Annotated in this window: 46 protein-coding genes and 1 CRISPR repeat array; of the genes, 18 read left to right on the top strand and 28 right to left on the bottom strand. The window is 32.8% G+C overall.

What is annotated here, in order from left to right; genetic code table 11:
• Nucleotides 1–53: 53 nt before the first annotated feature.
• From HHU12_RS21570 to HHU12_RS21535, 8 genes are all read right to left on the bottom strand, one after another.
• Nucleotides 54–587 carry a transposase family protein gene (locus tag HHU12_RS21570; RefSeq protein ID WP_169658814.1) on the bottom strand — a complete coding sequence of 178 codons (534 nt, stop codon included), beginning with the start codon at nucleotides 585–587 and terminating at the stop codon, nucleotides 54–56.
• A gap of 999 nt (nucleotides 588–1,586) precedes the next feature.
• Nucleotides 1,587–1,892: a hypothetical protein gene (locus tag HHU12_RS21565; RefSeq protein ID WP_169658813.1), complete on the bottom strand. Its 306-nt coding sequence runs from the start codon at nucleotides 1,890–1,892 to the stop codon at nucleotides 1,587–1,589.
• 312 nt (nucleotides 1,893–2,204) lie between these two features.
• Complete coding sequence (locus HHU12_RS21560) at nucleotides 2,205–2,729, bottom strand: hypothetical protein (RefSeq protein WP_169658812.1); 525 nt, start codon at nucleotides 2,727–2,729, stop codon at nucleotides 2,205–2,207.
• Nucleotides 2,730–2,805: 76 nt separating this feature from the next.
• Nucleotides 2,806–3,300: a hypothetical protein gene (locus HHU12_RS21555; protein ID WP_169658811.1), complete on the bottom strand. Its 495-nt coding sequence runs from the start codon at nucleotides 3,298–3,300 to the stop codon at nucleotides 2,806–2,808.
• Between the two features lie 183 nt (nucleotides 3,301–3,483).
• Nucleotides 3,484–3,906: a hypothetical protein gene (locus HHU12_RS21550; protein ID WP_205959954.1), complete on the bottom strand. Its 423-nt coding sequence runs from the start codon at nucleotides 3,904–3,906 to the stop codon at nucleotides 3,484–3,486.
• A 149-nt stretch (nucleotides 3,907–4,055) separates the two neighbouring features.
• On the bottom strand, nucleotides 4,056–4,265 hold the full coding sequence (locus tag HHU12_RS21545; protein WP_169658809.1) for a hypothetical protein: 210 nt from the start codon (nucleotides 4,263–4,265) through the stop codon (nucleotides 4,056–4,058).
• 12 nt (nucleotides 4,266–4,277) lie between these two features.
• Nucleotides 4,278–4,652, bottom strand: coding sequence for a hypothetical protein (locus HHU12_RS21540; protein WP_169658808.1), 375 nt, complete (start codon nucleotides 4,650–4,652; stop codon nucleotides 4,278–4,280).
• Nucleotides 4,653–4,730: 78 nt separating this feature from the next.
• Nucleotides 4,731–5,048 (bottom strand): hypothetical protein, encoded by a 318-nt coding sequence (locus HHU12_RS21535; protein ID WP_169658807.1) that lies wholly within the window; start codon nucleotides 5,046–5,048, stop codon nucleotides 4,731–4,733.
• Nucleotides 5,049–5,662: 614 nt separating this feature from the next.
• On the opposite strand from HHU12_RS21535, the gene HHU12_RS21530 reads away from it, so the two are divergent.
• A complete protein-coding gene (locus HHU12_RS21530; protein ID WP_169658806.1) occupies nucleotides 5,663–6,724 on the top strand; it encodes a ParB/RepB/Spo0J family partition protein in 1,062 nt (353 codons plus the stop codon).
• 173 nt (nucleotides 6,725–6,897) lie between these two features.
• Here the strand turns inward: HHU12_RS21530 and HHU12_RS21525 are convergent, their stop codons facing one another.
• From HHU12_RS21525 to HHU12_RS21490, 8 genes are all read right to left on the bottom strand, one after another.
• On the bottom strand, nucleotides 6,898–8,871 hold the full coding sequence (locus HHU12_RS21525; protein ID WP_169658805.1) for a LamG domain-containing protein: 1,974 nt from the start codon (nucleotides 8,869–8,871) through the stop codon (nucleotides 6,898–6,900).
• A gap of 646 nt (nucleotides 8,872–9,517) precedes the next feature.
• Complete coding sequence (locus HHU12_RS21520; protein ID WP_169658804.1) at nucleotides 9,518–9,925, bottom strand: hypothetical protein; 408 nt, start codon at nucleotides 9,923–9,925, stop codon at nucleotides 9,518–9,520.
• Nucleotides 9,926–10,024: 99 nt separating this feature from the next.
• Complete coding sequence (locus HHU12_RS21515) at nucleotides 10,025–10,432, bottom strand: DUF2493 domain-containing protein (protein ID WP_169658803.1); 408 nt, start codon at nucleotides 10,430–10,432, stop codon at nucleotides 10,025–10,027.
• Nucleotides 10,433–10,619: 187 nt separating this feature from the next.
• Nucleotides 10,620–11,363, bottom strand: coding sequence for a PD-(D/E)XK nuclease-like domain-containing protein (locus tag HHU12_RS21510; RefSeq protein ID WP_169658802.1), 744 nt, complete (start codon nucleotides 11,361–11,363; stop codon nucleotides 10,620–10,622).
• Between the two features lie 157 nt (nucleotides 11,364–11,520).
• Nucleotides 11,521–12,267, bottom strand: a complete 747-nt coding sequence (locus HHU12_RS21505; protein WP_205959953.1) for a hypothetical protein — start codon at nucleotides 12,265–12,267, stop codon at nucleotides 11,521–11,523.
• 106 nt (nucleotides 12,268–12,373) lie between these two features.
• Nucleotides 12,374–12,778 (bottom strand): hypothetical protein, encoded by a 405-nt coding sequence (locus tag HHU12_RS21500; RefSeq protein ID WP_169658800.1) that lies wholly within the window; start codon nucleotides 12,776–12,778, stop codon nucleotides 12,374–12,376.
• A 98-nt stretch (nucleotides 12,779–12,876) separates the two neighbouring features.
• The gene (locus HHU12_RS21495) at nucleotides 12,877–13,275 is read right to left on the bottom strand and encodes a hypothetical protein (RefSeq protein WP_169658799.1); all 399 of its coding nucleotides are present in this window, start codon (nucleotides 13,273–13,275) and stop codon (nucleotides 12,877–12,879) included.
• Nucleotides 13,276–13,361: 86 nt separating this feature from the next.
• Nucleotides 13,362–13,757, bottom strand: a complete 396-nt coding sequence (locus tag HHU12_RS21490; protein WP_169658798.1) for a hypothetical protein — start codon at nucleotides 13,755–13,757, stop codon at nucleotides 13,362–13,364.
• Between the two features lie 836 nt (nucleotides 13,758–14,593).
• Between HHU12_RS21490 and HHU12_RS21485 the strand changes: the two genes are divergently transcribed.
• A complete protein-coding gene (locus HHU12_RS21485) occupies nucleotides 14,594–14,968 on the top strand; it encodes a hypothetical protein (protein ID WP_169658797.1) in 375 nt (124 codons plus the stop codon).
• 8 nt (nucleotides 14,969–14,976) lie between these two features.
• Complete coding sequence (locus HHU12_RS21480; RefSeq protein ID WP_169658796.1) at nucleotides 14,977–15,462, top strand: hypothetical protein; 486 nt, start codon at nucleotides 14,977–14,979, stop codon at nucleotides 15,460–15,462.
• An 81-nt stretch (nucleotides 15,463–15,543) separates the two neighbouring features.
• Here HHU12_RS21480 and HHU12_RS21475 read toward each other — a convergent pair whose 3' ends face one another.
• Nucleotides 15,544–16,479 (bottom strand): hypothetical protein, encoded by a 936-nt coding sequence (locus HHU12_RS21475; RefSeq protein ID WP_169658795.1) that lies wholly within the window; start codon nucleotides 16,477–16,479, stop codon nucleotides 15,544–15,546.
• A gap of 384 nt (nucleotides 16,480–16,863) precedes the next feature.
• Between HHU12_RS21475 and HHU12_RS21470 the strand changes: the two genes are divergently transcribed.
• The gene (locus tag HHU12_RS21470; protein WP_169658794.1) at nucleotides 16,864–17,346 is read left to right on the top strand and encodes a hypothetical protein; all 483 of its coding nucleotides are present in this window, start codon (nucleotides 16,864–16,866) and stop codon (nucleotides 17,344–17,346) included.
• Nucleotides 17,347–18,693: 1,347 nt separating this feature from the next.
• On the opposite strand, the gene HHU12_RS21465 is transcribed toward HHU12_RS21470, so the two are convergent.
• Nucleotides 18,694–20,967, bottom strand: a complete 2,274-nt coding sequence (locus tag HHU12_RS21465; RefSeq protein WP_169658793.1) for a two-component regulator propeller domain-containing protein — start codon at nucleotides 20,965–20,967, stop codon at nucleotides 18,694–18,696.
• Between the two features lie 510 nt (nucleotides 20,968–21,477).
• Here HHU12_RS21465 and HHU12_RS21460 point away from each other — a divergent pair.
• Together HHU12_RS21460 and HHU12_RS21455 are read left to right on the top strand one after the other, a co-directional pair.
• Nucleotides 21,478–21,741 (top strand): hypothetical protein, encoded by a 264-nt coding sequence (locus HHU12_RS21460; RefSeq protein WP_169658792.1) that lies wholly within the window; start codon nucleotides 21,478–21,480, stop codon nucleotides 21,739–21,741.
• An 882-nt stretch (nucleotides 21,742–22,623) separates the two neighbouring features.
• Nucleotides 22,624–23,985 carry a hypothetical protein gene (locus tag HHU12_RS21455; RefSeq protein ID WP_169658791.1) on the top strand — a complete coding sequence of 454 codons (1,362 nt, stop codon included), beginning with the start codon at nucleotides 22,624–22,626 and terminating at the stop codon, nucleotides 23,983–23,985.
• 210 nt (nucleotides 23,986–24,195) lie between these two features.
• Here HHU12_RS21455 and HHU12_RS21450 read toward each other — a convergent pair whose 3' ends face one another.
• From HHU12_RS21450 to HHU12_RS21410, 9 genes are all read right to left on the bottom strand, one after another.
• Complete coding sequence (locus HHU12_RS21450) at nucleotides 24,196–24,924, bottom strand: hypothetical protein (RefSeq protein WP_169658790.1); 729 nt, start codon at nucleotides 24,922–24,924, stop codon at nucleotides 24,196–24,198.
• A gap of 11 nt (nucleotides 24,925–24,935) precedes the next feature.
• Nucleotides 24,936–25,763: an agmatine deiminase family protein gene (locus tag HHU12_RS21445; protein ID WP_169658789.1), complete on the bottom strand. Its 828-nt coding sequence runs from the start codon at nucleotides 25,761–25,763 to the stop codon at nucleotides 24,936–24,938.
• An 11-nt stretch (nucleotides 25,764–25,774) separates the two neighbouring features.
• Nucleotides 25,775–26,188: a hypothetical protein gene (locus HHU12_RS21440; protein ID WP_169658788.1), complete on the bottom strand. Its 414-nt coding sequence runs from the start codon at nucleotides 26,186–26,188 to the stop codon at nucleotides 25,775–25,777.
• Nucleotides 26,189–26,235: 47 nt separating this feature from the next.
• Nucleotides 26,236–26,796: an exonuclease domain-containing protein gene (locus tag HHU12_RS21435; RefSeq protein ID WP_169658787.1), complete on the bottom strand. Its 561-nt coding sequence runs from the start codon at nucleotides 26,794–26,796 to the stop codon at nucleotides 26,236–26,238.
• A gap of 130 nt (nucleotides 26,797–26,926) precedes the next feature.
• Entirely contained in the window at nucleotides 26,927–27,946 is a 1,020-nt protein-coding gene (locus tag HHU12_RS21430) for a ParB/Srx family N-terminal domain-containing protein (protein WP_169658786.1), read from the bottom strand.
• Between the two features lie 220 nt (nucleotides 27,947–28,166).
• Entirely contained in the window at nucleotides 28,167–29,210 is a 1,044-nt protein-coding gene (locus HHU12_RS21425; RefSeq protein ID WP_169658785.1) for a helix-turn-helix domain-containing protein, read from the bottom strand.
• Between the two features lie 55 nt (nucleotides 29,211–29,265).
• Nucleotides 29,266–30,264, bottom strand: coding sequence for a hypothetical protein (locus HHU12_RS21420; RefSeq protein WP_169658784.1), 999 nt, complete (start codon nucleotides 30,262–30,264; stop codon nucleotides 29,266–29,268).
• A gap of 510 nt (nucleotides 30,265–30,774) precedes the next feature.
• Nucleotides 30,775–31,695, bottom strand: a complete 921-nt coding sequence (locus tag HHU12_RS21415) for a hypothetical protein (RefSeq protein ID WP_169658783.1) — start codon at nucleotides 31,693–31,695, stop codon at nucleotides 30,775–30,777.
• A 3-nt stretch (nucleotides 31,696–31,698) separates the two neighbouring features.
• On the bottom strand, nucleotides 31,699–32,682 hold the full coding sequence (locus HHU12_RS21410; protein ID WP_169658782.1) for a ParA family protein: 984 nt from the start codon (nucleotides 32,680–32,682) through the stop codon (nucleotides 31,699–31,701).
• A 1,482-nt stretch (nucleotides 32,683–34,164) separates the two neighbouring features.
• Between HHU12_RS21410 and HHU12_RS21405 the strand changes: the two genes are divergently transcribed.
• The 12 genes from HHU12_RS21405 (at nucleotide 34,165) to cas2 (ending at nucleotide 46,580) form a co-directional block, all read left to right on the top strand.
• Nucleotides 34,165–35,496 carry a replication initiation protein gene (locus tag HHU12_RS21405; RefSeq protein WP_169658781.1) on the top strand — a complete coding sequence of 444 codons (1,332 nt, stop codon included), beginning with the start codon at nucleotides 34,165–34,167 and terminating at the stop codon, nucleotides 35,494–35,496.
• A 78-nt stretch (nucleotides 35,497–35,574) separates the two neighbouring features.
• The gene (locus tag HHU12_RS21400; RefSeq protein WP_169658780.1) at nucleotides 35,575–35,847 is read left to right on the top strand and encodes a hypothetical protein; all 273 of its coding nucleotides are present in this window, start codon (nucleotides 35,575–35,577) and stop codon (nucleotides 35,845–35,847) included.
• Between the two features lie 34 nt (nucleotides 35,848–35,881).
• Nucleotides 35,882–36,091, top strand: coding sequence for a hypothetical protein (locus HHU12_RS21395; protein ID WP_169658779.1), 210 nt, complete (start codon nucleotides 35,882–35,884; stop codon nucleotides 36,089–36,091).
• 291 nt (nucleotides 36,092–36,382) lie between these two features.
• Nucleotides 36,383–37,144: a helix-turn-helix transcriptional regulator gene (locus HHU12_RS21390; RefSeq protein ID WP_169658778.1), complete on the top strand. Its 762-nt coding sequence runs from the start codon at nucleotides 36,383–36,385 to the stop codon at nucleotides 37,142–37,144.
• Between the two features lie 129 nt (nucleotides 37,145–37,273).
• Nucleotides 37,274–38,068 (top strand): CRISPR-associated endoribonuclease Cas6, encoded by a 795-nt coding sequence (locus tag HHU12_RS21385; protein ID WP_169658777.1) that lies wholly within the window; start codon nucleotides 37,274–37,276, stop codon nucleotides 38,066–38,068.
• A 12-nt stretch (nucleotides 38,069–38,080) separates the two neighbouring features.
• A complete protein-coding gene (locus HHU12_RS21380; RefSeq protein WP_169658776.1) occupies nucleotides 38,081–40,942 on the top strand; it encodes a hypothetical protein in 2,862 nt (953 codons plus the stop codon).
• A gap of 24 nt (nucleotides 40,943–40,966) precedes the next feature.
• Nucleotides 40,967–41,914, top strand: a complete 948-nt coding sequence (gene cas7d / locus HHU12_RS21375; protein WP_169658775.1) for a type I-D CRISPR-associated protein Cas7/Csc2 — start codon at nucleotides 40,967–40,969, stop codon at nucleotides 41,912–41,914.
• A gap of 66 nt (nucleotides 41,915–41,980) precedes the next feature.
• Nucleotides 41,981–42,640: a type I-D CRISPR-associated protein Cas5/Csc1 gene (gene cas5d / locus HHU12_RS21370; RefSeq protein ID WP_169658774.1), complete on the top strand. Its 660-nt coding sequence runs from the start codon at nucleotides 41,981–41,983 to the stop codon at nucleotides 42,638–42,640.
• A 5-nt stretch (nucleotides 42,641–42,645) separates the two neighbouring features.
• On the top strand, nucleotides 42,646–44,727 hold the full coding sequence (cas3, locus tag HHU12_RS21365; RefSeq protein ID WP_169658773.1) for a type I-D CRISPR-associated helicase Cas3': 2,082 nt from the start codon (nucleotides 42,646–42,648) through the stop codon (nucleotides 44,725–44,727).
• A 49-nt stretch (nucleotides 44,728–44,776) separates the two neighbouring features.
• On the top strand, nucleotides 44,777–45,283 hold the full coding sequence (gene cas4, locus HHU12_RS21360; protein WP_169658772.1) for a CRISPR-associated protein Cas4: 507 nt from the start codon (nucleotides 44,777–44,779) through the stop codon (nucleotides 45,281–45,283).
• A gap of 25 nt (nucleotides 45,284–45,308) precedes the next feature.
• Nucleotides 45,309–46,301 (top strand): type I-B CRISPR-associated endonuclease Cas1b, encoded by a 993-nt coding sequence (cas1b, locus tag HHU12_RS21355; protein WP_169658771.1) that lies wholly within the window; start codon nucleotides 45,309–45,311, stop codon nucleotides 46,299–46,301.
• Between the two features lie 18 nt (nucleotides 46,302–46,319).
• A complete protein-coding gene (gene cas2 / locus HHU12_RS21350; protein ID WP_169658770.1) occupies nucleotides 46,320–46,580 on the top strand; it encodes a CRISPR-associated endonuclease Cas2 in 261 nt (86 codons plus the stop codon).
• Between the two features lie 212 nt (nucleotides 46,581–46,792).
• A CRISPR array of direct repeats spans nucleotides 46,793–48,997; the repeat unit is 30 nt; unit sequence CTTCTTATTATGGCATGTTGCCATTACGAT.
• 71 nt (nucleotides 48,998–49,068) lie between these two features.
• Here the strand turns inward: cas2 and HHU12_RS21345 are convergent.
• The coding region (locus HHU12_RS21345) for a hypothetical protein (protein WP_205959952.1) at nucleotides 49,069–49,652 on the bottom strand (584 nt) is incomplete at its 5' end.

The following is a 49,652-nucleotide window of genomic DNA, read 5'->3' as shown; positions in this document are numbered from 1 at the left end:
TTGGTTGCATAGCGATTAATCATTATGTTATAATTTAAACATAATGATTAATCTTACAAAAAGTAGTTTTGCGACAGCCCCAAGTGAATAAAACCGGTGTGATCTGTAAAAGCTAGATTTTTAACAGTGTGAGATTTCTTTTTTCCGCTATAATATTCTTTTTGAACATCATTATCAATACTTCTAGTGATCTGTCTTTCTGTTACATCACAGAGAATGTTATCTAAATTTTCGGGGATTTCAAAAGACTCATTCGAGTGAAAAACTAAAGAGCATTTCTCTAGACTATGAAATAAAACAGGTAAAAGAAATGCTATCCATTCACTTACTTTTGATTGACTCATATTAAAATGAGATGCCATAAAATGCTGATTAGGATGCTCTTTTATATAGATCAAAATGAACTCTAGTTTTTTAGAACTTCCATATAAACTCGACAGTTTTGATTCTTTAAATTTAGGATAGGATCTTCTTTTCCCCTTCAGAGTGAAATGTAAAATCTTACCCTCTACTTGTTTAGAAAATTCTTTCAATAAAAATTCAAACTCTACTTGAGTTAATGAGGTCAATGGATTAAGTTTGTTCAAGATGGCTTAGTTGTAATAGGTTTGTTTGGATTGGCGTCTAACAAAACTAATACATTAAGCCATTTTTTTCTTCATAATATATTGACCGTGATAAAGTCTAATTATGAATTAAAAACATAACTAGATGTATGAATTTAATTTTTACAGTGATAACAAATCTATCTACTAGATGGAAGTGAGCTTTATACTCTTAGATCAATTTATTATATGGTTATCATTTCTATATGTGAAATTCACTTCCATAAACCCTATTTTCAGTAGAACTTTCTTTATTAATACCCTATTTTTCCTAAAAAATGCTTAGAAGTGTAAACTAAATACTATAGTTTTTTTTGAACTTGATCGAATTGATCAGAAATAGGAGTCTATAGAAAACTTATTACTATTCTTAAATTCACATAAATTCCACAACATACCTAAGAATACGCTCTCCAAAGCTATATTTATTACAGTAATCAACTTAAACTTTTAATTATGCCAAACCTTAATGTTACAAACCTAGAACTGATGTTTATCAGATCATCGATAATGGTTAAGCAGAAACGTATTATCAAAGAATGTTAAGAGTTAGAAAAGAAAAATCTGAACCCTAATAGGGTTGCTTTTCTGAAAAGAGACTTTGAAGAATTAGATCAGATTCTAAAAAAGGTTGATAAAGTGGAAGATCCAGAGTATTCTATTAATGGTTAGCTATTGCAGTTAACTGTAATCCGATATTTTGATTATTATATAAACAATAAAAGGCTAATAAGTCAAACTTCCTCATTAAAAAGAGAAGTTTGACTTATTAGCCTTTCAAGATATAGGAAGTTACACACTTAGTGAAAGAGTGTCTTTCGGGAGTGTATCACAAACTGTGTAAACTCCTGATCTTAGATTGATTTTTTTCATAAATAATAAATAGTTTTTTCAAACTAATTAATTTTCTATTCTAAGAAGGGAATATTAGAGAGGAAAACCCTAATGAATAAATATTCGAAACTTCAAATAACCTCAACCTTATCTGACATTTACATCAATAGAATTGTATTGCTTACCGTCAATTGTATATGATCTTCTACAACCAACGGGGTAACCAAGAACCTCATCTAAATTAACATCGACAGTGTTACCAACATTAACGGTTCCTCGGACATTAACTGCATTGTCTACATTAACATCAACTGTGTTATTAACACTCATCTGTCCTCCACGGACATACACTGTTTGTTCAGTCCCAAATGAATTAAAATTTTGCAGTACTATCATCCAAATACCAGCCGCAATCACTGTCAAAATCAGTTTTAAAAACTTGTCATTTTTCATTATTATTTAATTTTCTGTTTTAATTCCTCTTGTACTTTTTGACCAGTCTCTAGGTTAATTATTTCCGACCAAGGGTAGCTCCATGTAACTCCTTTATCACTAACATAATTTACTACAACTTTATAACTTCTCTTAATGCTATGTCCTCGGAGAGTTCGTGATACTTGATAATATGGCATATTATAAACTTTGTTTTCCATAGTTGTTATATTGATGGCTACTAATGAACTAAATATCTCATTGGTACACCCATATCACTTATTAAATGATTAATTCCATGATCAAATAGGAAAAATGCTTCTAAATAAGTACTTATTTCGCTAGAATACTTTTTTCAGTCATCTTTAAGTAGGCTGCAATAAAACCTTTACATGATTGATCAATAGCTATCACTTCTCCATCTACATTAAAATATAAAGTCACTTTATCTTCAGATGATAATTTACCTATAACTTTTTCTATTCTCTGTCCCTTATCTATATCATACATTACAAGTGCTTTTCTGTCATCTAATGGTGAAAAGTATAAACCAGTATCATCCAAAAATACTGAAGGTTTCCCTTTTGGATCCTTCCACAAAACATTATTCCATTCCTCCTTAATCGGGTTCCAATATTTAGCTTCAAATGATACTGCTACAAAGTCACCTTGTGACCTAATATATGATAGCTTACATGCTACTGTCTCTTCTGAGTTAAAATTCCAATTTTCAGTAGTAATTACATATACTCCTCCGGGTGGAGTTGGTTTCACGACCCAATCTTTATAGACTTCTTGAGCATTTGATATTATTGAAAGTGATATGATTGTAGAGATAAATAAAATTATTTTTTTCATGGTCTATTCATATTTAACAAAATAAATCCTTGTAATTAATGTCCCTTTCCTTTTCCCCATAATAGTTACCCATTTATTATTTAGATGTATAAGGAGACTTTCCCGTTGACAATATTTTATATTCCTCAGGTGTAATCTCTCTTACACCACTCATATTAATTAATCTACCATCAAAGTATCGTACTATAATATTCCATGTATTTCCCCCATCGGGGATAAATATATTAACTTTTGGATCACCTATTTTCACTGGATCAAATTCATACTTAAAACCATTACTTTTTGTTTTTACTATTTCATAACTGCCTTCAATAGCTTCGTCTGATAATTCATCAATACATAAGTATGCTAATCTATATTTATCTCCTTCAATGGTTAGCATTATCATTGAATTAGGATGTAGATCTCTTGACGAAACTCCGTTATTAAAGTTTAATAAAGTGGTTCTAGTTGATACATAACCTGTGTTTATCATAAAATCTTCTTGAGCCTTTACATTATGTGTAATGGCTAACATCGCCAATATTATAGATGTATAAAATAACGTGTTAAATCTAAGAAATTGTCTCATATTTACTTATTTAGTATTCATTTAGAGTAGAACAGTTCACCCATATAAACCCTATTTTTTTGTATCTATTACTCTAATGTCCAGAGTATTCAATTAGTGGTTAACTATTTCAGTTAACTGTAAATCGATATTTTGATTCTTATACTAACGGTGAAAGGTTAATAAGTCAATCTACAATTGAAATTAACTGTTTATGTACTTGTACAGTTCATTTCTTTTGTAAGTGTACGATGTATTAACTTTAGCATAAGATGACTTAGCATCATCATACCATAGACTATTTTCGGTACTCCAATCAGTGACTTTTTTAAGTCTATGCATATTACTTAGGGTAATCTTCTGATCATTGAATTCATCGTATGTCATACGCTCTTCATCAAACTTCAATTGTTCTTTAAAGAAATTAATGTATGAAGCAAACTCTTTCTTCGATGATGAAGCTTTTAAAAAGAACAATGCGTCTTGATTAAATGGGAAAGAGTTTTCTGTGAAGAGTGGCTCATCTTTCTTACTCAACTCTACCATCAATTGCTTTTGAAATTTTTTATTCTCCTGGTAAAAATATATTGCAATGAAAAATAATGATACGATTACTACTTCTAACATAGATGTCATTTTAAATAATGTTATTTGATTGATAAATAAGTATCAGGTTTATACTATTAAATAAATCCTAATAATAAATGTACTTCAATTTTAATAGCATAAGTATTAATTGTTTCTTAATTAATATTATGACTCCTTCATAAGGCATATTAATTTAATAACTTCTTCACTCCATCTACGATTTTGAAACCAATCCATGTTATTGAATATGCTATTAAATAAGCTATTATCATACGGATAAAACCAAAAATACCTATTGTGTCTGACAAATCTCTTAATGCTATATCCGGCCCTACGATAATTACTGCTAAAATATGTAATTGCCAGGTTTCAGATATGTTTCTTCTTCTTTTTATCACTTCATTATTTATTTATGATTTGATGATTGTTTGTGTCTTTTTCTTAGAGAAACTTCTAATGAACTTGTCAATTCCAATGAACCAAATAGAACACTCAAGTAGCAGTAAACTATATCTAACCATTGATTCTGTTAATGTCTCAGTCTCTAATTCTGCATCTACATTAATACCAACACCTAATAGAATTATGATGAAAATAAAATAGTAGGCTTTTGGAATATAAGTGGTTCTCTTTTTTGTTTCAAAGAATATTGCATTGGCCCCTATTAAATTGAAAAACCACCTTACATTTAATCCGATAAAAGATCCAAAAGTTTCAGAAGGGCTAACTAAGGTTACAATTAGTGCGATCACTGCACTTGCTACTAAATAATATCTATTTTTCATTTTTCTCTAAAAATGTATTTGATAACATCATATTGATTAAAAAAAGTAAAAGCGACAAGTATTGAAATATACTAGGTATTATATTACTATTTTACCTTCTTCATATTTCATAAAGGCTCGTAGGTAAACACCTGTAGGAGAACTATAAATGAGAAAAGTCTTATAGAAAAAATGTTTAATAAAAACTGGAAATAAATAAAATGATATATAAATCCCCCATTGCATTTCTACGAAAAATGATATTATGAAACCAATAAATAAATAGGGAATAATTTTCATAAAATGTAATCCTAACACACGTAAATAGTATTCAAAAATGAATTGCGAAAATTTTATGCCTCCATTCTTATACCTTTCATACATCGCTAATACTCTTAATCCTTCTGTATTTTCCATTTTTTTAATTATGTTATTTCTTAATACCTAATATCTCTAATAATTTAAGTTTATTTGATTTTACTAACACACTTACTGAATAGTGAGTGAATGATTAATTCAATGAAGCATAATGCAGGAAATGCCCAAAGGAATATTCCCATATACCAACCTATGAAGTAGGTCGGATGCCTATCATCGACTATTTGAGTAGCATTAAATGTGATGATTGCAATCGGAATAATTAGAATGCAATTCAAAAGGAAATAATATCTCTTTTTCATATTTACTTATCTAGTTTCTATTTATAGAAGCGAAATTCAAACATAAAAACCCTATTTTCAGTTAAATTTTCTTTATTATACTCTCTAGAAACTTTAGCTTCAACACACAAATAAATCATTCGTTTGAATTTATATTGATATAATATACTTTGACGATCAAATTAAGTTACACAAAAAGCGTTTATGTTTTTTTATATCAATTGGTACCACTAGTTAGCATAGATGATGATGAAAAAGTTTACAGTTCTAAAATCAAAAAAGTAGAAACTCCACTTCACTAATTTTCTTAACTTGCACTAGAAAAAAATCACCTTCTAAAATTCAGACTTCCTCCACCATAAAAATAAATCCATGAATAAAACCTCCACTTCTTCCCTCACCTACCTCACTGCAGATAACATTTTTATACTCGAAGAGTTAGAACAGTATATCCGAAAGCAACAGCCGTCGGAGCTGGAGCAGTTTAGGCAGTCGATACAGGCGGAAGGGATTCGTGATGCTTTGATATTGGCAGATAACTTGCCGGAATATGAAGGCAAGAAGGTGCTTATGGATGGTCATCATCGCTTCAAAGTTGGTCAGGAGTTGGGGATTGAGGAATTTCCTACAATTCAGTTGTCGTTTGATAACCTGGAGGAAATCAAAATATGGATGCTTAAAAATCAGCTCGGTAGACGTAATACGACAGATGCAGAGCGTATTGATCTGGCGAAGAAGCTGACAGAATTTTTAGCTAAAAAAGCGAAGCAAAACCAAGCATCGGGGGTTAGGCTAAATTTAGCCAAAGGTGAAAAAGCAATTAATACCAATGATGAGATAGCGAAGATTGCTAATGTTTCCAGAGCCAATGTGACTAAGTTCAATAAGTTGCAGAAGGAAAGGACTTTGGAGGAAATGCAACAGGTGATCAACGGGGAAAAGTCGATTCATAAGGCATATACTGAGTTGAAAGATGAACTGCATCAAAAGGAAATTGAGCGTTTGCAAAAGAAACTGGATAAAAGCCCTACGCCTGAGCGTGAAAAGAAAATTATGCAGTTGACGGTTCCTTATCTTGAAGCAGTCAATTTTGTACTCTCGCTTTATATCCAAAATAACATCAATAACTACCGTATTCCAAAAGAGAGAGCGAAGGATGTCAATTATGCTTTGGAACTGTTGGCTAATTCTCAGTTGCTGAAAGAGCCTTATGTGCTTGATATCTTGTATGAGTATATGAGGCAACTCGCAAAAGTGATCAGAAAGGATAATGATGAATACAACCCCGATGATTATGTAAAACAGTTCCCTGATGTTGATGAGGAAATTTTTGAACGAAAGTGTGAGCCGATCATAAATAAAGTGTATGAAATGGAGGATTTTAAGGGGAGGTTGAAAAAAGAAAAGTTGGAAAAGGAAGCGTCAACAGATTAAACGATAAATGATCTCCTTCCAAAAGGGACCTAGAGCTTGTGGTTTAAAAAGGTCTAGGTGATGGCTATTACGACATAGTTGGTTAACAAAAAGAGATAGCTTGAAAGACAATAATCATCAAAATGGAATCATTGTCTTTCAAGCTATCTCTTTTGTGAGAATTGTAAGAATTATTAATAATCAGAACAATTATATAATTCTTGAATTTCAGAGTTACTTAATACACTATTATAAATTCCTACTCCGTCTATCACTCCATGAAAAAAACGATTCTCACCATCATTTCCAATGAATAAATCTCCATCAGATGATGTAGATATTTTGGTGTATTCTTGATGATTAATTTCTTCTTTCAATTCACCATTAACATATAGTTTATGTATTCCATTTATCCATGTAAATGTCAAAAAATACCATTCATCACTTTTTAAAGTATAATTAAATGTAACGCCTCCCACCGAAATAGAAGGGTGTCCTATAGCTAAAACAGGTTTCATATTACTTAACCAAATACCAAAATGATCTGTTTCTTGAGCTACTGGCCACTTTGAAAGTATTGTATTAAGTCCCTGACTATCATCTGGTTTTATCCAGCAGGAGATAGATATAGAATTTTCAAATGAATTCATATTATTCCCATTTGATATCTCAATATATTTATTAGCTCCAAATAGATAGGCATTATTTGGTCTAGAATTCCTATCAGTAGTAAGGCTAGCATTCGAGATTATTCCATTATAGCCATTTCCTGTTATATCACTTGTATTGCCATTAAAAGACCAAAAAGCTATTGTATTAATAGGTAAAACAGAACATTCGGAAATATCAAAAACTTTAGATTCAATAGAATATTCAAATATATCCTTAAGATTAATCTTAATATTGAAATCTAAACCTTCATTTATACTCATGTTTACATTATCAATTTTACTTATTGTCAAACCAACTTTACCAGTTCCTTTAAATTGAGAACTGACAGATAGATTTACATTGTCGGTTGAAAAAGTGTAATTGTTGTAGTCGCTTTCTGTTATTTCTACCTGTGTAACTTCTGCTTCTTCCGGAATTTTTTCTATATGAATAACAGGTATATTTATTTGTAAATCTTTATTTACGTTATAAATCTTTGAATTTAAATTTTCAATTATTGTTATATATTCATCGTAAAACACAAAATATGATGACAAAACTTCATTTGAAGAATAACGATCAGATTGTTGGATTGGTCGATACTTTTTATAAATAGTAATACTTTTTTCTTCCTCAATAATAAATGATAATGTTAAACCTGATAAATAGCGATTTGCATTATATGTTTCATTATCTAATTTTATATCAAATGTATTGTAAAAAGAATCTATAGATTTTGTATAAATATCAGACATGTCTTTTGCTATCTGATTTGCTCTATCTACGAGTGTCGTAAGTTGAATAATAGTAAAAACAGCTCCAATTGGACCAGAAAATATTGTTTTAAAATTACTTACAACTTTAGATATGTTAGACCTTAACTTACCGTAATTTGCAACTATTCTCCTGAACTTATCTTCAATTTCTTTAGGTAAAAAATCATCATTTAAAATTCTAGTTGATGACTCATCATTAAGTTGTAAAGAAATCAAACTTTCAAAAAATAGTTTATTGGACTGTAGGTATAAAGCTACTTCCTCTTTTTCTTCTTCAGAGATACTATTGTAATATTTTGATAGATAACTAGAAGATAATAAAGTGCCTTCACTGTTAATCGACATACTATAAGAATCTAACAATTCTTCAAAATATTTGATGATATCATCCTTAGAAGTTTCAATCTCAGACCTTATAACAGGGACTTGCAAAGTACCAAAATCACATTCAAGAAGGTAGGTTGAGCTTTCTAGGTGAGGTACTAAAAAGGACAATGTACTTTCATCCACTTTAGCTAATGCTATTTCATTTCCTCCAAAAGTACCACTGTAAATATCTTGTAGTTCAACATCATCAGAAATAGATATTTCAACCATTTCTAAAGTATAAATTTCAGTATCAGAAATAGACATTTTAGTACTAGATTGAATGGAATCAACGTCTTCTTCTTGATCAGAAGTACATGAAAAAATAAACAACAGTAAAGCTATAGTAAAAAGTTGCTTTAAATTAAAAGTCATAGTAAAAAATTTAAGATGAATTATTTTACAAATGTACTACTTTAAATATTTGTAATAACTACCCTAATGAGTAGGTTTTAGTATCAAAGTAATTATTTTTATTTTCAATTTTTCACTTACACTTTCCTTTATCAAACTTCTCACCTCATCCCCCAAAAAACAAGTACGTTCTATATCTGGCCATTTTCCTATTGCTTCAATCCACTATAAACTGCTTAACAGGTAAATTATACTTTTTAGCAAACCTTTCACTTTGACGATAAAAAATCTCCCGCCAAGGGCGGGGGGTGGGGATGCGGTTGAGGGGCAAAAAAGAGAGAAGAATTTATTCTTCTTGATTTGTGTTTTGGGTGTTGTGTTAGAGCGGGTTGGCATAAAAGAAAGGTGTGATAACACCTTAGAAGTGGGTTGCGGTAAAAAACTGGCGGGATGGAAAAACTGATACATCTGCAAAGCAGTGTGTTGCGAAAAGCGGGGGTTGCTATATACCTCAGTCAACCATAAAAAGATGACATTTAACTAATAAACCATGTCTGTCATATATATCTTCAAATACAAAAAATCAATCAAAAATGAGTTGTATATAATTGAAAAACCCATCTTCACAGAATATGAAAATGGGTATAAAGTATTTTTAAATATCAACTTATTTTGGAAGACTTACCTCTGGAAAATTTAAATAATAAGAGATTTGTGGTAAACTCGTTGGGTTCTCCATTGGTACTTTCCGTTCATTATTTTTTTCAAAGAAACCATAAAAAGAAACAACATTATCTCCTATAAAGTATAAATATCCTATTTTTTTACCATATTTTTTTGACACCTCGAAAGCAAAGGTATCTATTAATTTCTTAGACAAACGATTTAAATCTTCATTCTCCTTATTTGAACTCTTATTATACTGAATAACTGCTTGTTGATACTGAATAAATAAAGGTTTAAACCTTAAACTTGGTGTTCCATTATATGTATTATTGCTTGGGTTTCTATTTTGAGCCAAAGAGCTACTCGACAACACAAAAATTCCCACAACAATAAGAAGCAGATGTTTCATAATTTTTTTGGTATAGTTTAATGGTGTATTTATAGTGAAATACGATTTTACAATTCTAAAGTTTCTGATTTAACATTTAAACTCATTAAGTTAACATTTTTAAAACAACGTCAAACTCTCCCCTCTCCCATACTTCACCACCTTCACCTTCACACCCTCTTTAAAAGCCACCCTACACATTCCTTTAGCCCCTGTACTTACCCCATCCCAAAAACAAACCAAGTGTGTTCCATATTTCGCCATTTCCTGATTTCTTAAAGGACCTGCAATCTTGCCTTTGCTCCAATCTGCTAAAAACTGCTTAACGGGTAGGTTATGATTTTCGGCAAACCTTTCGCCTAGCTGATCCGCTCCCCTGCAAGCTCCAGAGACAATTTGTATTTCATTCATTGGTAGATGATGTTGCTGTATAAACAGCAATACTTCTTTTTCTAATTTGCTGTAATCATCGAAAGACCTTGTTCCGGCAATGATGATGCGGTGTTTCTTTAAGACTTTATGATTCATTGTATTTTCGTTTCTCAATTATCGATAAATTTCTTTTCTATGTAAAATATTTCTAACTAAAGAACTTCTAAGTGAAATAAAGTCACCGGAAACTCCGGTGACCTTATTGTTATGCCAATTCACATTTTATCTATGCATCTATATCATTTCAAATTCTTGTAAGTGATTTCTTGTAATTAAGTCCTTCTTAATTTCTGGCTTCATAAACTGCTTTAAGTAATGAGGCATTGGTATTGATTTCATTAAGCAGGAAGTGCATTTTCTTCCTTCCCTCCTCCATCATTTCGCTTTCGAAATCTACTTCACTGATAAAAAGTGCCCCTTTGCTTTTTGGGGCTTTAGACACCCCAATTAAAATAAAGAAATCAGGTTGCCAACCTTCGCTATAAAACGCCATTTGGCGGTTGTAATCGTATTGTTCAGCATCTTTCAAGAAAGCTTCCTTTGTGGCTTGTCTTGTGGTTTTCAGATCTCCAATAGCCACTCTTCCAAAGTGCATATCCATACGGCATTTACAGCTGATGCCTGTTTTCTCGTCTACCCAAAAATTGACTTTTTCAAACTGCCATAAATTGGTGGAGTTGATCTTTTTGAGATATGGATTTTGATTGGCTACGTGAGCAATTTCTTCAACCTTGTTTTTCTCTTCCGTAGGAAGAAATAACTTTCTTTTTTCCCATTTTTCAGGTTCCAGGATGGCCAGATGAATAAGCCTTCCCATGCGGAATGCTGAAGTATCTTTCTTAATGGCCTCTCCATTTAAAATGCGTTTCGCATTGCTGAGGTCAGAATTAGAGATCGCAGGATGTTGTCTATATTCCTGTTCGTTCATGTCGTATATTCTGTATTCAGAATGAGCATTAAGAACAAATTTTGCAGTATCTTTTGTAACTGTATCTGTGACAGCTACACCCTTTAAATTAGATTTCATCGTTAAACTGTTTTGGTGTTTTTGGAATTGATTTTATAAAACTGATCTATAGATTTGAAGTATAAGATTGAAAAGAACAGGAAGAAGAAAATCCTCTCCCCGTTACTGATCCCTTATACAATTAAATACTATTCAAAGTACCTTAACTAGATACTTTCTATTCATTTTTAGTTTCTATAGCTTGTACTTCTTCCCCTTCTTCTAATGCCTCTACCTCTATTTCAATATCTGTAAAATGAGGATTGAAAAAGTTGTGAGTAGATTGAAAATCACATTCCTCATTTAAGGTATCTTGTCGGTAAATTTTCAGGCCTTCAATGCTTGCCTTTGTGTCTTCTAGTTCTTCGGGTGGAATCACATCAAAATCAAAGTTGGCTATGTAATAAGTACTCTTAGCCTGCTTGTTTTGCTTCTTGTCAAAAGTGATATGCAAATTGACTTCTGATAGTGTCACATCAGAATAGAAAAGCGAAGCAGCAATAGCCTCTAAATTCTCACGGCTGAAACCATGAAATAACACTGCTGAAAGGCAGTTATTTACATCAATAAAAAAGATCTCCACCCAATTCTTTTTCCCCATCCCTAAAATATCATCGGTGAAAAAACGCCAAGCCACGGGATTAATGCTCATTTCCTTGCCTACATCAGTAGTGCCGTTAATATTTAGTTTTCCATTTTTACAATCAGCTCTATACTGCAAAGGTGATCCTTCGAAGTATTTCACTTTTGGAAGCTCTTTTATTTCAGCTGTTGTTACTGTTTCTTCAGTTTCAGGTAGTGTTTCTTCTTGATTTTCTACTACTGTATTTTGAGGTGTGGCCACTTCTTTTTTTGCTACTGTAGCAGTTCTTTTAGTAGAAGTATTCTTACCTGTTGTTTTCACTGTTTTATTATTCGCTGTCATGATTTTTAAATTTTGGAAAATGAGAAATTGATTGAAAGATTGATTTTGAGAGTACCCCACAAAAGGCGGGGTGCCGAAGGCACCTCCTCCCTCTGGGGCGGAGCCGTTAGGCTTCCTCAATATCGAAGAAATCGAAAGGGTTCTCCTCTACCGTTTTTGATTCACGCATAACGGTGTGTTTAATACCACATTTCAAACTGCATTGGTCATGTTTTGAAAACTCGTCAAGATCTGTTTTGCCTCCTACGATTTCATAAGAACCATAATCGATGCTTAGTCCTCTGAAAGTATATTCTGTAAATGGAGGTGTCCAATAATCCCCCTGGTATTCCTGTGTATTGTAAGAAATAGTATAATCCATGCTAGCAATGAATTCATACTCTCCAATGGTCACATGAAAATAGATGTAACCCTTCGTTTCATCTTTTGTCTCATGTAAACTGTTGGCAATAAAAACCTCATGCTCCTTCACTGCCATAGGAAGGTGCTCCAAATGAAATAATAAATACATAGTTTTAAGATTTTGGATTTTGAATCGTTGAAAAGGAAGGGGGCCGAAGGCTCCCCCACCTTAATTGAATCGAAAAGAAAATATTTTAGATCGCTCTTTTACTCCTCCGAATGATGGCCGTTTGAGACTGTAGCTGTAGTTAGCTTTTCTTTGTCTAGCTCTGGAATAATTTGCTCTTGTTCTGCCTCTACATGGGGAAGCACATACCTTTTTACTAAATCACAAATTGCATCTTGATGACTATTGAAAAGATATGAAGGAACTTCATAAACTCCTTTAAAATACTGTAAACCGATTTCTAATAGATCTGAAAAGTTAATCTCCTCCCCTGTTGAAAAACTTTTTTTTGCTGTTTTAACCGCTGATTTTGTCAGTTTAAAATTTTTAAACTTTGTCACATATAAACGATAGTACGCAGTTGATGTATCAAATTTTACAACAATAATTCCAGAAGCGAAAAGAACCGCTTTACCGCCTTTATAATTAATAATTTTCATGATGATAGAATCTTGGAAAATGAAAAATAGAGAACTACCCCACCCGAAAGTGAGGTAAAAAATGCTGTGATGTACTCAGAAAGATACTAAAAAGGCAAATCTGAATAATCTGCATCTTTATCTAGCTCTGGAAGGGGAAAAGGGGCAGGATAATGCTGACTGCTGGCCATACTTTTCAACTCAAAAAGCTGAATACTAGCACTAAAAGCCAATGACTTTTTAGCACGATCCAGATACTCTGGATAATCAGCATATAAACGCTTTACCTCTAAAAGGTAATATAAGGCCATATCACGGGCAACAGGCAAGCGGGAAGACTCTGGAGTGAAGCCAATTTCTAAAGAGGCTATAACGTTTGGTGGTGTTTTTAGCTCCTGATACACTTGTGATTTTAGGAACTGATAAGAAGCCAAGGCAAACGCTGCCTGACAAATAAGACGGGAGCCGATTTGCTCAACCGCTGAAAAATGAATAGATTGCATAAGAAATTTGATTTCAAAGCGGTAAAACGGTGTTTGGCGATGCAGTTTTATCGCTTTTTTTGTGATACATAAAATGTAAAAACAAAGGTAGCTACCCTTTACCGAAAAGGAGTATTTTTCCTTTTTCGATACTCTAATATACTAAAAATCAGCTACTTAACCCAATAAAACTAAGGTTGCAAACATGATTATAATCACCTGATAATCAATAAAATAACACCTCTAAAATTTGTAAAAACCACCTGCCTGCACCTCAAAAACAAGGAAAAGAAAAGACTAAAAAAACAACTAAAATCACTAAAAAAAGAAGGGGCTAAACTTGGAAAGCTGGGCCGAATAAACAGAACACGCACCACTTACGCCCCCCACTTTACGAACCACATCGGGGGAATATTCCTATGAAAAACAAAAGTTGATAATTATGCAATACTCTCGCTTGGAAGGAGATTTCACACTGGCCAAGCAGGAGGCTAAAAAAAACAGAACGCACACCGCACCTGAGGCAAGCCCCCACCCCCCAAGGTGCGAAAGACTACACTGCATGGGAAAAATGGCCCCACAAGGGCAGTGAGGAACGAGCTGTTTCATATACCCTTGTGGGGCCATTTTTTTCCATGCAATCTTTTGTAGCACTTGGGGATGGGGGTTTGCTACAGGGGTGATGTGCATTCTTTTTTTAGCCTCCTGCTTGGGTAGCTAACTCCTACGAACCGGGCTACATTTTTTGATGCTACCTCTTAATATTAGCATAGGTTATGTATTCCAATATATTGTGTGAAACAATTTATTTTGAGTAGTTTTGATGTAATTTTAATGGGAATAAAAGAATTTTGATAATGAAAGACTTAAATAAATCAATGTTAAACGCTTTAAGATATAATCTAATATACTTGAATAATGATTTAACGGAAGATGAAAAAATTAACTCCTTTGATGCTGTTGTTTTAATCGTTGAAAAAGGAATAAATGATCCAAAATATTTTTTTGAGAATGATGAAAAGAATTATAGTTTGTTCATCGATCTTCTTATCAAAGGTAGTAGGGCTTTAAATAAACCATTAGGCATGTATGAGGAAGAGTTTAAAGGAGACGAAACAATTAGAAACCAGTATTTACTCAATTTAAGATTGCATATGAGATTGGGAGAATTAATCAATGAGTATCGTAAAACTGAAATTAGTGTAAGTGACCTTAAAAATAAGCTATCATAACCCAAGAAATGTCACACCAACGAATAATTAATTTACTGCTAACGATTCCTTTTCTCATTCTTCAAATTTTCTTCACCTCATGCACTGAACTGCATAGTGATTTAGAAAATGACATTGAGCCATACCAGGCTTCAGGAAGTATCACATTCCATTACAACATCAAAGAAGAATACCAATCTTTATACCGCTACCGTGTTTTTGTAGAGCTTTTCAGTCATTACACAATCAAAGATGTTGAAGAAGGTTACACCACCACAAGCTCCTCTTCTACCCTTTATTATTCCAGAGATCTGCTTATCACTGAAGCTTCAGGTTCATTTATCATTGACGGTCTTCCCAAGGGAAATTATCTTATGAACCTTTCTTGGACGGTGAGAGAAAAAGATCAGCCTGCTCCTAAAGCTTACTTTACTGAGGAAGAAGTGGAGATCAGTATTGACAGCGAGAGTATTTCATATTGGATCGAAAGTGAGCCTTCACATGTGAATGATTGATTGATTGATAAAAAAATAGTTTATAAAGAGACGGTTAAAACCATTCCTTATAAACTATTTTCATTTTGCTAACTTAATAGATTAAGGTTTAATACTTGGTTTAAAATAGTTAACCTTAAGATTCCAATCTTCATCATCATCAATTTTGGTGGGGTTACAATTAGAAGGAGCGTCTTTATAAGTTATATAGCTCAACCTAGATAGGTTTAGCTGTGAAAAAATATGAGTGTCATAATTAACGCCATATTGAATAGTTCTTCCCTCTGTTTTTATATCATAACCATCATCATAACCAAGGTCATGTCTTTTATAAACATACCCATCATTAATTGGTATTTGAATACGATTTGAATGTGCACTTAATGACCCCGCAAAAGCTGTCATGTATTTAGATTCAAAGAAATATTGTACCCAAACTCTTTCATTATCTCTACTGTAAAAAGCTCTAAGTTCTGTAGAATCTGGACCTATATAAACTTCACTATAAGTCAATCCATTGATTATTTCTCTATAAAAGCCAGCCTTTGGAGCAACAGCGGTTTCAACTACTAACTTCACTGAATCTTTAAAATTCACACTTGGTACAAAAGTTTCAGCGTAAACATAATCGGGATTTTCAGCAATAGACTTCAGATCAATTTTATTGAATTGCTGATTTGAGGGGTACTTAACTAAAGTATCAGAGAAATAAGGAGGCATAATAGGTACTCCATAACTAAAAGATTCTGTGTTGCCTACATAAAAAGAACTATCTTTTAAAGGCTCTAAATTTCTTAAAATTGAGGTATGCTGACTATAGCTGTTTTGATTGCTACAAGAATGTTGAATCACAGAAGTGTCAGAAACAATATATTCTGTCACAATTGTAGGGTTCTGTTGGAAGGTATACCTTCCAAGTTTAACAACATCAGAAACCTTTAGAGGAGGTGCTACGACAACCTTCTCAACGACTACTGTTTCTTTGCATGATTGGACAATTACTAAAAGGGTAAAGAATTGTATAAATAAACGTTTCATTTAATGAAAATAAAGGGTAACTATTTATTTAAGTATATGTATTGAGCTTTAATGTATAGATCTGAAAATAGAGTAATGCACACCACCTTGTTAACAAAACTGAAAATAAAGCTCATTAACAAAAGCCCTTATTATTGATTGATAATAACTTGTATTAATCGTGATTGATAATTAAAAATACATACTATATAATGAAAGGCTTTATGAATATAGGTAATAAATAAACTCGAAAAGCTCAATTTCTTAAAGTACCTGTTCAAACATGATATAGGTATTAACATCAAAAGTTAATCAGATTAAGTTCTGAGATCTAATTATTCTACTTTGAAATCCCATTCAAATTGAATAATATAGACTTTTTATAACACTTTTAACTAAGTAACAATGCCATATTACAATCAGATTGATTACCATCGTTTAGCAAGAATTATTCAAAGCATAATTGAGCAAACTGAATGGGTAAAAAAAGTTAGGAAAATTCATATACATCCAGCTTTCGATACAAAATCATTTAAAGGAACTCAATATATATTATTTCAAATATCAATTAATCCTATTAAGGTTGATTTTCATATTTCACAACTTGATAAACCAAAAGCAATTATTAATTCAGATAGTTTCAAAGGAATGAACTTTGTTGATATAATAGAAAATGATTCGATAAGTATAAATCTTACGCATCATTTTTACCAGTCACCTGATCATACTTTTGAAGGTGAAAAAAAGCTGGAGAATGAATTGATAAATTTTTACTCTGAAAAAATAAGAAGTTATTTGAAAATAATTTTCAATTATGTGCATGACACACCTGAATATAAAGAGTATTTAGACTTGAAGACGAAAGATATTGTAATTTCCATTGGATAAGTAGCTTCTTAATTTTAAACACAAAACCATGGTCTTTAACAATTATTTTATGATAGTTGCTATAAATAACTTATTCAAATAGTTATAAAAGAAACTGTATCTGTGTAAAAGTAACAGAAGAGGATAAACAGTGCTGTAGTTTACGGAAGCTCTTTTTATCCTCTTTGGCTATGTGGGGAAACAAAACTACACTTCTCGTAGATTGTCTCGGTTTATAAATTACTCCTGAAAGTATGGCTTTGTTGGTGGCCACAACGGCAGAGCAGATTGGGAGCAAGCTAAAATATGTAGCTCATAGAAGTTTAGTAGAAAGCTTGATTTTGGCTTGCAAGAGCGTCGGCAAGTGAACTATAATGTTACTGATAAAATTGGTTTTAGATACGTTAATTTTTTCATTTGCTGAGTTCTTGTTAATATTGAATAAGGAAATTATACGCCTTTGATTGTAAAAATATCTCCTTTAAAGTGCCAAAAACTTCCTTAAAAGGGTCAATTATGAGCTTATCGAATTTTATAACTTTTTGATTCTTACCAGCCGTATGACACCCCAAACATTTGTATAATGTTATAAAAAGAAATTAACGTACAAGTATCTATATTCACCCTCTAAAAAAGGTAGTGTAGCAGACAGTGTATCGGCACTGGGCGGGAAAAGGTGGGTGTAAGAGGCAAAAACGGCTGTAGCCTGCGGAAGCGGTTTTTGTTTCTTACTTCCACGCGGGAGCCTAGAGCTGATCGCCTAAAATTGGAATGCTACATTTTTTGAGCATGGAGATTTTTAAGATCGGCTCTAGGTGTTGGCCAATCTGTGGAGCGAGTTAGAAAAAAGAAAATAATGGGTGGAAAAACCCTAATAAATAATTTTATTTCCTTCCGTGGTTTTCTTTTGTGAGCGTTGGGGTAAAAGACCGGGCTAGTAATCTTCGGACAACTTCATACTATCTCAACGATTCGTCCTCTCGGTGGGTGGGAATGATTGATACAGTTTGTGTGAGGTAGTGTAGCGGATCGTGTGTCGGCACTAGGCTGGCAAAAGTGGTGGTAGGACATAAACAGTGCTGTAGCCTGCAGAAGCTCTTTTTATGTCCTACTACCAATGTGGGAACCAAAAGGGGTATGCTAAAAATGAAAGGCTTCATTCTTCTAGCCTGTAATTTATTAAATGCTCCTTTTGGTGATGGCGTATCCGTTGAGCGGGTCGGGAAAAAGAGATAGCTTGGTAAGAAATGATTTGATTCTTGTGATCATTTTCTTGCCAAGCTATTTCTTTTATGAGGGGAGTGATAAGTAGGAAGATATATTTTATTAGTAAACTTTTTATGTTGAACTTATCAAACCATAATTACTTTATAAAGTCAGTATTGAAAACCCTGATTCATATATGATAAACAATTTATTTTCAACAGTTTCCAAATTTTTAATATTGCTATTGAATAAACCATTTGACGCATTTAAGATCTCAATTTCACCTTCTTTGTATTTTATTAATCCAGTCATTGTACCAATCCATATTGTGCCATTTTGATCTTCTACAATAGAGGTAGAAGCATAAAGAGGTAAATTCTCATCAAATGCATGTATTTCCCATGTTTCATCACTCTTACGACATAGTACACCTTTATCATGCAGAAACCAAATATTATTTTTACTATCAATAAAAGGGGTTTTATAAATTCTACCTGAAGAAGTTGTTGAAAAGACAACCTTCATATTAAAAGAATTAATCTTGTTATTATTTATTAGAACTAAATTGTCATCATTACAAAACCACCAATTACCTTTATGATCTTCAATAGGCTCAAATGTTGTTACTCTAGCTTTATGTGAATACCATTTTTCATTGTCGTATATCGCAACAGCAGAACTTGACCAAATAATATTTGAATTCTTCCCTCCTTTAAACCCTAAAATTTCTCTATTACCTAATAATTCTCTTACTTTAAATCCCTGTATTTTTCCATTTTTATTTTGTTTAACTAAAGAATCCTTGGTAATAGTTAGCCATACATTCTTTTCATTATCAGAGAATATATTTCTTTTAATCCCTTCAGGTCTTGAATTGAAATCAAATTGCTTTTTATCCCAATTTCCATCTTTGTAGACATATAAAGAATCAAACAGAAACCAATATTCATCTTCAACTTTTAAAAAGTCTTTTATTAGAGATTTACTTTGAGGAGCATTTGCAACTTTTTCCCAGTTTCCCTCTTCCGTATACTTATAGCAAGTATTCAAAATATGCCAATTAGCATTATCTATACCTGTATATATTCTTGATAAATCATAAACATTAGGAGATTTGTAATTATATATTGTTTTTACACTATCCTTATCGTTGATGACAAATATTCCCTGATAAGAATCTAAGTTCCCCCAAATCTCTCCCTGTTGATTTATTTTCACTTCAGGTGGATAATCTACATTTATATCAAATTTATTCATTTTTTCATTTTTCACCTTAACTACGCCATGGGTTGAGAAAAACCACATGTCATTCGTAAGTCCTTTTTGAACCTTAATGATTTCATTATCAATAATATTTGTGGGTACTTGTATTTTTAAGAATTTTCCATTTTTAAAGTTTAATATATATTTAGAGGTAACAATTAGTAAGTTGTTATCTTTCATCAATTTAGCAAAAACGTATCTTTCAGTTTTTCTTAAATCATCTAATTCAATATCTTCAAAAAAATAGATAGACTTTTCCTCTAAATGATAAACAGCTCTAGTTAATATTATGAAAGTAGCTGAAGGATTAATAATAACATCAAGAAATCCACCTGTTCGAATTAGTTCTGGATTGTTATTATCTAACTCTCGATAAATATTCAATAAACTTATGGAATCATTCTCTTCAATTGCAATATCACCTCCCTTATCAAACCATATTCGATTTTTATAATCTTCTTTGATAAACTTAGAATCTAAATACCTTGTATTAATTGCTTCTACCCACTCATTTAAATTGTAATATTGAAATCCATTTATTGTATTTATCCACTTTCTATTCTTACTATCGACAAATAATCTTGAAAAATATTCACCATATTGGGGAGAAAGTTCGCTTATTGAATTATTTGCATAACATAACAGTTTATTATTAATTCCGTCAAACCAAAGTTTGTTTTCTTTGTCTACAAATAAGTTGGCTCCCTTAAAAAGGTTGTCTTTATAAATTATTTCCCACTTGTCATTTGAAAATTGGTATAATGCATCGTTTGTACTAACCCAAACTTCCCCATTATGTCCAAGAACCATTGAATTAATATTATGGAAATAATCGTATTTAAAAGATTTAAACTGTTTGCTTTTCCAAACATTATTCCTCCTCCAAGAAATACTTTTCGCACCACTTATCCAAACCGTCCCATCCTTAGAAACTTCAACCTTTCGTATATTGTTTTCTACTAAATTACTATTAGAAGTATGATAATGTTCAACGATTTTTTCTTCGTTTAAATCCCAGGCAACCAGACCAACATTAGTTCCGACCCATAAGGTATCGTTATGATAAGTTGCACATTGATTCTCATTAAGATTGAAATAATGCTCAATATTTTGAGCTTTTATAAAATTTGATGGGAGATATATTAGAAATATAAAAAATATTAAAAGTTTCATCTTAAAAAGTAATTGGAATTAAATTAAAAACTATCACTTTCAGTCTAGTAATTATACTATGAGACCAAGTACTAGCTGTAATTCTAAATATCTATTATAAAGATCCAGCATCATTATATTAGAATGAAGATTACTTATTAAGAATTAGCTAATATAAAGTGTAGTTTATTTGTAATACATAAAGATATAGTTCTTCTTTCAATATAACAAAATGGCAAATAAAAAGTAGTAATGAAATAGGCATACTGATAACAATTACACGAGAGACAAAGCCTGTGGTGGGTGGGAAAAGGTAGATACCCTTTGAGCGAGGTTGTGTACTGGTATTTAACTTGGGAGAGGCACACTCTATAATTTGATTTTTCTTGAATGATAAGATGAAAGTTCTAGAAGAGATCTATAAGGTACATTGGCATAATAAATCCTAATCTATAGAATTTTAATAGGGCATTCATTACAAAAAATCTCATTAATAAGTAGTTCTGTATTTAACCAAAAAATAATAATACAATGAAAGACTCAAATAGACTCATAGTAAATCTAGTTTATGTCTGTATAGTACAAACTCTTCAGTTATCAAGATTTATAGCTCCAATATTTTTCTTTACAGTAATAGATGGGAAATTCAGTGCTGTATTTGGTGCCATCATAGGTGGTTTCATTTGGAATTTTTTGGCTGGTACTATCCGCTATGGTATTATGCATTACTATGATATTTCAAGACCTCCAATGTACAAGAGTTTCTGGCATACAAGGAACTTTAGAAAAGTTTAATCTTTTGTTATTTGACTAGATCGATTAGTTACAAGCTTCTATTGTAACTAGCACAAGTAATATAGTATTAATACAAGCGAAAAATATGTTGAAAAGATTAAATGGATTCGAAAGATTATTTCTAGTTATATTGGAGATTACAGCTTGTTATATCTCTTACAGTTCTTCATTTTGGTATAACAGAAAATTAAGACACTCGGTGTTTGAATTTGATAAATTTATGGTCTCATTTTTCATCTTACAAATAATTGTCATAGGCGTTTTTTGGGTTTATAAAGGATTTAGGAAAAAGTAAATGGTAAGACACCTTTAGGACAAAAGATCTTATATCACGCCAAAATGAACATTTAAAGCAAGAAGTTATGTTTACTACAAGTGATTAGGTTAACATAGCGTTATGGCGGGTAGGAAAAATAGCGGAAGAGGATAAACAGTGCTGTAGTTTACGGAAGCTCTTTTTATCCTCTTTGGCTTCGATAGGAAACAAAGCTACACTTGTGGTAGATTGTCTCGGTTTATAAATTACTCCTGAAAGTATGGCTTTGTTGGTGGCCACAACGGCAGAGCAGATTGGGAGCAAGCTAAAATATGTAGCTCATAGAAGTTTAGTAGAAAGCTTGATTTTGGCTTGCAAGAGCGTCGGCAAGTGAACTATAATGCAGAGCTAAAATGCGTTTTAATGCTATTTAGCGAACATTATGGTTTGCAACTTTAAACCACTTATAGATAAACAACTCCATCACAATAAGTTAGAGTCTTCATTTTAAAATAACTACCTATATCAACGTAAGGGATACACATTCCATTTTGAAATTTTAAGTAAAAAGTATTAATTGAAGCTTATCATAGACTTACTACAAAACTTCCAATAATTTTTTGAAAATGATCAAGCTATTTAAAAAAGAGGACTTCAATATTTATTTTATTAATGATTTACTATCAAATGATGATATAGATTTTATAAAAAAAAGAATTAAGAGTTTTTTCTTTATCGATTATATCTACAATAATGAAAGACTAATATTTGAAATACAGCAAAATTTACAATATAAGTGGTATGACTTGTTTGTTACAGGAAAAGTTCTTCATAGAAATAGTCTTACAGGGTATAAAGAATATAAAAAAGAAGCTATTGATCTTATAGATGAGGATGATTTTAGAACTAAAAGGGTTAAGATTACTGAAACTATTCAGTCAATATATGATAAATGGAGATGGTATACTTACAATAAAGTTGATCCCATGTTATTAGAAAGAATGGTTAACGACTATAAACAAAGAACATTAGATGGCAATCCATATTCTCAGAATATATATTACATAAGATATACAGATGAATTAATTGAAAAATATGAACGGAAATATTTTTTAATATCAGATCAAGAAATAAAGACTTATGATGAAGATATTTTTTCTAACTATTCATTAGAAAATGAATCAAATTATATGACACTTAAAATTCCTCCGTACAGATCTATATTTATTGAAAACTGTTTTATTGATATCCATCAATACTCAATGCCAGAATTAATAGAAAAAGTAAAACAATGTACTATATATTATTATTGGTGGGATGTATTAAAATTTGATGAATTCTGTGATAAGATAATTTCGATGGACTTCCTACAAAGTACAAGAAAACTTGTTACAACACCGGTAATAAAACAATATATTAAAAGTAATTTCAATACTAAAAACGATCTTATTAATCATATTTTTTCAAACTTTACACCTAGAATTTCTAATCTTGAAGAATTAAATTCAACATTCAGAAATGATGTAATATTTCAATATGAATGGCTTTTTGCTAATGATTTAAAAAGGGCAGTAAGGATTTTTGAAAATGAATGTAGAATAGTTCATAATGAAAAAATAATCGGAGCATTTTATAATGAAGATATTCTATTTAGGGAAATTAGAAATCGATATAAAAATCGTTATCAAGTTATATCGCAAGGTTCTCCAGAATGGTTAGGTAATCAAAGGTTCGATATATATTTTCCTGAATTAAATATCGCGATAGAGTATCAAGGAGAACAACATCAAACCCCAGTTGATTTTGGAGGAAAGGGAAAGTCTTTTGCTAATAAAGAATTCAAAAAAAACCAAGAAAGAGATCAACGTAAATTTAAAAAATCAAAGTCAAATGATTGCCCTATTATTTTTGTATACCCTGACTATGACATAAAAAATGTCATAAAAGAATTAAATTCAATAATCAAGAAACAAAAATTGAAGATTTAAAAATAGACATTCTCTCTGTGATTTTTATTTACTACTTCATTACTCCTCATCATCAAACTAACAAGCAAACGGTTACTTCTACCAAAAAGTGAGTAATGTATGTACCTTATGATGAATAGAATGAAGAGAAGTAAGGTGGAATACACGATGGGAGTAATTAAAAGATTGAAATACCATATTAATCACCTATCATATAGCAAATTATTTTGATCATTTTCCTTGATCAAAACCTATTTTCCAAAAATACATATCTATCAATTTCATGATTGGGTATTTGATTTTATTTAAGTTTTTGGACTCATTTTGAATTTGGGAAATTTTAGTTCTTGTACTTATAAAAATTTCCAAATTATCCTGTATGAAATTCATTATATCTCTTAAACTTTTTTTTGAATATTTTTGAGTTATGTGATAATCCATGTTATTGATTTTAATTCCATTAATAAAAAATCTATCATATGCAGGTATACAGCCAAAAGTTCCTAATAGTATTTTACTTTTTAAAGTGTATGAAATGGGAGTATTAATTTCTCCTTTTACAGACTTTCGTATTTTTTCAAGTGACAACTCTAACTTTTTATCTAAGTGGAAATATCTTTCAATAAATTCAGAGATCCATTTTTCATCTTTCTGCTTGAGCATATCTTCAATTGTACTTTCTGTAAAAAATTCTTTCTCTAAAAAAAGAAGTTCTACTATTGGGTAGAATATTTTGTAATCTCTTTCTAAAAGAAAGGAAGATCCTCTGTACATACCCCAGCTAGCTAAATAAAAGGCTAAGTGTACTGAAAGAAAATCTATTTCAATTTTGGTAAGAGATTTTTTATTGAATGTGCTTTGAAAATTTTGATAACAATGTTCCCATGATTTATATCTATTATTATCAGTACAGATCAATTCAGAATAAAAATCTAAAACATTTTTTTCAATAGAAGTCATATTAATTTTAATTATAGTGTTGTCCAAGTAATACAATTCAAAGCACCTCCATGCTTGACAATGTTTGTCATTTCTATTTGTTCGACTTTATAATTCGGGTAGCACTTTCTTATTTGCTCAAGTGCTAATTCATCCTCATCAATATTGAATTTAGGAAGCAAAATTATATCCTTAGTTTGTAAGAAATTTATATACGCCCAGCTCCTTTTATCCAATTTTTTCACTTCATACTTTAAGAACTCAATGCTTAATTTATCACGTTCTAAAGCTGAAATCATTTTTTGGTTATTTTTATAGAAAGGATTTACTATGACTGTATTTCCATCAATAAACCTTAGCATACCATCAGTATGACCATATTCATCTTGACTATCTTGTGGTATTGTAATGATCGTTTCAATTTCAAATAGGGAATGTAACTGTTTCATTAATTCCTTTTTGGTATAATCATTCCGGTTCTCATGAAATATCTTATCAGTCATTATCAAAGTATTTTTTGACTTAACCATATTTCCACCATCAAGAATTATATCCGTTTTTACCGTATTCAAACCTATTGCATCACATATTATATCAGGGTAAGACTTTAGGTTTCTATACCCTTTTCTAGCTCCTTGTAGATAATCAGGGTCATATCTAAATTCAACAAACTTACCTTCTGAAATTTGTACAGGCATATAATCTCTAGCCCATATATCTTTTGTTTTTGGCAATAACTTTAAAGGTATTTTATAGCTATCGGTGGTTGCCTTTAAGTGTTGGAAGGTAGATTGGTATTCCCCTTTTAAAGATAAAATTTCAGAGACATAAACATCGCTTACTTCAAAATCTGTAATCATAAGTACTTGAGTTAAACACCCTCTACATTACCAAAATTATCATCTAGGATATGCTTCAGCTTACGGTAAAAATCTTTGAATTCATTTATCTTGTCAATATTAGATGCATCTTCAAAATCTGTATTGAGAAATTGATATTTGAACTCTTTTAAAACGTCATGCAAGGCCAGATATAATTCATTATGATCCTTCAAAGGAATATTTAATTCTACAGCATCATGATCACCGCTTTTTTTCTCTATTTCTACCGTTAGCTTTTTTTGAACTGCAGAGATATTTATAGACTTCTCTTTGAAGACTTCGTTATTGAACTTTTGATAGATGTCATTTGCTTTATACTCCTCTTGTAAAGTAATGATATACTTACTCAATATTGGTCGAAGCTGAATAGCCACTTTTCTGTTTAGTACTTTTAGTTTACTCATTAGTTTAATTTATTTGAAAAGGTGATAACAAAATTAAGATTCAGGCCTTAAACCTCCAAAACCCCTCTCCTATACAACTCCATTACAATATCCGCCTCATGAAAAGCGTCATCGGCTCCACGATGTATTTCTGTGTAATCGTTATCAGGAAAGAAGAAATCATAGGCTTCTTGCACTTTAGGCCACTTCCATTTTTGGTAGTAATCATTCCAGGAAACTTTGCAGATGTCAGTTGATAGAATCATTGGGCACCCTAGTTTTCTTGGGAAGGTAAAGTTCCTGCTCTCTAAGAAATCCATATCAAATGAGCGGTTGTAGGCTGTAGCTCCTAAAGGATAGGCATTGATGATCGCTTGAAGCTCTTCTCTGTATTCTTCTAAATTGCGACTGTTTATAATCTCAGTGGCTGTCATATAATCATTCGATACAATCCAACTGTTGTGTATACTGTGGTTTGTCATTCCATCCTCACGGCATACTTTATCAAAAACGATCTTCTTTGCTCCTGTTTCGAGGTCTAATTCCACGATTCCAATTTCTGCTATGTGCCCGCCTTGATTAAGAAAGCCTGTTGTTTCAATGTCGATTACCAGTATTTTGTTGTTCATCTCTGGGGAAAGTTTACGTTCAATAATGATCTGAAGTAAAAATAAAAGAGGTAAACGTAATACAAGTACGTTCAATATTTTTCATAGGAAAAGCACCCTAGATTACTCTATTGGTATTTCAATATCAAATCTATTTTTTCTTTTCTTCTTGTTTAGCATCTCGAAGTTTACTTTCTAACGTTTTTAGTTCAATAAATTTATCCCAAGCAGGATATGCTTGTTCTTTAAATGCATCAACTACTTCATGATAATCTGGGTAACTCATTCTATATTCAATCATCTTGATTGTCTGCTTATAAAAATACTCTAATCGCAAAATATTAAATTCATCTTTCAATGCTCCTGGAGTATTCATGATATCCAAAGCCTCTTCAACATCTTCCATAGAGGTTTTAGGAATTCTATAATTACTAATGGACTCTTTAATAAATGAAGACAGAATGAAATGAGATGCTTCAATAAATGGCACCGATAACTGGCAAAATTTAGTAATTAATTCTTTAAGTTCTGATTCATTCAATTTCTTTTGATAAGAAATTCTTAGCATTTCTGTCAAACTTTTGTTATTTGAAACTTGCTGATATGCTTTATGAATAGATGTTTCTCCTGACAATACTTGACTTAGAATGAAAGATGGCGCTTCCTTTTTGATCTTCTTGAATTTTGCAATATTCCCAGAGCTAGCTCCAGATAGTTTTACTACCTCTTCTCTAGTATTTACCTTTTCAGCTTCTGTCAATTTTGACAAACCTTTATCTTTCCCTCCTTTAGATTGATTCTGTTTTGCCTTGTCTTGCATGAATTCAGTTATCTTCAAAGCGATATCTATACGCTCTGCATCGATAAGGTTTCTTCTACCCAACTGATTTTTCAACATCCACAGTTTCACATCTTCCAGTGTATGAAGGTGCTCTAAATACCTTACAGGCAATTGATGATAATGTCCTGTAACTCTATAACGGTGGTGACCATCAATCAGTAAGTTTTTATGATTACCAATATTCACTAATAGTAAAGGATCTCGAACTCCATCTTGTACAATAGATTCTCGAAATAACTCAGCTTCTTCTGTACCCTGCTTTCTGATAAATTGCTCTAACTCAGGTAAAATATAGATTAAATTTCTATCTAAATATTGGAACTCAGTCATTGGAAATATTTTGATGGTAATTACTTATACAAATAAACTGAATATAGTTATGCAAATCAATCAACCACTAAGCTTTTGTCAAGTTTGACAAAAGCTTAGTGGTTGATTGATTTGTTTTAGGATTAATTATTCGTACCCCTAAAAAAGAAAGACCCACCACAAAGTAGCAAGCCTTTACCTACTGATCATTTCTTTAATTTCTTTGTAGTCACACTGCTTCCTATATCAATTGATCTAAATAAGGTTCACGCTGTCTGACGGCTTCTCTGAGTGCTTTATTGAGGCAACCCATGTTCTTGGTGTTGTTCATCTTCTTGAGTAGTGTATCGAAGGTTTTATAGAGGGTATTTTCCAAGTGTTTTAGTGACGAACAAAGGTTGCTGTCTTGAAGCATCTGGAGGTAGCTTTGCAGTAAACCGATGGTGTTTTGCTGAGCTTGATGTGAAATGGAGTTCAGCCACTCCCCAATCACTTTGCCTGATTTTTTACGGGTGAAGCTGTCTACATCCATTTTCAAGGGTGATGGGATTGTTTTTTTTGAGTTTGCAGGTTTGTCTTCCGCTTTGCTTTCTGTTTGCTGATCTGAAACTTCTGAGGAATTGGAAACGCTTCTTTGCTTTGGTTTGAAGTATTTGAATCCGAAGTGTTGCATTCCGGAAACAAGGAAGGAATCGGTCAACGTTAATTTCTCTTCGCAAAGCTGTTGGATTTTTTCTTCGTCCAACTCTCCTTCGATGTTGTATTGTTTTTGAAGCTCCATGCATCGATTCATAATCTTTTCCTTATCAAAACTATTATCAAACTGATTATTGAATTTCGAATGAGTTCTTTCTTCTTCTTTTAATTTATTTCTACTAGTAGAATTACTAGGAGAAATAACTTCTTTACTTACTAGCGCTGTTTCCGTAGGTACGGCCACCGTTGACACGGAATCCGCGCTACGGTGGGTTTGAGGAACTGATGTGATATTACGCTCTGCCATTGGAGTATTATAAACTCTTACAAATGGAGTCAATACTTTGATGATTCTTGGTCCAAACTTTCCTTTTTCAAGCATCGTCTGACTTGCTGTGATCATTTCTTTTTCTTGCAATGAAGCGATTACTCTTTTGATTTTATTGATGCCCATTCCTGTGTCTTCTTTTAGAAGGTCGTTACTTGGATAGGCCGTTTTACTTTTTCCTATTCTCTTGCAGAGGTGCAATAATACAAAGGTCTCGTCTTGGTCTAATTGTACTAATAACTGTGGATCGAATGAAATCATCTTTTTGAGGTATGAGGTTAGAGGTAAGAAGGATGAGGTATATAAACCAATACCATTAAGCGTTTTTAGGTGCTACTTTAGGAGTTGTTTTAGAGGTTACAAATCCTATCGTCGCTTGTTGTGGTTTTGGTGCATGCTTTTTGAAAAGCTGATTGGCTTGGATGACATTGAGCTTTAAACGCCTCATGACTTCCCTTCTGTCTTGGAGTTCTCCTGATTTCACTAATGCGATGACAGTTTCTAGATCAGTACTTGAATCAGTAGCTGAGCTATTCGTTAAATTACTAGCTACATTAGTACCTGCAGGTCCTGTTTCCTTCTGGTACTGAGCTGTGACTTTACGTACTGAATATTCTGCTTCTTGTTGTAACTCCCGTTGTAATTCTTGCTGTAGGTCCTTCTGATTTACCTGCTGTTTTCTCTGTTGCAGGACCTGTAGGTCCTGTGGTGTATAAGAGGTCAGCACCTGAGTAGTACCTATCGAAATCTTTGATTCTGCTGTGGAATCGCTGTTGAGGGTGGAGGCCACGAACGCAATTAGGAACAGGATGATGGAAAAAACTCTGAACTCTGAAGCTAGTTGTTCTGCTTCTGAATTCTTCTCTTCGATGGTTTCTAATAGGCGTTGTTTTTCTTCCTGCAACATTTTCAGTTGCTGAGAAGCGGAGCGGTACTGCTCTACATTTCTCCAATTTTTCTTGTTGGCATTTTGATGGATGGTCTGCATCACTTCCTCAATATGCTGGTCGATTTTCTCCGTAGTCGGGATTCCTGTTACCGACTTGGCTTGTACGTGCTGTCCTTTCCATTCGGAATAAAAGACCGTTAACATCAAAGCAATGGCAATGATGGAGGCTTGGGATAGTTTTCGGTTTTCCTTGAAATATTGGATAGCGAAAAAAGAGTAATGATGCCCTAGTATCACAATAAACAGGGCGAGAGGAATTGCCAAGTAGAAGGGAAGGATACTGGCAAAAAATAAACAGGACACGTAACTACTATACAGTAATGACGCTAGGATTAGTGAATAATCCGCAATTCTTACTAACTTCACGATTGGTAATGTTTGAGCCCGCTTTTGGCGAAGCGGAACAATGAACTGATAGCAGTTGTACAATTAAAATCGGAAATTTTGGATTTCCTTTTTTAGCCTACTCGGCGTTAGAATATCATCACGTAGCTTTGGCTATGCTCTTCTATTCTGCCTTGATTAGACTAAAAAAATAATAATCCAACTTTTTCCAATTTCAAATGTGCAACAGCATAAAACAAATATTATCGAGATCCAATTGGATCTAATATTGGGTTCAATCTCTGAGTTTGGCGATGAAGAGATTGAACTTTTTTTGTGTCATTTCACTTTTTCCTTATTGAATCTACTAATGCAGATTTTATAAATAGTTCCGTTATTATAGTTTTCAAACCATCAAGAGTTTTGGCGATGATTGAGGGATTGATCACTACAATACGTAAAGAATATCTACATAGATTTTATCGGAAAAAAATAACAGGTTTTGATGTTTTGGGAGGGGGTGCACTTTGTGCACCCCCCTCTAGCGATACTCTAAAGGCCGATTTTACGGATTAGTGCATCTATATTTTCTTTGATGACCTTTTTTTCATCATCAGATAAATCTCGCTTTAAGTCCATTTCTGATAATTTGTCGATGGAGCTTTTCAGCGATTTATAGGTCAGTATTTTTGGTCTGTTGATGGGTGCTCTATCTGCAGGTTTTGGCTGTTCCTCACCTGTTGAGTTTGCATCTTCTTGTAGAGGCTCCTGTAATAGATTCTCAATTTCTTCCTGAGATAGATTGTCTATGTTTTTGGCTACCTCAAGGTAAGTGTCTTTTTTGATGCTGAAGTCTCCTTTCAAGAAAGACACTTTAAAAGCGGAAGAACATTCGTCAATCACTTTAGCGAGCTTGGAGAAGTTGAGAATGGTTCTTTCTCCCTTTCCAAATTCATCCGCTAAAATGGTTTTGGTTTTTCCTCCTTGACTTTTGTTGCCACCAATACCTTGTACATTGAAGTTGTATTTGGATCCAATGTAGTAAGCCGATTGGTTGTTGTTGAGGTTTCTTCTCCCCAATTGCAACTGCAACATGTATTCTTGTGCTTCCGCCAAAGAATCAAAAGTCTTATCTGGAGCCAAACGATAATCGGCACCTACTTCTTTTGCAAGGCGGTAACGGTGATGACCGTCTAAGATTACTTTGTCTCCAGGTTTTGAAGTTCTCAGTTCTCCATCTTCAGTAATTATCTCCAACTCTGCATCCATGATGGTCCACACTACTAAAGGCTCTCTTACGCCTTCTTCACGAATGGACTCACGTAAAATCGCTTCCTCACTTTCGGTAAGAGGAGAGATATAATCACGAAGTACTGGGCTGACCAATAACTCTATATTCAAATTATGCTTTTGTGCCTCCGTCGCTTGTGGAGGTGCGGCATTGGATCTTCCTAATTTTTTGGGAGTAAACATGGCTTAGTTCTTTTTGAGTGACATAACTTCTTTTGCTAAATCCTTGTAAGCTTTAGCTGCCTTACTTTTTGGTGCGTAATCAAAAACATTCTGCGTCAGCTCAATGGATTGTTTGAGGTGAGCATCTACCGGAATTTCAGTTTTGAAAACCACTTCCTCTGCACGTATGGCTGGTACGTATCCTTTGTAGATTTTTTCATTAGGTGCTGCTTTAATAATCAATACCCCTAAAATCTGTAAAGGATTGGAAGAATTCATTCTGTTGATCTGATCAATGACCAACTTGGCACCATCCAAACCATTGTACGCTAACTTACCTGGTTCTACCGGAATGATCACACTTTCAGATGCTTCCAAAGCTACATAATTCAGTACAGATAAGTTGGGTGGAAGATCAATAAAAATATAATCAAACTCCTCTTCTTCTTGTGCCAGTTTCTGACGTAGAACAGAATTAGGAATTGTTCTATCTTGATTCATTCGGATAGTCACTTCATCCAATTTAATAGAAGAAGGAATCAACGTCAGGTTGTCTTCAATTTTCAACTTCACATCTCCTAGCTCTGCATCTTCAATCAAAAGCGACTTCAACTCACGCACTGGCTCGTCTATTCCCAAACATTGTGATAAGTTACCCTGAGGGTCAAGGTCAATAAGCAATACTTTTTTTCCACTTCTAGCAAGTGCAGTACCTAAGTTCAACGTTGTTGTTGTTTTGGCTACTCCACCTTTGTTGTTCATGACAGAAATAACTGTACTATTCAGAATATTATCAATTCCAAAATTCTTTAATACAGCATATAGTTTTTCCAGATGTGCATCTGAAAAACTTTTTCTTCCTGCAAGAACAGCTGAGATAAGACCTTGAGAAAGTCCTGCCATTTGCTCCAGCTTCGAGTGTTTTAAAAAGTCATTCTTCTTCAAGAATGAAATGATTCTTTTCTCATTGACCATTGTATTATCTTTTAGTTCGATACAATTGTACAAACATTTTTGTGTAATTGAAAAGAATTAGACTATTTTTTTTGTTTTAAATATATTTTTGACAAAATATTTAGTCTAAAGTGGGTTATTATTCGACTATTTCAACTACAAAATATTAAATCTTTTGATGATCTAAACCATCAATTGATAGCTAAATGCTAGTAGTTAGACCATAGTTTATATTTTAAATACAAGGAGGTTACACTCAAAAACATCAAATATGCTTCATAATGAAGCTAAATACTAAGAATACAAGTGATTAGACCATAACTAGTAACGTTAATCCTAGTAGATAGACCATTAATCTAGCCTCAATACATTATTATTCTATAGCTATTCACAGCTTTTGTACATTGTTAACGGACTTCTACTATGCTTTAGAACAGATCCTAGTAATATTACCATCATTAGATACTGAAATTAATCATTCCAAAATTAAAATTGTAACCAAAATCCTAGTCAAAATGCAAATACTAGTAATTAGACCACTGTTGAATCAGTTGGAAATACTATAATACAAGTAGTTAGACCATAAATAATGTGCATCAATGAGATAAATACAAGGAGGTTACTCTTAATACTAGTAGATAGACCACAAAAAGTGATTAATTTTGTTTTAATCTTTATTTTTAAGATTGATAAGTATAAAGTTTTGCTGGTAATACTACTTACAACACAAAAGCTTTAACTAAATCAATCAAAAAAAGAGAAGAAATAATAGATTCTTTATTTTACTTATTAAATACTTTATTATTTATAGTAGGTCGTAACCATCTGATAAATAGACAATTATAACACTTTGAACAAGTACTTAGACCATAATAATACAAGGAGGTTACTCTCTCGATACTAGTAGTTAGACCAATCAAATACAAGTATTCTGCACAAAAGCATAGGAAGTTGCACACAATCCTAGTAATTAGACCATAAATTTAAGTGAAATGTTATCTCATTTTTTATCTTAGTTATTTGGGTCATTATTAACGTACTTAATCTAAGTTTCTGATAAATAGAGTTTTATGTTATTAAACACAAGTAGATAGACCATGGTAATACAAGGTGAAGAGATTAGTCTAATGAGAGAACTTTACATAAAAGCATAGGAGGTTGCACAAAATACTAGTAGTTAGACCATTATTTTGAATAGAAGTTTGGATTGTACTTTCATAGATTGTTTAAACCTTGAAACAGAACTCCTTATTTAAGAAATAACAATCAAAACCAAAATATAACGAATCCTAAATACAAGGAGGTTACCTGATTAATACTAGTAAGAAGACCATAGATACAAGTAAAAGTCCGATGTTTTTAGGTGAAATCGTTGTAATTACTAATAAAAGTCCGTAAATATGTAATGGACTTCTGCTTGTATTTACTTTTTCTTAGCGGTTTAATTTTAAATGAAGACAAGCAGTTTTACAGCTCCACAAAATAATATTGTAGTACAGTTTCATTATCAAGAACAACTCTTAAAAGTAGAAAGCGATGGATAATCTTTTGACCAAAGTTTGGGTAAAGCGTCATAATACCTTGGTAAAGGCACATCAAAAAACAACCTTGAGTCTAATTGCTCAGAAGTTGTTATTTTTCTCTTTTACGTTGAAAGAACAAGATCTTGATGAAACACTGGAGTTTAGAGTTGCTGATTTTTTGGGAAGAGCTCCAGGTGGAAAAGATATTAAAAATATTGATCAGGCATGTGATGAGTTGTCTTCTGCAAAAGTGAGACAAGGGAGTGGGATCAATGATGCTGATTACGAAGCAAATGACTTCAATAGAAAATACATTGCACTTTTTGATACCATAGAAATCAATAAGACGAAAGTATCTTTTAAGTTTAACCGCACTTTCAAAAGTTTTTTAGGACCTACTTCAAATTACACGCTTTACCTTTTTGGTAATTTGAAGGATATACGTTCACCTCATGCGGTAAGACTTTATGACTACTTGATTGGTGGTGTAGGAAAGTATACAGAACGTTTAGTAGAGCTAAATGAGTTGAAATCTATTTTGGGTGTTGCAGATCGAAAATCATATAATGTTTTTAATACTTTCAAAAACTCTGTTTTGGAACCTGCTGTAAATGGCATCGATGAACATTCGGATATTCACCTTTCTTATACACCTGTTCGTAAAAGTGGTAGAAAGTATACGCATATTCTTTTTAAGTTTAGGAAGAAGATAATTATAGCTAAAGATACTACCGCCAATACTGATGGGGGAGAAGAGGCCTTGAATGCAGTCAACCGACAAAAGATTGCATCTATGAGGGATTTAAAACTTCCTGAGAATATTATTGAAGCGACGATCAACGTGCTTTTGAAAGAACAGTCTGAGGTGATTGATATTACGGCTCATCAGATGGAGATTCCCCAAATGGAAAACGCTCCAATGGGAAGTAGTCAAAATGAAACTGCAAAAACACCTGCAGGCAAGTTTGTTCCGGTTGTGATAGAATGCCCTCAATACGGTAATGACAAGCAACTATTTGCAGAGCTTTCGAGTAAACTGGCTAAAAAACTGAATTACTTTGGGGAGTATGATTTCTCTACTAAGAAGTACGGTGAGTGGCATCAGGTGTATGTGGAGGTACTCAATGAAGAACTTTCTTTCTTCTTTAAGGAAATGAAAGCGGTAGGCATTGGCAATAAGGTGATTGATATGGCCTTGAAAGATTTTGTGGCTACGCTGGAGAATGATCAGATTCTTAGACCACTGAGAAAGGAACTCAAAGACTTGAAAAATGCGATCAGAAACAATGAAATGTTCCCGAATAGAAATAGCTTTAATAAGATGATTAGAGAGTGGGGGGAGTAGAGATCTGAGTGAATTTTTGAACTATGTTAGTGAGCTCCTAGAGCTCAGTATTTTTTTATAAAACTGTGTATTATAAGTATGAAATTTTACGAGAAAGATAATTTCTTTGTTCTTTTAGGGGAGAATGAAAAAGCTCCTTTTGGAGGGTATTTATATGAGCTCAAACTTTCAAGGAATATAGGAAAACATTCAACAGAGATAATACCAAAATTAGATATTAAGATAGACTCATGTGGTGGAGGGGGATATAGTATAACTACTACTATACTTTATAAAAATGAATATACAATTAAAATTCCTGTAGATGATAATGTATTTACAAACAGCAAATTTTCTTATCCGTTTTCTTAATGAGTAATCTCAAGGTGATAGCGATGAAGTTTTCTTGAGGTATTTAAAAGTAAGTTTAGAAAATGCAGAGGAAGAGGACAAACAGTACTATTATGATGTAAAAAGCAAACTTGGGAAAGGTGGGGATTATGAAGAATTACAAGCTGAAAACAAAAAGCTGAAAAAGAAAATCAAATCACTCAAAAAAGAAAGAGACGAGTATAAGGAACTAATTAGTTTATTTAAAAGTAAGCTTGATGTATAATATTTGTGGGGACAAATGAAAATATGGATAGGTTAGACACTAAAAAAGCCTATCCATTTTTTATATCTTGAATATTAGATGAAAAATTGACTCTAAATTAACTTTGTACATAATAGTTTTTTATCTGTAAAAGACATTTAAAAATGTCTATTTGAAATAGATTTTTCTATCGGTAATATATGTTAACAAAGTGTAAAATCGTTTTTAAAACAACTATATTTTATTTATTAAATTGAGGTAACAGTCAATGATGAGTAGAACTATTAGTGTCTTATTTTTTAGTATAAACTTATGGCAGATGTAAAAAATATAATTAAGCTATTACAATTACTTTCAAGAGAAGAGGGTGTTTCTTTACAAGAATTAGAGGAGGTACTGGAAATGAAGGATAAAGGTATATATAAAAACTTAACTTCATTGATAAAAGCAGATATTGAAGTAATAAAAGTAAAACCAGGACATTGGAGAATAAGACAAGAGGAACTTTTAGGACTGTTTGATTTAAGTAGTGATGATTTAGTAAAAGTTGACCAAATAAAAGAAGCAATTATTGATGATAAGTGTGTAAACTTAATAGCATATCAAAATTCTAAAGGTTATACAGGTGACTTTAAAGTGGAACCAATTTCTTTATTTGATCGAAACAGGCGGTTATGGTGTTTTGATCTTAAAGATCATCAATTGAAACAGTTTAAATTAAGTAGAGCTAGATCTATTGAGATTACCACAAGGCCTAGGTACAATAAAGACAGACATCTATCTGTTCAATGTGATATTTTTGGAACAGCTTCTAATGAGGTAAGAAAAATCTCTTTTTTATTGACAACACTAGGATATCAATTGATGAGGGAGACATATCCTGAAAGCGGACAATACCTTACTGAAATCAATACAAGAAATGATAATTTCATTTATAAATATGAAGGTGAAGTATTTAGTTATAATGGGGTAGGAAGATTTATTCTTGGGATACCTGGTCATGTGAAGGATATAAAGCCAAAATCACTACTTCTTCATGTTCAAGAAGAAGTAAAGAGATCTTATTATTCATGAAATTACATACTTATTCTCCATTATGGAGAATAAGAGGATTATTATTTTAAATCAACAAAACGCCAAGGTGTTTTTATTGTGTTTTACCCTTTTAAAAATGAGATTAGCATATCAATAACAAAATATATAATGCATAAACAACTAAAACTTCGGTGCATTACGGAAAATGCCAAATTGACTTATAATTTCCCTACAGTTATTGGGAATATTGTCAATAAGAAGATTTCAGAGGTTGATCCTGAATTAGGAAAAAAACTTCATAAAGGTGGAATCAAATATGGAAATGGTCATTCAGCTAAACTATTTATAGCGAGGCTAAGGCCTCTTAATTATTCTACATTGGAACATTGTATTCAAGTGAAAGGATATGAGTATGTTCTGGATGTTAGATTTTATGATCCTAATCTGTCGAAGGCTTTTAACAAAGCTATTTTGCTAGAAGAGACCTTTTATTTAGCCGATAAATATGGAACTAAAGTTTTCAAAATTGTTGGAGAGAAAAATATGAAGGTTCCTCATTTCTCAAATAAAATGAAATATAAGTTACGTTCACCTTCTTCGTTATCAGAAAAGAAAAAAGATGAGAAAAAAGGCAGAGTTATTCGACCTAATGAACCAATTTTTATTGAAAAGCTTCAAGATCACTTTTTAAGAAAGACAGATATTCTTTATCAGTTTGGAGTGAAAGATGAGGGGATGGAAGAAGGCATAGAAGACCTGCGATTCTCTTTAATTGGAAATAAGATAAAAGAAAAACGTTTATACTTTACTCCTTCAAGTAGTGAAAAGGCAGTGGGGATAAAAGGTTATGAATATGATTTTGAGTTAGTCGCTCCAATACCTATTCAAAAGCTTATTTATTATGGAGGGTTTATGGAGAATACAGCAAGAGGATTTGGTTATTTAGATGTATTACAAAACTAACATTATAAAAAAATGAATTTTGAAATCGTCAAGGGGATGTTTGTTCTTGAAAAAACACAACAGGTGTTGGATCAGCTTTTCAAGACATTGTTTCCTGCATTGATCGAACAGTATGGAATACGAGAAGCTAAAGGCTATTTTAAGACTGATAAGATAGTTTATGATAGTTATGATATGCCTTATCATATTCATATTCTGCAAGGACTTTTTCCTAGTATTCAAGTATTTGAAAAGAGTATTATTGGTTTAGGTGAAGAATCAAATGATGATTATGAGGTTTGGTTAAAGGTATTTTGTCTAGGCTTTTTCCTACATGATGCAAATAAATTGATTGATGGATCACTTTTACATGCTTTTAATGAAATAGCAGATGATCAGGATAATCTTCATGAGAAGCTCAAGATCACCACTTTTTTTGCTGAGGTAAATGACTATTGGGGAGATATACAAAATGTAGCTCTTAATGCCGAAAATAGAACATCTGTAGCATCAGCTATGAGAGAAATGACTCTTCCTAATGGTATTTCTAACCTTTTTGAAAAGCTATCAAGGTTTGCAGATAAAATAGCTTCGATGGGGGGGGCTATTCAATATAGTAGACAAGAAGATGGATCTCTGGTTGAATCAAAAAGATATGCAGATGGATATCATAATGTAAGAGGAATGTATTTACACATTAAGGGTTTACTAGAAAGCTTAGGAATGGACCTTGAATTGAATTACGTTTCCTTGCATGAGAATCCCTTTAAGATGTTATCTAAACAAGCTCTTTTTGGTGTTTTACTAGCTTTACAGGAGTCTAATAGACAGATACTAGGAATAACTAGGAATGGTATTATTTTTTTCGGGAAACCATTTGATAAAGAATTAGTAGAAAGATCAATTGATTTTGCGAATGACAGTGAAGAGTTAGATGTAGCTAATCTTATAAAAATAGATCACCAAACCATCAATTTCGATTTTATCAGCAAGAAACCTTTGAGTGAGGATATTTGGAATGATGTATTGATGGAGGATGAAAGGGTTTCCAATAAGTTTTTATCAATGGCTTCAAATGGCGCATCTAGCTTTTCAAGTGGGGATGGGTTTCAAAGTCTACTAGAGTTAATTGAAAAGCTAAAGCTATCATCTTATATCGACTCTAGATTTGATGAAAAAAAACAGAAGGTTTACCTGATGTTTACCAATGTAGATTCTGATGAAGGAAAGCTTTTTAAGTCATTAGTGTGCTTGAAGAAAACACTATTTTTAAATGAAAATGGAAAGAAGGTAAAAGCATGGAAGAATAACTTTGATACTTTTAGTAAAAGTGATGAACCATTTTATGATGCTTGGGAATGGGAAGTTCAAAGTGAAGAAGGTAAGATATTATCTACTCCAAATGAGGTTACTGAATATTTCAAATCTTATGTAAAAGCACCTAGTAACCTTCTTAAAACGCTTTATGCTATTATATGGGCAGAAGGAGTAGTAAGTGGTTTGATAGGTGACGATCCAGAGGAAGTAGCGGAGGAACACCTTGAAAATATGATGGATCAACTTAATCCAAATGAAGAAGACCATCAAGGTAATGAGAGTTCTAATGATATTTCAGAGATAATATCAACCTATCTTGATTATCCCAACTCTAATAATAAGTTATGGGAAAAAGATCTTTTTATTCCTGAAGCAGAAGAAAGGTGTGTTCTGACTAATTCTTATGCAACAGAAAACTATAGGGAAGTCAAAGCTTTTGGTTTAAAAGCTACAGGATATAGCAGAAGAGCTCCATCTTATTTAAGTTTAGCATCTCCCAAAACAAAAATTTCTAATATCGCTATCTCTGAAAATCAGATTCGGAAAAAATACTTCCCGAATGGAAATCAAAAGGAGGCTCATATAGCAGTATATAGAGATTTTTGTGAATGGGGTTTTGGCTTACCACTTCAGAATAACATGCTTGAAGTGATCGCAGTAGTAAAGGATGACATAAAGATTGAAGATCATAAAATCAAGGTTGATAATGGGGCTATTTTAGATCAGAAACATCATGAGTATGAGTTGATGGATGTAGGTAAAGATGTAAAGTCTCAGTTCTATTTTATCAGTAAAAATATTCGAATTGCTTCCAAGCTTGGTATAAGATGTTTCGTTACAAGTATCATGACCCCTTATCGTCCTCATAAGGCAATTTTTCATTATGAAAATGCTCCAAGGTTCGCCAAACAACTTGGATGGGATAAGGTAAGACTTTCTGAAATTGAAGACGTAGTTAATGAAATTTCTATCATTTGGGAATTATCAAAGGTAGGTAAGAATCTTAATTCCGGGTATATTCTTGCTTACTCTGGAGATCGGAATCATTTATTTCGACTGTATGGTGATTACGTTAAAAGAGTTGAAGCAAAGGAAAAAGAGAATAAAGCAAAAATCTTAATTGGCGGTATCAAGAAAAGAATTAAAACATTTATTGAATCAAAACCACAATATTTTTCAAATATGATTTCGATGAGCAAACTGGCTGAAATAGCTGTTTCTATTAAAAGAGAAAGTGAAAACTCTTCACAACAAAGTAAGATTATTAGATTAGCATTAAATGCTATGAAAGTAGCTTCAAGGGATAATCCATCAGAACAAGAATATATTGTAACGATGGTGGCAGGTGCATTACATAAGTCTTTTCAATCGGATAAATATCTAACTAATAACCAAATAAGAAGTGCATCAAGAGCATTTTCTGAACTGTTGTATGATATGTATATAAATGAATGGGGAGGTAGTTTTCCTGCTAAAACAAAAGAGAAGATGTTGATCGATCAATTTGCTTTTATCTACTCTGAGAAAGTAGCAGAGTATCTTGAAAGAAAGGAAGCTGACAAAAAATCAAGTAACTAATTATAAACACTGGTAAAAAAAATCATGAAAGAATTATTTAAAGTAATTAAGGATAAAGGTTTATTTATTGATAATCTTAAAACTAATCAACTTGGGTGTATCAAAATAGCTATCGTTAGAGAGGTAGTTAACCCAATGATTATTAGAAGTACCTCACCGGATGAGGTGTTGAGTTATAAATTTCCATCAGGAAGAGAAGTACTTGAAATCCCTGCTAGAAAATTAAAGAGTAGAGAGAAGTTACGTGGTTTAAAACAAACTCGTTTGTTTGATGCTGTTAGTGAAGAATTACATTATAATTCTATCAAGAAGAGTGATTACTTAGCGAATGTCAATTCAATAACGTTTGGTGATTCAGTCACACAATCAGGTGATGCAGTAGGGTTGCCTTCAAGAGTTGTGTATGATTGGGGGTATTCTATACAGGATGTCAATGATATTTCTGATACTTTACAACATAATGCTTTAGGTGAAAGTGGTACAATGTGGAATGAAGAAGATGGAGGTCTTAGACAATCTTTATTCCAGGTGCAATATGTAAAACAAGGAGCTTTAATTCCTCATTTTATTACGTTGGAGAATGTTACTCCTATTATGTTGTTTCACCTTCTTTCAGCAGTGATCTATGAAAATAGATATGGTGCACAAAGTAGAACAACGGGTATGAATATGGTGAATCATATTGTTGGTGTTGGATTTGGTAGAGAAGAAGCGGGTATTAATAGCTATTTGATCTCAAGAGATTGGGATAATTCTATGGAACCTACTCTTGGTAATGTAAGTAAGAAGGTTTCAGAGACTATGAAATCTTTTTATGGTGAGAATCTGCTTGATGGTGAAGAAGTAGTCAAAGCTGTTAAAGGCATTTGGGAAAGTGGTAAGAATTTGGAAAAAGAATACAAAGAATTCCAGAATTTATCAGAGAAATTCCTTCAAGATATAGGGGTGATGAAAGGTAAAAAGAAACGTTAGGCTTTAGGATATGTAAAGGAGGTTGTGAATCACAATCTCCTTATGTTCACTTTAATTTAGAAAAAGATGCATGTATATACAATAGAGCTTACGTTACTAAATCATTTATTTTACAATACAGAAAACTCCAATGGGGTTTATACTGCTCCATTTATTGGCGATTTGGCACTAACCTATGCTTTAAGAAAAGTGTTGGTTGAAAATTGGGAAACGCCAGAATATAGAAGAAAACCTTTCTATCAGGAGATTAAGGATTGGGGGTTTTACGTTTCTGTAGCTTCTCCGGTAGATTATACTTATACGGAAGTATACACCCGAAATACCTTATTTAATGTTGACGGGTTTGTGAATACAGATGCGATTACAAAAAGTAGTAAATCTCCATTTGTATCATTGTTTTACACTCAGGGTGTAGCTGTAGGAAGTGTGTTCGAGTGTCAGGTTTTTAGTAGAGAACCACTTGAAATACCTTCCGTTTTGAGAGTGGGTAATGGAAGAGAAACACTTATTAGTTTAAGAGAAAAAAGTCAAAAACCTGATACCTTATGGTTGAATATTTTTACCCAAAAGGAAGTATTCAATAACCTTGGAAAAGTGGCTGACCTAATACAAGATGAACCCTATGAAAAAGCCTATGTATTGGAACAGTATGTTTTATTGAAATATATTTCTCCCGATACAGCTATCAAGATTATGGAGGATTCTTTACAACCTGTTAATTCATAGGTATTATGATTTCTGATAATGTGATCACATTAAAACTTTCACCTCAGTATGTAAAGCAGACTGAGGTGAAAGAAAAATTTCGTGATAGAGGAAAAACATTTGAGGCTAATATGCACAAGTCTCAATTGATCTTACGAGATAAGTTTAACGCTTTGCCATTATATACTTTTCTATATGCACCTACTGGAACAGGTAAGTCTTATGGTTTTGTATTTCCGGTGCTTATGGACAGAGGAAGCAATAAGAAAAAAGGTCTTTTGGTATTACCGACGAATACTCTGATTGATGAATTGCAAGAAAATTTTTCGATCACTTTTAAAGATTTAAAAATCAATAAACTGACAGGTAAATCTTTAGATGAAGCAGAGAAAAAGGGAAGTAAAGACCGTTGGGAGTATTGTTTGGAGTTAGCCGAAAGTTCTGATATTCTAATCACAAATCCAGATATCTTAAACTATGCAATGCATGGTGGATATGATAAAAATATCAAAAGAAGCATGGATAAATGGTTGAATAAATCATGGAAAAACTCGGGAGGTAAAACAATTATTCATTTTCTTAAACGCTTTGATTTTTTTGTATTTGATGAGTTTCACTTATATGATGAAGAACAGATTGCGAATATTCTGACATTAGCCAAGCTCAGAGAATGTTTTATAAGAAATTCAGCCAGGTTCTTATTTGTTTCTGCAACGCCAGAAAGGAAGCTGGAACAAGTATTAGAAAGTGAAAATGTTGCGATAAAGGATATTGAACAATGTTTATCGGATGATCATAAAAAAGTCAACAAGAATCATTATACTATCCTGGAAGAAAAGATCATTCAAAAATCTGAAAGATCAAGAAAAATAAGAGGAGGAATTGATGTTGAAATTGTAAAGGCAGATTCATTTTTAGATGTAATTGTTAGTAAGGCAGAAGAAGTAATCGAGAGAGTAAAAGAAGGGGAGAAAGTCCTTATTATCTTTAATGCATTACATCAGCTGAGTCATCTAAAGTCATCAATTGAAGAACTTTTTGGAGAAGATAAAATTAGAGTAGTAACTGGATATCATCAGTTACAAGAATCTGATAATGAAAAACCAATAATACTTGCTACAAGTAAAGTGGAGGTAGGAGCAAACTTTGGTGTCGATTATGGTTTGATGCAAACGGGTTTCAACAGTAGGTCATTTATTCAAAGATTTGGACGGTATGCTCGTGGTGGAAAAGATGGTAAAGTAGTTATACATTATGATAGCTCATTAAAAGGAGGAAAAAAGTCTATGACGACTTGTTTTACTTTACTTAAAAAAGAATTAACTAACTCTGCAGATCAGTTGGACCACCTTGACTATAATACCTTTGTCGAAGCAATACGAGTAAGTATGGATGATCCTAAGTTTTATAAGGAGAAGGTGCCTTTACTTTATGGCGAATATCTATTTTCTGTTTTTAAAAATTTCAAGGAGAATAATAATTACGAGAGTTTTAAAATTTTTGAGGAAGGACTTTCAAAATATTTAGACTCCTCTAAGTTGCCTGAAAAAACGAAAAAACGTTATCAATATTATCTGAAAATCAATTCGACTATCTACCATCTTTCAAAACAATACCCTCAAGAAGGTAAAGAATGGAGTAGGTGGTGGAATGATTATTTAGAAACCTATTTGACCTTTAGAGGATCGATTCCAATAGTGAAGGTAATAGATATGGATGAAGGAGGATTGGAGACACAATATAGTATTGAATGGATTCTAACACATAAAGACATTATTGAAGATAAAGAGGTTAATGGTGAAAGAATAATTGTGGTAGACAGGATGTTGGAGTCAAGAAACACTGATATCCAATATGAGATTGCTACGATGCCTTACATTGGAGCTGAACACTATCGTTTTTTAAATTTTAAAGAGCGAAAAAAACCTTCGGATGCTTTTAAAAATAGACTTAAACTTCTTGGGGATAAAGGGTCAGGAAGAAGTATTTCACCATTTCGACTAGAGCAGAAGAAGCTTGTCGCTTTATTAAAAGGGCTGATTCAAACGTTCTCTGAGAAAAGGTTTAAGGTAGTAGATGTAAGAGGAAGTGATAGAAACTTTATCTAAGTTCTTTTTATCTTAATACGTTTTTTGACATCTTGAAAACAACTTTTATATGGTTACTGGACAACATATACATTACCTGCATATCTGCAAACGTAAGCTTTGGCTCCTATTGAAGGGTATCAGTATGGAAACTTCATCGGAAAGAGTATTGGAAGGAAAACATCTTCATGATACTGCTTATAAACAAAGGGCAGAGAAGTGGAGGGAGATAGACCTGGGGTGTGGTAAAATTGATTACTTCGACCCGAAAACGAATACTGTTATGGAGGTCAAAACATCGGATAAAATGGAGTGGGCGCATGAAGCACAGGTTCTTTTTTACCTCTACACGTTAGAGCAAATGGGAGTAGAAAAGCCCAATGCTCGATTGGAGTATCCGTTGCTTCGAAAGACAAAGGAGTTAGTGATGAATGATGGATTAAGAGCTGAAGTGAAAAAGTGGAAAAATGAGGTAGAAGAGTTATATCAAATTACTGATTGCCCTCCTTGTATTGATAAACCTTTTTGTAAAAACTGTTCATTTCATGACTTCTGCTATATAGGGCATGAGTCTTGAAACAAACCCATAGATTATTACATCAATGAAAAAGCCATATTATTTTTTAAACCCCGGAAGAGTTTCAAGGAAAGACAATACTTTGAGATTTAAAAATAAAGAGGGTAAACAACGTGTTTTACCTGTTACGGATATTGAATCTATTTATTGTTTTGGGGAGCTGGATGCCAATACTACATTTTACAATTTTATGGGTAAAAATGGTATACCAGTCCATTTCTTTGATTATTATGAACACTATACAGGTTCCTTTTACCCAAAGGAAAAACTTTTAGCGGGGCAAGTACAGGTTGCTCAAACACTTCATTATCATCATAAAGCGAAAAGGATTGTTTTGGCACAACGTTTTGTGGATGGGGCATCTTCTAATATTCTTAAAAACTTACAATATTATAGAAGAAGGGGAATGGATCAGCTTTCAATTATCATTGAGCAAATTGAAGAATTAAGATTGAGTATTCCATTTTCAAGAAAAGTACCTGAACTTATGGGAATAGAAGGGAATATACGTCAGGTTTATTATCAGGCATTTGATTCAATAATCAAGGATTTCAGAATGGATGGCCGAAGTAAACAACCTCCAAAAAATGAAGTGAATGCTTTAATTAGTTTTGGTAATATGATGTGTTATACTACTTGTATGGATATGTTGTATCATAGTCAACTCAATCCAACTATTAGTTTCTTACATGAACCTGGTATGAGGCGTTATTCTTTGGCACTGGATCTGGCTGAAATCTTTAAACCTATTTTAGTAGATCGCCTTATCTTTTCAATGTTGAATAAAAGAGTTATTCAAGAGCATGATTTTCAGAAAGAATTGGGTAAGTGTGTTTTGAAGGATACTTCACGACAAAAGTTTTTGGAAGCCTATGATATGAAACTGAAAGAAACAATCAAGCATAGAGACTTACAAAGAGAGGTGTCCTATAAGCGTTTAGTTTTATTGGAATGCTATAAATTAATTAAACATATTCTTGATGTAGAAGAGTATCAACCTTTTAAAATATGGTGGTAACTAAAAGTAAGATTAAAGATGTATATAATATTGTGTTATGATATTGATGTAAAAAGAGTTGGTAAGGTATTAAAGACCTGTCGTAGGTATTTGCATTGGGTGCAAAATTCTGTTCTAGAAGGGGAACTGACAGGTCTGGAGTATCAGCAATTGAAAGACGAATTGAATGATATTATAGCCAATAATGATAATGTAAGGGTATATTCAGTTCGGGCTGAGAAGTGGATGAAGACTGAAATTCTGGGTGATTCACCTGTAAATACCTCTTCTTTTTTATAACCTTGGGTTGTCGACCTCCCAAGAATTGTTCTTTGACATTCTCTGACTATATAAAAAATATAGTTTTTGTGCATTTCGGATATGTTCTACCCGGTTGTCGAAGGTAGGGGGTAATCTTATTATTTTGGGTCGACAATATTAGGAATGGAAATACTAGTTATTAATGTAGGATTAAAGCTTATATGAGCTGTTTTTTTCTTACTTTTGTACGGCTTCTTATTATGGCATGTTGCCATTACGATTTTACCCAATTCTTTTGATATTTCTAGGGATGTATACTTCTTATTATGGCATGTTGCCATTACGATACATAGTAAATGTACTGAGTAAAAAAAGAGTTAAACCTTCTTATTATGGCATGTTGCCATTACGATGTAACTCTTAACCCCTCACTTGTAAATGGTGGCGTACTTCTTATTATGGCATGTTGCCATTACGATTAAGTTGTTTTGAGTACTTTAAGTCACTTGCAATACTTCTTATTATGGCATGTTGCCATTACGATGTTAGTGCAAACAATAACATTGATCCAATGAGCAACTTCTTATTATGGCATGTTGCCATTACGATAGAAACCAAGGAAACAATTTTAAAAAAGATTAGCGACTTCTTATTATGGCATGTTGCCATTACGATGTTTTTCCTCAACTGGTTTTTTATTCCACTTGTTAGGCTTCTTATTATGGCATGTTGCCATTACGATAACGTTTCCAAAAATACCTCTCAATCTTCTATATGCTTCTTATTATGGCATGTTGCCATTACGATAAAGGTACATTGCTATCTGGATCAATAGTTTCTAACACTTCTTATTATGGCATGTTGCCATTACGATTTGCCTCATTAATGATAAGCAAATCAGACTCTAACTTCTTATTATGGCATGTTGCCATTACGATATATTCACGTTCGGCGTTATGGTCTACCTTAAAAGGCTTCTTATTATGGCATGTTGCCATTACGATGAAAGTCAGGTGCTTTTTTTATTTATAAAAAGAGCACTTCTTATTATGGCATGTTGCCATTACGATGTAAGCACACTGCTCTGGGCAACTAACTAAAGAATCCTTCTTATTATGGCATGTTGCCATTACGATAGAATATGGCAGAATAGGTAAATATGATATTGAACTCTTCTTATTATGGCATGTTGCCATTACGATTGGATACGTGACGGTTGGATTACAGAACACCCTTCCTTCTTATTATGGCATGTTGCCATTACGATGTGAAATCTTCAGTCTCTGCAGAAACATCAGAAGTGCTTCTTATTATGGCATGTTGCCATTACGATACGAATGAACCACTTATACCAATCTTCGCCGTTAAACTTCTTATTATGGCATGTTGCCATTACGATGCTCAGTTAATGCGTAGGTCAATTGCTTTTGATCCACTTCTTATTATGGCATGTTGCCATTACGATGAAGTTGAGTTTGTTGATGTTTTATTGGAAAATGTACTTCTTATTATGGCATGTTGCCATTACGATTCCATTAGATGACTCTCCCTCTATTTTTATTTCTTTACTTCTTATTATGGCATGTTGCCATTACGATTTCTTGAATTCAAACATTTCAAAAGAAATATCTAACCTTCTTATTATGGCATGTTGCCATTACGATAATGAATTTGCTACCGCTTGCGTTTCGCGTAGTTCGTCTTCTTATTATGGCATGTTGCCATTACGATAATGAATTTGCTACCGCTTGCGTTTCGCGTAGTTCGTCTTCTTATTATGGCATGTTGCCATTACGATATACCCACGATAGAACAAGATATACAGACACTCTTCTTCTTATTATGGCATGTTGCCATTACGATAGAAGGATGTTGAGTTATCCAACCGTCCCTAATCCAACTTCTTATTATGGCATGTTGCCATTACGATATAGTTTCCACCGCCGGAAACGATAAAGAGGCACCACTTCTTATTATGGCATGTTGCCATTACGATGAATCATTTATATCAATTTCAATAATATCTGCAATCTTCTTATTATGGCATGTTGCCATTACGATACCCCTGTTTTGGTTAGATGTAGAGAAACTTCCGCTCCTTCTTATTATGGCATGTTGCCATTACGATTAGTTTTGATACTTTAGTCAAAGATGCATTTGCACGCTTCTTATTATGGCATGTTGCCATTACGATGCCACTAAGGAACATTGGATATATAAACGTTTCTTCTTCTTATTATGGCATGTTGCCATTACGATACTCTTATTTCGTTAGAGACTAGATATAAATACATTCTTCTTATTATGGCATGTTGCCATTACGATGCCCCAAATGCCGTGAGAAGTATTTGAAAGAGGGACTTCTTATTATGGCATGTTGCCGTTACGATGCCACTACTTCAACAGATACTCTTGGAACAGAATCACTTCTAATTATGGCATGTTGCCATAAATTTAAACAAACCTCCACCGCAAGGCCGTGGAGGTTTTGTGATTACTGTGAATTTTTACTCTTATTCATCTGACCTTATATCTTTGAGTCTTTAATCTTTAATTCCCTCCTCAAGTAATTCTCCATCTTGACCCAAGTCTTTTGAATACGGATCTGCTTTTTGATCATTGCAAAGCAGTTTTGCATCATGGTGTTGTAGACTTGCGGATCTTGGTTAGCCTCCTTCCAGAATTTGATGGAGAGTTCCTGGTAGAAATCACTGTAGCGTTGCTTGGTTTGGCAAAATGCTTTGAACTCTTGTAAGGTGTTGATTTTGAGTAGGGGGTTACTTTTTGAAGTCGCTTTCTTTTGAGCTGTATGAGCCGATTGGAAGATCATTGAGGGATATTCTCTAATACGGTAAGAAAGTGCGTCCTGCCAAGTGTGTGAGGTTTTAAACTCCTCTTCTTTATTATTGTAGTACGAGATAAAATCTTTGACCTTCTCTTTGTCGATTTTACGGCTGAGGTTGTTTTGCTTGACGTATTGCACCGCAAAATCATAACATTTTTCGGTAATGGATGATTTAGGTTGATTCTTTGTTATATGTATATGAGACATTACAAAGAAATACGTTGTCCTCACTGTGAAGGCAACGATATAGTGAAAAATGGTCATAG

Origin of the sequence: Flammeovirga aprica JL-4 (assembly GCF_012844305.1) — a bacterium.
Classification (GTDB): Bacteria; Bacteroidota; Bacteroidia; order Cytophagales; family Flammeovirgaceae; genus Flammeovirga; species Flammeovirga aprica.
Note: the sequence above shows the minus strand (reverse complement) of the source record. Positions and strands in the feature narration are given on the sequence as shown.

What these genes read in the sequence shown, in the direction of transcription:
- cas7d (WP_169658775.1), top strand. Translation starts at nt 40,967, where the DNA reads ATGAAAGAATTATTTAAAGTAATTAAGGATAAAGGTTTATTTATTGAT.
- HHU12_RS21470 (WP_169658794.1), top strand. Translation starts at nt 16,864, where the DNA reads ATGCCATATTACAATCAGATTGATTACCATCGTTTAGCAAGAATTATT.
- HHU12_RS21520 (WP_169658804.1), bottom strand. Translation starts at nt 9,925, where the DNA reads ATGAAACATCTGCTTCTTATTGTTGTGGGAATTTTTGTGTTGTCGAGT.
- HHU12_RS21405 (WP_169658781.1), top strand. Translation starts at nt 34,165, where the DNA reads ATGGATAATCTTTTGACCAAAGTTTGGGTAAAGCGTCATAATACCTTG.
- HHU12_RS21510 (WP_169658802.1), bottom strand. Translation starts at nt 11,363, where the DNA reads ATGAAATCTAATTTAAAGGGTGTAGCTGTCACAGATACAGTTACAAAA.
- HHU12_RS21390 (WP_169658778.1), top strand. Translation starts at nt 36,383, where the DNA reads ATGGCAGATGTAAAAAATATAATTAAGCTATTACAATTACTTTCAAGA.
- cas2 (WP_169658770.1), top strand. Translation starts at nt 46,320, where the DNA reads ATGTATATAATATTGTGTTATGATATTGATGTAAAAAGAGTTGGTAAG.
- HHU12_RS21385 (WP_169658777.1), top strand. Translation starts at nt 37,274, where the DNA reads ATGCATAAACAACTAAAACTTCGGTGCATTACGGAAAATGCCAAATTG.
- cas3 (WP_169658773.1), top strand. Translation starts at nt 42,646, where the DNA reads ATGATTTCTGATAATGTGATCACATTAAAACTTTCACCTCAGTATGTA.
- HHU12_RS21490 (WP_169658798.1), bottom strand. Translation starts at nt 13,757, where the DNA reads ATGCAATCTATTCATTTTTCAGCGGTTGAGCAAATCGGCTCCCGTCTT.
- HHU12_RS21455 (WP_169658791.1), top strand. Translation starts at nt 22,624, where the DNA reads ATGATCAAGCTATTTAAAAAAGAGGACTTCAATATTTATTTTATTAAT.
- HHU12_RS21480 (WP_169658796.1), top strand. Translation starts at nt 14,977, where the DNA reads ATGTCACACCAACGAATAATTAATTTACTGCTAACGATTCCTTTTCTC.
- HHU12_RS21460 (WP_169658792.1), top strand. Translation starts at nt 21,478, where the DNA reads ATGAAAGACTCAAATAGACTCATAGTAAATCTAGTTTATGTCTGTATA.
- HHU12_RS21440 (WP_169658788.1), bottom strand. Translation starts at nt 26,188, where the DNA reads ATGAGTAAACTAAAAGTACTAAACAGAAAAGTGGCTATTCAGCTTCGA.
- HHU12_RS21430 (WP_169658786.1), bottom strand. Translation starts at nt 27,946, where the DNA reads ATGACTGAGTTCCAATATTTAGATAGAAATTTAATCTATATTTTACCT.
- HHU12_RS21500 (WP_169658800.1), bottom strand. Translation starts at nt 12,778, where the DNA reads ATGTATTTATTATTTCATTTGGAGCACCTTCCTATGGCAGTGAAGGAG.
- HHU12_RS21415 (WP_169658783.1), bottom strand. Translation starts at nt 31,695, where the DNA reads ATGTTTACTCCCAAAAAATTAGGAAGATCCAATGCCGCACCTCCACAA.
- HHU12_RS21515 (WP_169658803.1), bottom strand. Translation starts at nt 10,432, where the DNA reads ATGAATCATAAAGTCTTAAAGAAACACCGCATCATCATTGCCGGAACA.
- HHU12_RS21445 (WP_169658789.1), bottom strand. Translation starts at nt 25,763, where the DNA reads ATGATTACAGATTTTGAAGTAAGCGATGTTTATGTCTCTGAAATTTTA.
- HHU12_RS21465 (WP_169658793.1), bottom strand. Translation starts at nt 20,967, where the DNA reads ATGAAACTTTTAATATTTTTTATATTTCTAATATATCTCCCATCAAAT.
- HHU12_RS21400 (WP_169658780.1), top strand. Translation starts at nt 35,575, where the DNA reads ATGAAATTTTACGAGAAAGATAATTTCTTTGTTCTTTTAGGGGAGAAT.
- HHU12_RS21495 (WP_169658799.1), bottom strand. Translation starts at nt 13,275, where the DNA reads ATGAAAATTATTAATTATAAAGGCGGTAAAGCGGTTCTTTTCGCTTCT.
- HHU12_RS21550 (WP_205959954.1), bottom strand. Translation starts at nt 3,906, where the DNA reads ATGTTAGAAGTAGTAATCGTATCATTATTTTTCATTGCAATATATTTT.
- HHU12_RS21435 (WP_169658787.1), bottom strand. Translation starts at nt 26,796, where the DNA reads ATGAACAACAAAATACTGGTAATCGACATTGAAACAACAGGCTTTCTT.
- cas1b (WP_169658771.1), top strand. Translation starts at nt 45,309, where the DNA reads ATGAAAAAGCCATATTATTTTTTAAACCCCGGAAGAGTTTCAAGGAAA.
- cas5d (WP_169658774.1), top strand. Translation starts at nt 41,981, where the DNA reads ATGCATGTATATACAATAGAGCTTACGTTACTAAATCATTTATTTTAC.
- HHU12_RS21475 (WP_169658795.1), bottom strand. Translation starts at nt 16,479, where the DNA reads ATGAAACGTTTATTTATACAATTCTTTACCCTTTTAGTAATTGTCCAA.
- HHU12_RS21450 (WP_169658790.1), bottom strand. Translation starts at nt 24,924, where the DNA reads ATGACTTCTATTGAAAAAAATGTTTTAGATTTTTATTCTGAATTGATC.
- HHU12_RS21560 (WP_169658812.1), bottom strand. Translation starts at nt 2,729, where the DNA reads ATGAAAAAAATAATTTTATTTATCTCTACAATCATATCACTTTCAATA.
- HHU12_RS21525 (WP_169658805.1), bottom strand. Translation starts at nt 8,871, where the DNA reads ATGACTTTTAATTTAAAGCAACTTTTTACTATAGCTTTACTGTTGTTT.
- HHU12_RS21485 (WP_169658797.1), top strand. Translation starts at nt 14,594, where the DNA reads ATGAAAGACTTAAATAAATCAATGTTAAACGCTTTAAGATATAATCTA.
- HHU12_RS21535 (WP_169658807.1), bottom strand. Translation starts at nt 5,048, where the DNA reads ATGGAAAATACAGAAGGATTAAGAGTATTAGCGATGTATGAAAGGTAT.
- HHU12_RS21555 (WP_169658811.1), bottom strand. Translation starts at nt 3,300, where the DNA reads ATGAGACAATTTCTTAGATTTAACACGTTATTTTATACATCTATAATA.
- HHU12_RS21380 (WP_169658776.1), top strand. Translation starts at nt 38,081, where the DNA reads ATGAATTTTGAAATCGTCAAGGGGATGTTTGTTCTTGAAAAAACACAA.
- HHU12_RS21540 (WP_169658808.1), bottom strand. Translation starts at nt 4,652, where the DNA reads ATGAAAAATAGATATTATTTAGTAGCAAGTGCAGTGATCGCACTAATT.
- cas4 (WP_169658772.1), top strand. Translation starts at nt 44,777, where the DNA reads ATGGTTACTGGACAACATATACATTACCTGCATATCTGCAAACGTAAG.
- HHU12_RS21505 (WP_205959953.1), bottom strand. Translation starts at nt 12,267, where the DNA reads ATGACAGCGAATAATAAAACAGTGAAAACAACAGGTAAGAATACTTCT.
- HHU12_RS21425 (WP_169658785.1), bottom strand. Translation starts at nt 29,210, where the DNA reads ATGATTTCATTCGATCCACAGTTATTAGTACAATTAGACCAAGACGAG.
- HHU12_RS21530 (WP_169658806.1), top strand. Translation starts at nt 5,663, where the DNA reads ATGAATAAAACCTCCACTTCTTCCCTCACCTACCTCACTGCAGATAAC.
- HHU12_RS21565 (WP_169658813.1), bottom strand. Translation starts at nt 1,892, where the DNA reads ATGAAAAATGACAAGTTTTTAAAACTGATTTTGACAGTGATTGCGGCT.